Here is a 55,357-nt window from a genome sequence, read left to right on the forward strand (position 1 = left end):
GCTGCGGCCGGCCCGTACCACCTCCAGGGTGCCGTCGGCGACGACGCTGCCCTTGGCCATGATGGCGACGTGCGTGCACAGGGCCGCCACGAGCTCCATGACGTGGCTGGAGAAGATCACCGTCGAGCCGGTCGCGGTGTACTGGCGCAGCACCTCGCGGATCGTCTCGGCCGACACCGGGTCGACGCTCTCGAAGGGTTCGTCGAGGAACAGCACCGGCGGGTTGTGCAGCAGCGCGGCCGCCAGGCCGATCTTCTTGCGCATGCCGGTCGAGTAGTCGACGACGAGCTTGTCGCCGGCCTCGGTGAGCCCGAGCACGTCGAGCAGCTCCTCGGCGCGGACCTCGGTGTCGGCGGCGGGCAGTTCCCGCAACCGCCCGGTGTAGCGGAGCAGTTCCCGGCCCGAGAGCCGCTCGAACAGGCGCAGGCCGTCGGGCAGGATGCCGATGCGGTGCTTGGCCTCGTACGGGTCCTGCCAGACGTCGTACCCGGCGACGCGGACGGTGCCCGCGTCGGGCCGGAGCAGGCCGGTGATCATGGAAAGGCTGGTGGTCTTGCCGGCGCCGTTGGGGCCGACGAGGCCGTAGAAGCTGCCCCGGGGGACGGTGAGGTCGATTCCGCCGACGGCCGGTTTGCCGTCGAACTCCTTGCGGAGACCTCGTACTTCCACGGCCACCGGGACCGTTTCGCCTTCGGGGGGGTGGTGCATCGCGCTGCCTTCCGGCTGGGTGGGGGTGGGGGGACGGGAGGCCCGGGGGCCGTCCCGCTCAGCGGGCGGGGAGGTCCGGGGAGGCCAGGTTCCGGTAGGGGGCGCCGGGGTCGATGCCGGCGCCGGCGAACGCGGAGCGGGCGGGGTGGGCGTCGGTGTCGGAGCCGGCTCCTGCGGCGGCCCGTACGGCGGCCTCGGCGAGGGCCGCCGCGCGGTGCTGGCCGAAGCTCAGTCCGCCCGCGCCGGGCCGGGGGTCGGCCGGCTCCCATGCCACGGCGGCGGCGGGGCCGAGCCGGTGGGCGAAGACCGAGGTGTCGGAGCCGGTGCCGGGCAGGTCGCGGACGGCGTCGGCGACGGTGTGGCAGGCGCCCCGGGACTCGGCGCCCAGGTAGACGACGAGGGCGTCGCGACGGGGGTAGTCGGCCGGACCGGACAGCACCTTGGCGTGGTAGCCGGCCCCGGCCGCCTCCAGGCGCTCCAGTACGGCGCCCCAGACGCACGGGGCCCGGGCGGGGTCGGTGAGGTGGACGTAGACCCGGAGCAGTTCGTCGCCGAAGCGCGGCTCTCGGGAGCCCATGGCGTAGAAGAACCCGGGCGAGAGCGCGGGCCGGGCCGGGGAGGCGGGGCTGCGCACCTCGGCGCCGGGCACGAGCGGGCCGTCGGCGGTGAGGCGGTCCACGGGAACCCGCACGCGGACGCCGTCCCAGGACACGAGCGCCTCGGGTACGGGTGCCTCGGACGCGGGTGCCTCGGGTACGCGCGCCCCCCTGTCGGTGGTGGGCGGCTGCGGGGCGCGGAGCAGGACCCCGGTGCGGGTGATCTCGTGGTGCGGCAGCGCCGCCGCCAGCTCGCGCTCGAAGCCGTGGTCGCGCGGGGCCATGCGGCGGGGGCGGGTGTCGGCCTCGGCGCGGCCGGTGTGGAACACCTCGTACAGGGCCGCGCCCAGCCGCTGCTGGAGTTCGCGGGTGGACTCGCCCTCGATGGTGCGGGGGCCGACGGTGGCGGTGAGGCCGTCGGCGGAGAGGTGGATGCGGGCCAGGGCGTCGGCGAGGGCGGGGGCCAGGGCGGCGTCGGCCGGCGCGGTGGGGGCGGTGGCTGCGGCGGTGGTCACGAGGCGTCTCCGAGTCCGACGACGTGGGTGAAGCGGGCGGGGTCGAGAAGGGCCGTCCGACCGATGCCGGCGGCGGCCCGCTCGATGCCGAGCAGCCGGTTGGAACGGGCGGCCCCGGCGAGCAGTCGGTCCAGCAGGTGCCAGCCCGCGAAGGCGGTGGCCCGTTCGGCCAGGCCCGGATCGGCGTCCGGCCGGGCCTCGCGGTAGCCGCGCCAGAACTCCTGGACGACCGGACGCAGCCGGGTCAGCTTCTCCGCGCCGCGGGCGAGCACGGTCTCGCGGGTCATGGACAGGCCGGCGAAGGCGGCGGTGTCGGCGTCACCGCGGGTGGTGACGATGTCGTGGACGGCGCGGTGCAGCCATTCGCCGGCGAAGCCGCCCACGTCGCGGGCCGGGTCGGCGAGGCGGAACTCCTCCCAGTCGGCCACGTGCAGCCGGCTGTCCGGGCCGGGCCGGCCGGTGATCAGGAACTGGTCCATCCGCAGGTCGCAGTGGGCGGGCACGCGCGGCGCGGCCTGCTCGTCGGCGAGCAGTCGGTGCACGGCGGCGATCAGCGGGGCGTCGTTCTGCAGCAGTCGCCAGGTCTCCAGCTCCGCGCCGCTGAGCTCCTCGAACACGGCGGCGGGCAGGGCCTCCAGCAGCTCCGGGGAGGGCAGGACGGGCGTGCTCCGCTCCAGGTCGTCGCGCGGTCCGACGGGGCGGGCGTGCAGCCGGCCCAGGGCGAGGCCGGCGCGGTGCGCGAGCTCCGGAGTGAACTCCTGGTCGGCCATCAACTCGGCGCCGCTACGGGCGTCCTGGAGGTAGTCGAAGGCGAGCAGCCCGGCGTCCGGGTCGTTGCCGAGCAGCGCGGGGCCGCGCAGTACGTCGGCGGGGGCGTCCGCGACGATCCGTTCGTAGGCGAGCGCGCGCCCCATCCGGGCCCGTACGTCCTGCGGCGGCCCGGTCAGCCGCTTGACGAACACGCGGGCGCCGCCGGTCGTGCGGCCCGCCCAGGTGTCGTTGCGGCCGGGCAGCGCGGTGAGGTCGGCGCGGTCGAAGGGGCCCGTGCCGAGGCGCCGCAGCAGTGCGTCGACCTCGGGCACGCCGTCGAGATCGACCGGCTGGAACCGCAGTTCGGTGCGGGGCGGGGTGAGGGCGATGGTGCGGGTCACGGGGTCTCCTCGGCCGGGAGGGCCGGAGCGGCCGGGTCGGCGGGTCGGGCCGGAGCGGCCGGGTCGGCGGGTCGGGCCGGGTCGGCTGGTCCGGCCGGGTCGGTGGCCGGGGCGGCGAGCACTCCGGCGTAGGCGGGCTGGGCGAAGAGGCGGGCGCAGTCACGGGCCACCTCGGCGGCCGGCGCCCCGTACAGGGCGTCGGGGAAGTCGACGAGTTCGGCGGTCCGACGGCCGGTCGCGAGCCAGGCGCTCAGTTGGTCGGCGAACGAGGACTGCGACTGCGGCATGCGCGCGAACTGGCCCGCGCAGTACCGGCGGGCGGCGTCCACCTCGCCGGCGGTGGGCGGCTCGGTCGCGGTGCGGCGCAGCTCCGCGCGGATCACGGCGGCGGCCTCGACGGCTCCGTCGGGCGGCAGTTGGGCGTGGATCCGCACGAGCGGCCCCGTACCGGCGTGGTCGCCGAAGCGGCCCGCGTACGAGGTGAAGCCGTACGGGGCCTGCGGCGTGCGCAGCGCGGCGAGCCGTGCGCCGGGCTGGCCGCCGCCGAGCACGGACACGGCGAGCCAGCGCGCGGCGAACGACCCGGTCGGGGGCGGTTCGGGGGTGGCCCACACCAGGTGGGCGACGGTCGCGGGCAGGGCCGGGGGCAGGGTGAGCAGCGCGAGGCCCTCGGTGGCGGCCGGGAACGACGGCGCGGGTCCGGGCCGTGCGGTGAGCGGGGGACGCAGGGCGGCGGTCGCCGCCGCGACCCAGGCGTCGGGATCGAGGTCGCCGACGGCGGTGAGCTCGACGCCGCCCGCGTACGGGGGCGGGGTGACGCCGATGCCGCCCGGTACGGGCCCGCCGGCCAGGAGCCGCTGACGCAGCGCCTGTTCGACGAGCCAGGTCGGGCTGCTGACCCGGCCGCCCATGCGGGCCCGGGCGCGCGGTTCCGCGTCGGCGAACTCGGCGGCCGTGGGCGGGACGCCGAGCAGGTCGGCGAACACCACCGGGTCGGGGGCGGGCGCGGGCAGCCAGGCGTCGAGCAGGACGGCGCCGCCCTCCACGGTCGTGGACACCGATCCCCGCGCGGGGAAGCGGGCCGCCCATCGGTCGGCGAGCACCAGGGCGAGCCGTTCCCGGTCGGCGGGCGCGGCCGCCGGGGGCGCGGGCAGACGCAGCCGGAACTCCACGAGGGGCGCCCGGGTGTCCCGCACGGCGGCGACGACGGGCTCACCACCGACCCGCCCGCTCCCGCCCCCGCTCTCGGCGAACCCGAACGCCCGCAACCGGGGCGCCGCCGAGGCCGCGACGGGCACCGGTGCCGGCTCCGGACCCGCCGCGACGGCGGAACGCGGCGCGGTCGCGGAGCCGCGGGGCCCCGGCTCCGGCGCGGGACCGGAGCCGCGGGGCTCGCGGGCGGTGCCGGGCGTGGCAGCGGGGTCGCGGGGCGCCGACGCGGGCGCGGGGACAGTGCCGGGCGTAGGAGGGAAGTCGTGGGGCTCCGGCTCCGGCGTGGGGGCGCCGTGTTCCGGTGCGGTGGTTCCGGGTACCGGGGCGGGCGTACCGGCAGCGCCGGGTGTCGGTGCCTGCGTATCGGCGGTGCGGGAGCCGGGCTGTGCGGTCGCGCCGGGTGTCGGGGCGGGGCGCGGGAGCGGGAGCGGGGCCGGGTTGGCGGGGCGGGGAGTCGCCGTCAGGTCGCGGAACGGGGTCGGGGCGCCGCCCGGGAGGAGGGCCAGCACCGCGCGGTGGTCGGCGGACAGGGCGCCGGCGGCCGCCCGGACCCGGTCCGGGTCCAGGGTCCGCAGGCGGTCGGGCAGGGTGTCGAGGAGGGCGGGATCGCCGAGGAGGATCTCCAACCGGCCCAGCGCGCGGGCCCGCTGGTCCGCGCCGTGGTGGGCGCGCAGGTGGTCGTCGGCGAGCCGGCCCGCCGCCTGCCGGACCTCGGCGTCGCCGGCGTCGCCGAGGGCCCGCAGTGCGTCGTCCACCCGGCGCAGGGCCTCCCGTACGCCGTCCTCGTCGGCGGCGGGCAGGGTGATGACGAGGGTGTCGGGGTCGAGTGCGTCCAGCGGCCCGAAGAAGCCGCAGCCGGCGTCCACGGGGGGCCCGGCCAGCAGCCGGGCGACCACGAGCCGGGCGAGGTAGCCGTCGAGGTCGGTCGCGGGGTCGGGCAGCCGGTAGCCGAGGCTGACGGCGCCGCCCCCGGGCACGGTGTGCACGCCCACCCGGTCCGTGGCGAGCGGGGGTTCTGCCAGGACCGGGCGGGGTGCGGTATCGGGCGCCGGCCGGGCCGGCACCGCGGCGAAGTGCCGGGTGACGAGCGCGGCGACCCGGTCGGGGTCGTCGGCGCCGCTGACCGTGAGGACGGCGTTGCCCGGGGCGTAGTGCGCGCGGAAGAAGTCGGCGCAGTCCCCGGGCGTCAGGCGGGCGAGTTCGGGCAGGTCGCCGTAGCCGTCGTGGGAGTTGGCCCAACGGTCGTACATCAGGGCCGGCAGCAGCGGCCAGGGCAGCCCACCGAGCGGGGCGTCGTGGACGGCGGCCCTGATCTCGGCCCCTACGCCCGCGAGTTGCTCGGCGAGGGAGTTCGCGGTGAAGAGGGGGGCGCGCATCCGGTCGGCCTCGGCGGCCAGTGCCCGTTCCAGGTCCGCGGTGGGAACGACATGGACGTAGTCCGTGTAGTCCTGGTGGGTGGTGCCCTCGGCGGATCCGCCGGCGGCCACGAGGGCGGTGAAGTAGGCGCGTTCCGGAAGGCGTTCGCTGCCCTCGAACATCATGTGCTCCAGCAGGTGGGCGACGCCGGCACGGCCCTCGGGCTCCGAGCGGAAGCCGACGCCGTAGTGCACCGCGACGGCTGTGAGACCGACCGGTGTCGCCGCCGTGTCGATCAGTACGCGCAGCCCGTTGTCGAGGGTCAGCCGGCGCGGGCCTGTCCCGCCGGTCGCGCGGATCCCGATGCCGGTCATGCGGCCGCTCCTTCGGTGAGCGTGGTGGCGAGCACGCCGTACAGGCGGGCCGTGTCGGCGCCGTCCGGGACGTACGCGGCCGTGTCGTGCGCGTGGAGCGCGATGCGCAGGGCGGCGCCGCGCAGGCAGCCGTCGCGCGCGGGCGCGGAGTCGGCGCCGTAGCCGTCGAGCAGGGCGTCCAACGGCTGCTGCCAGTCGCGGGGGTCGCCGGCGGCGCCCAGCAGCCAGCGGAACTCGGCGAGTTCGCCGGCGATCCAGCCCAGGTCGACATGGGCCGGTGCGGCGCACAGGTCCTCGCCGGTCAGCAGCACCCCCGCGCCGACCCCGCCGGCGCGGGGGACGAGCGAGCCGAGGCTCGGCGCGCCGTGCGACAGGACGTGCCCGGTCGCGGGGTGCGCGGCTTCGGCGGCCCAGTCGCGCAGGGGGCCGACGGCGGCGCCGCCCAGCAGGTCCGCGGCGGTCGCGCCGCCGGCGTTCGTACGCCCGGACAGCCAGGTGTGGAGCCGGACGGCGGCGCGGGCCGGCCGGCGGGCCTCCGCGGGGACGGGCCGGGCGTGCAGCGCGGCGAGCAGCGCGCCGACCTCGCGGAGGGCGTCGTGGAGCGCGCGCGGGCCGCCGGGGACGGCGTGCGGGCTGCCGCCGGCGATGAGCCAGTGGGCCACGGAGTACGGGCCGGGGGCGGCGTACGCCCGGGCGCCGCCCGGCGCCGCCGTCCCGACGAGCAGGCGGGTGCCGGGGCCGGGGGAGGTCTGCTCGACGACTGCGCGCAGGCGGGGGGTGAGCGGGGCGAACGGTTCGGGGGCCCGCGTACCGGGCCGGCGCAGCCAGTGGTGAGCGCCGTCGGGCAGGGCGGTGACGGTGGTGGCGAGCAGGCCGGTGGCGTAGGCGTCGACGACGACGGCGCCCTGAGCCGTGTGCGGGGCCGCGGTCACGGCGTCGGCTCCGCGGTGAGCCGTCGGTGCAGCGCGCCGAGGGCGTCGAGCACGTCGGGCAGCGGGGCGGCGGCCCAGCTGTCGGTGCGCCCGGTGGTCAGGCTGAGCGCGGGCACCGGCGGTACGACGACGCAGTTGGGGCGCTCCGCGAGGGACTCGACGTGCCGGTGGAAGGCGTGGCTGCGTACGCCGCCGGGCGGCAGCGCGGGTGCGACGGCGACGGGCGCCGCCGTGCACTGCGCGGTGAGCAGTGAGGGGCTGTCGGCGAGGCCCAGCGCGAGGCGGGCGGTGTACGAGAACGTCGAGGGGTGGACGAGGACGGCCTCCGCCCAGGCGGTCAGGTCGACGTGCGGGGCGCGCAGGACGGGTTCCTCCGGCCAGGCGTCGACCATGGTGCGGCGGCCCGTGAGCAGGTTGAGGGACTCGCGGGTGACGAAGCGCTGGGCGCTGCGGGTGAGGACGGTCTGGATCTCCAGCTCGGGGTGCGTGGCACGCAACCAGGCGATCCAGGACGGCAGTTCGGCGGCGGAGACGGACCCGGTGGCGACGAGCAGCAACCGCGTGAACCCGAGCCCGGTGGGCGCGGGTGGCGCGGAGGCCCGGGTGGCCTCAGCGGCTTCGACGGCCTGGTCGGCCCCGGCGCCCCCGATGCCCGTGCCGGTCCGGCCGTCCCCCTTGTGTTCGGTCACCGGGCTCACCAGCCGCTTCCGGTGAACAGGGCTTCCAGGTCGCGCAGTACGGCGCGCGGTCCCTCCAGCAGGGCGACCCCGACGTTGTTGAGGACCACCTCGTCCACGCCCGCCGCGTGGTACGCGGCGACGCCCGCGGCCATCTCCGCGGCGTCGCCGGTCAGGGCTCCGCCCGCGGCGAGGAGGCCCGCGGCGGTGGCGGCCGGGTCCTCGGGGTCGACCCGCACCTCGGCGCGGGTCAGCATGTCCCGATAGTGGGGCGCGCCGAAGTGGCTGGAGCTGCCGGTGGCGAGCGCGGTCAGGGGGTTCCTGCCGTCGGCCGCGGCGGCCATCGGGACGACGGACACGACGCGCGGCACCGGCCGCCCGGCAGCCTCGGCGCCCTCGCGCAGCGCGGGCACGATGACGTCGCGCACGTACGCGGGCGGGGTCAGCCAGGTAATCGCCACGTCCGCGGCCTCGCCGGCGATCCGGGCCATGCCGGGGCGCAGCACCCCGAGTCCGACGCGGACGGGAGGCGCGGGCGCGGGCGGCAGGGCGCCGACGCAGGAGAAGTAGCTGCCGCGCTGGTCGACCTCGTCGCCGTCGAGCAGTCCGCGGACGATGTTCAGGTACTCGCGGCAGGCGGTCAGCGGGCTCTTGTACGGCTCGCCGAGCACCATCGCCTGCAAGGCGCGTGCGCCGGGGCCGAAGCCCGCGGTGATCGGGTGGCCGGAGGCCGCGGCGAGCGTGCGGGCCTCGATGGCGGCCTGCAGGGGATGGCGCAGCGGCATCAACGAGACGCCGATCCCGAAGGGGACGCCCAGTCCCATGCCGCTCAACTGGGCCAGGATCTGGTGCTGTTCGTTGAGGAGGGCCTGTCCGTGCCACAGGGCCCGCGCTCCCCGCCACTGGACGAACGCGGCGAACGGCGCCGCGTGCTCCGCGCGGGTCGGGACCATGGGCAGCAGAACAGAGACGCTGCGGCTCATCGCCGCACCTCCGGGAGTCGCGGAAGGGAAGGGCAGGAAAGAATGGGCGGGGCCCGGGCCCGGGTGTCCCCGGGGCATGGGGCTGCGGCGGTCCTGGGCGCCTTGCTCGCGCCCAGGACCGCTCGGGATCAGCCGTTACCGGCCACCCCTACTGCTGCTTCAGCAGCCCCACTTGACGGACGCGGCGGACGCGGCGACGCTCACCTTGGTGTAGGCGATGGTGGTGAGGGTCGGCGTGATCGCCGGGGCGTCGGCCGACGCCTCGAAGTTCAGCTCGGCGGCGTCGGCGTAGGCCTCGAAGCCACCGACGAGCTCCATGACGCTGACGTTCTCGATCTTCTGCATTGTGCTCTCCGGATCATTTGGAAACGCCCGCCCGTGGTTCCGGCGGGGTGTTCCCCAGTCAACAACCGAGCCCGGAGGTAGGGGTATTGGTCCTTGGGGTGTTGTCCAATGGGGAGTTGTCCCTTGGTGTGGTGTCCTTCGGGACAACGTGCCCGGTGCAGATGAGCGGGTGGTGCAGGTGGGCCATCAGCGCGGCTTCGAGCCGGGAACTGACGCCGAGCTTGTCCACGATGCTGGCCACGTGGGCCTTCGCGGTCCGTTCGACGACGCCCAACTGTCGGGCGATGAGCCGGTTGGGCATGCCGTGGCCGAGCAGCGCGAGCACTTGGCGCTCGCGCCCGGTGAGCGTCCCGATCCCCCGTGGATCGTGGACGGCACCGCGCAGTTGCGCGCAGTCGCAGGTTCCCGTGCCGTGTGCGTCCGTTTTCGTCAACTCTGCGTGCTGGTCAGGCACTTGGTCGGCGATGGCTGGACGCACGGATTCCATGGTGTGCAAAGCAGTCACTCTCCCCCGATGGACTGTTCGAAATGCGATCGTAAGCATCGGGTAACGGGAGGGCAAAATCCCGGTGGGTGAGACACCTCACATGCAAGGGAAAGTCGACGGTCCCTCAGGACACCGACCTGACCTGCGGTTATGCACCCCGGCCATGCCATCGGGCCGGTCCCCGGTCGCCGGTGTCGCCGCGAGCGAACGGTTGACCTTCATGCCGGTCAGCCGCCGGTGCATCGGCCCGAGCAGGGCCGTGCCGAGCACGGCGGTGACGAGCAGGACGACGGCGCACCGGGCGCCGAGCCGCCGTACGGCCTCGGGCAGCCGCGGGGTCGGGGTCGGAGTACCTGGCGGCGCCGGGGGTCGACACCGCGGCATCGAACCACGGTGACCCGCGCGGACCCGGCTCAGTCGAGCGCGTCGGCGTCCGGCTTGGACCGTTCGTGCAACTCGAACCAGATCGACTTGCCCTCACCCCGCGGATCGACGCCCCAGTCGTCGGCCAGCATCTCCATGAGCAGCACCCCGCGCCCGCTCGACGCCATCTCCCCGGGCTGCCGCTTGTGGGGCAGCTCGTCGCTCCCGTCGGCCACCTCCACGCGCAGCCGCCGGGTGCCCAGGTCGCCCGCCGCCTCGGCGACCAGCAGCGCGTCGCCGTCGGTGTGCACCAGTACGTTCGTCACCATCTCGGAGACCATCAGCACCGCCGAGTCCACCTGGTCGTCGTCCGCCCAGTCGTGCAGCAGCTCCCGGATCTGCCGGCGGGCCCCCGCGATCCGGCCGGGTTCGGCCTGGGCCACGGTCAGCATCGTGCGCCGGGCGGGCCGCGCCGGGTGCGCGGCCGTGGTGCCGCAGCCGCAGTCCGAACCCTCGCGACACAGCAGCACCACCGCTATGTCGTCCTCGCGGCGGTCGACGAGCGGCCCCGTGGTGTGGTGCGAGGACGGCCCGTGCACGGCTTGGACCAGGAGGTCCGCCATCCGTTCCAGGTGCGCCGAGCCGGGGCCGCCGCTCGCGTCGCCGCCCGCCGGTTCCGGGGGCTCGGTCTCCAGGATCGCCCGCAGCCGGGCCCAGCCCGTGTCGTGGTCGTGGCCGCCGGTCTCGATGAGCCCGTCGGTGCACAGCATCATCGTTTCGCCGGGCTCCAGGACGAACCGGGTCGTCGGGTAGTCGGTGTCCGGGATGATCCCGAGCGGCAGCCCGCCCGCCGTCGGCCGCATCAGTACGGTGCCGTCGGTCATCCGGACGGCCGGATCGGGGTGCCCGGCGCGGGCCACCTCCAGCATTCCGGTTTCCGGGTCGCACTCCACGTACAGGCAGGTCGCGAAGCGCGGGCCGCCGTCCTGCCCGGCGTCCTCCTCGCGTTCCTGCGAGGAACACAGGCCGGCCAGGAAGCGGGAGGCCCGCGACAGCACGGCGTCCGGCCGGTGGCCCTCCGAGGCGTACGCGCGGACCGCGATCCGCAGCTGGCCCATCAGCCCGGCGGCCCGTACGTCGTGCCCCTGGACGTCGCCGATCACCAGCGCGAAGCGGCCCGAGGGCAGCGGGATCATGTCGTACCAGTCGCCGCCGACCTGGAGCCCGCCGCCGGTCGGGACGTAGCGGGCCGCGATCGTCATCCCGGGGACCTCCGGACCGAGCTGCGGCATCATCGACCGCTGGAGCCCCGTCGTGAGTTCCCGTTCGGATTCGGCCACCCCGGCGCGCTGGAGGGCCTGGGCCAGCATCCGGGCCACCGTCGTCAGCACGGACCGCTCGTCGGGCGAGAAGGACACCGGGTGCTTGAAGGCGGCCATCCAGGCGCCCATGGTGCGCCCGGCGACGATGAGCGGCAGGAAGGCCCAGGAGACCCTGCCGAACCGCTGGGCGAGCGGCCAGGCGGCCGGAAAGCGCCGTTTGTAGTCCTCGGGGGTCGACAGGTAGATCGCCCGCCCGGTCCGGACGACCTCTGCGGCCGGGTAGTCCGTCTCCCGCTCCATGTCGGTGAAGGGGCCCTCGTCCCCGGGACCGTGCCCGTGGTGCCCGATGACCGACAGCCGGTCGCCCTCGACGCCGAAGACCGCCAGCCCGTCCGGGTTGAACCCCGGCATGGACAGCGAGGCCGCCACCCGCAGCACCTCCGACGTGGAGCGCGCCTCGGCCAGCGCCCGGCCGGCGTCCAGCAGGAACGCCTCGCGCGAGCGCCGCCAGTCACCCGTGATCGGGGTGTGCGCGGCCGTCGTGCCGGGCTGCGGCTCGGCGATCTCCTGGAGGGTGCCGATCAGCTCGAAGTCGACCCGGCCGTCCGGAGTGCGGCGCTCCAACGGCTTGGAGCGGCTGCGCACGGTGCGCAGGACCCGGCCGTCCTCGTCCATGATCCGCAGCCGGGCCTCGGCGAGGGTGTCCTCGGCGACGGCCAGGGTGATGATGGCGTTGATCTCGTTCCAGTCCACCGGATGGAACCGCGAGCGCACGGCCACCTCGGGCAGTACGACGGGCTCGGCGGGCAGCCCGAGCAGCCGGGCGGCCTCGCCGTCGAGCGTGACCTTCCCGGAGGTGTTGTCCCATCGCCACAGGCCGGTCGCGATGGCGGCCAGGACGTCCTCGGTGCGCACCCGGTCATCTTTACAGGTCATCCCATGGACCTGCCCGTTCGCCACCCTCTCCGGGCGCGCCCACGCCGTCACCGCCCGGGCGGTAACCTGGGGACGGTTGAATCCTCCCTGGTATCGCGTAGAACTGGATGACTGATGCATCGGTACAGGTCCCACACGTGCGGCGAGCTCCGTGCTTCCGACGTCGCCTCCGACGTCCGGCTGAGCGGTTGGCTCCACAATCGTCGAGACCTGGGCGGCATCCTCTTCATCGATCTGCGGGACCACTACGGCATCACGCAGCTCGTCGCCCGTCCCGGCACCGCCGCGAACGAGGCGCTGAGCAGCGTCACCAAGGAGACCGTCGTCCGCATCGACGGCAAGGTCGTCTCCCGCGGCGCCGACAACGTGAACCCCGAGCTCTCCACCGGTGAGGTCGAGGTCGAGGTCACCGCCGTCGAGGTGCTCGGCGCGTCCGCCCCGCTGCCCTTCACCATCAACACCGATGACGGGGTGAACGAGGAGCGCCGCCTGGAGTACCGCTTCCTCGACCTGCGCCGCGAGCGCATGCACCGCAACATCATGCTGCGCTCGGCCGTCATCGCGTCGATCCGCTCGAAGATGGTGGCGCTCGGCTTCAACGAGATGGCGACCCCGATCCTCACGGCGACCTCCCCCGAGGGCGCCCGTGACTTCGTCGTCCCGTCCCGCCTGAACCCGGGCAAGTTCTACGCCCTGCCGCAGGCTCCGCAGCAGTTCAAGCAGCTGCTGATGATCTCCGGCTTCGACCGGTACTTCCAGATCGCGCCCTGCTTCCGCGACGAGGACGCCCGCGCCGACCGCTCGCCGGGCGAGTTCTACCAGCTCGACGTGGAGATGTCCTTCGTCGAGCAGGAGGACGTCTTCCAGCCGATCGAGCGCCTGATGACCGAGATCTTCACGGAGTTCGGCAACGGCCGCGAGGTCACCTCGCCCTTCCCGCGGATCCCGTTCCGCGAGTCGATGCTCAAGTACGGCAACGACAAGCCCGACCTGCGCTCCAAGCTGGAGCTCGTCGACATCACCGACGTGTTCGAGGGCTCGGAGTTCAAGGCGTTCGCCGGCAAGCACGTGCGCGCGCTGGCCGTCCCGGACGTCGCCGCCCAGCCCCGCAAGTTCTTCGACGGCCTCGGCGAGTACGCGATCTCGCTGGGCGCCAAGGGCCTGGCCTGGGTCCGCGTCGGCGAGGAGGGCGCCCTGACCGGCCCCATCGCCAAGTTCCTCACCGAGGAGAACGTCAAGGTCCTCACCGAGCGCCTCGGCCTCGCGGCCGGCCACGCGGTGTTCTTCGGCGCCGGCGAGTTCGACGAGGTCTCCAAGATCATGTCGGGCGTCCGCGTCGAGGCGGCCAAGCGCGCGGGCCAGTTCGAGGAGAACGTCTTCCGCTTCTGCTGGATCGTCGACTTCCCGATGTACGAGAAGGACGAGGAGACCGGCAAGATCGACTTCTCCCACAACCCGTTCTCCATGCCGCAGGGCGGCATGAAGGACCTGGAGGAGAAGGACCCGCTCGACATCCTGGCCTGGCAGTACGACATCGTCTGCAACGGCATCGAGCTGTCCTCCGGCGCCATCCGCAACCACGAGCCCGAGGTCATGCTGAAGGCCTTCGAGATCGCCGGTTACGAGGCCGAGACCGTCGAGCGCGAGTTCGCGGGCATGCTGCGCGCGTTCCGCCTCGGCGCCCCGCCGCACGGTGGCATCGCCCCGGGCGTCGACCGCATCGTGATGCTGCTGGCCGACGAGCCGAACATCCGCGAGACCATCGCGTTCCCGCTCAACGGCAACGCCCAGGACCTGATGATGGGCGCACCGACGGTGCTGGAGGAGGCCCGCCTGCGCGAGCTGAACATCGCGCTGCGCAAGCCGGTCGAGACCAAGACCTCGGAGCGTCCCGTCTCCGACGCGGTCATCCCGGACGCGGGCTCCCCGCGCGGCTGAACCCCGTGACGCGCGAAGGCGGCGCCCCCTCCGTCGGGAGGGGGCGCCGCCTTCGTTCGTTCGGGTGCCGCCGCCGCTGCTAGAAGCCGTCGAGCAGGCCCTTGAGGAGCGTGGCCGGGGGCAGTGCGGCGGGCGCGGGGCCGGCGTGGAAGAAGCCGGCGTTCCCGGCGTCCAGCCGACGCAGGAAGTCGAACGCCTTCGAGTCGAGGTCACCGAACGCGACGAACTGCCAGCGGACGTCCGGAGCGGCCGTCGCGGCGTCCACGAGGGCCTGCCGGGCGGGCTGACGGTTGTCGGGGGCGCCGTCCGTCTGGAAGAGGACCAGGGCCGGGCCCTCGCCGCCGTCCTTCTGGTACCGCTCCAGGACGGCCTCGACGGCCGCGTGGTAGCTGGTGCGGCCCATCCGACCGAGCTCGGAGTGCCGGGCCTCGACCCAGCTCGCGCCGTGCGCGTCCAGGGTCAGGTCGGCGGTGCCGTCCACCTCCGTGGAGAAGAACACCGTGTGGACGGTGGCCCGCTCGTCGAGGTGCGCGGCCAGCGCGAGGGCGTGGTCGGCGAGGTGCTGGGCACTGCCGTCCTTGTAGAACCCGCGCATCGAGCCGGAACGGTCCAGTACGAGGTACACCTTGGCCCGCGCCCCGACCCTCCCCTTGCCGCGCAGCACCTGGCCGGCGGCCTTGTACGCCCCGCTCACCCCGGGTGCCCGCCGCCGCACCGTCGCGGCCGCGACGGCGGCTGCTGCTGCTACGGGCACGGCCTCGGGGGCCACGGGCTCCGCCACGGGGGCGGGGATCCCGGGAGCGACCTCGGCCACTGCGGGCTCGGTCACCACGGGTTCCGGCGCGGGTTCCGCCGTGGGTTCCGCTTCGGGCTCGGATTCGGCGTCCGCGTCGGCGGTGACCACAGCGGCCGCGGGCAGCGGCTCCGGCTCGGGCTCCGCTTCCACCGGAGAGGTGGCGGGCACGGGCGCCTCGGCCTCGGGGGCTACTACCGCGATCGGGGCCGGTACGACCGAAGCGGCCTCGGGAGCGACTTCTGCTTCCGATTCCGGTTCCGCTTCCGGTTCCGAGGCGACCGCCGCGACGGCCGGTACCGCGACGGCCGGTGCCACGGCGGCCGCTTCGGCCTCGGGCACGACCTCGACCACCGCAGCGGCCCGCACGTCGGCTTCGGCTTCGACGCCGGCCGGGGCCTGCGCGACAGGTGCCTCGACCGCGGAGGCGGAGTCCTCGGCCACGGCCGGTACGGCCGCCTCGGCCTCGGGCTCCACGCCGGTCGGGGGCTGAACCCCGGCCACGGCGACGGGCTCGGCAGCCGGCTCGGCATCGGCCTTCACGACCGTCGGCGCCTCCGCCACGGTGACGGGCTCAGCGACGGGCTCGGCAGCCGGCTCGGCAGCCGGCTCCGCGACCGCGGCCGGGGGCTCCTTCGCCTCCTGACCCGCCGGGCTCGCCCCGCCCGTCGGGGTCGCCGTCGGGCCCTCGCCGCCGCCCTGCGGCGACTGCGGGGTCACCGGGCGGCGCGCCTCCGGGACCGTCGGGTCCGTGGCGGGCACGGGGGCGGTCATGACCGTCCCCGGCTCGCGGTCCCGCGGCGCCGGCTGCGGCGGCACCGTCGGGTTGTCGAAGGACGCCGCCACCAACTCGGCGGCCACGTCCAGCGGGGTGCGTTCCGTCTGGCTTGGAAGGGCCGCCGAAGGGGCGTCCGACGTCTCCGGAACCGGTTCCGCAGACCGTCCGAACACCTTGCGCAACAAGCTCCGAATACCCATGGGCCAGGCCTTTCGCATGAGTGTGTGAGTCATTTGTCCGTGCTGCGCGGATGATCCCTGCCCAGAGTGGACACGTAAGGTTATCGGCCGTCCGGCTGGATCTTCGGCAGGGTCGCCTTTCGTGGCGCCCGACTGTCCGGGCAAACGTGCCCGCGGCCGAACTGCCCCCCCGCCGTGCCGGGTTCATCCGGCGTTCATCCCAGCGCCGCCGCATCGGCGCAACCCGGGCCTAGCGTCACGGCTGGATTCGTTCCGACACGTTGTCGGCACCGTGCACCTTCCGGAGGACACCTCGTGCGCAAGCTCCTGCCGCTCATCGGCAACCCGCATGGGAGCGGCCGTTCCGCTCTCACCTGCCGCTACCGCTGCGGCGACGCATGTTTCCACGAGGTGCCCAACAAGAGCGACAACGAGTACGTCGGCGACGTCATCGCCCGTGCCTACTCCCGTCGCTCGATGCTGCGCTCCGCCGCGGTCGTGACGGTGGCGACCGCCGCCGGCACCGCGGTCACCCTCGGCGGCAACGGCGGCCAGAGCGCCAACGCCACCCCCGTCACCGAGGCCCAGCGCGGCGGCGAGGCCGCTCGCGGCCTGCGCTTCGCGTCGGTCGCGCCGAACACCGACGACAAGGTCACGGTTCCCGGCGGCTACGAGCAGAACGTCGTCATCCGTTGGGGCGAGCCGATCGTCAAGGGCGCTCCGGGCTTCAACGCCGACAAGCAAACCGCCGCCGCCCAGGCCGGTCAGTTCGGCTACAACAACGACTTCCTGAGCCTGCTCCCGCTCGGTGGTGACTACGAGCGCCAGCAGCTCCTCGTGGCCAACCACGAGTACACCGACGAGATCCTCATGTTCAAGGGCTACGACCCGGCGAACCCGACGCGCGAGCAGGTCGAGATCGCCTGGGCCGCGCACGGCCTGTCCGTGGTCGTCGTCCAGGAGGACCACCGCAGCGGCAAGCTGACCGCGGTCACCCGCCACCAGCTCAACCGTCGCCTGCACACCAAGAGCGAGTTCCGCATGACCGGCCCGGCGGCCGGCGGCGCGCTCCTGAAGACCTCCGTGGACCCGACCGGTACGAAGGTCCTGGGCACGCTCAACAACTGCGCGGGTGGCACCACCCCGTGGGGCACCACCCTGCACGGCGAGGAGAACTTCAACCAGTACTTCGCCAACGCCGGCCAGGTCACCGACCCCACCGCGGCCGCCCGCCTGAAGCGCTACGGCGTGACCTCGGGCGCCACCGAGCGCAAGTGGGAGCGGTTCGACAAGCGCTTCGACGTGGCGCAGGAGCCCAACGAGTCCCACCGCTTCGGTTGGGTCGTCGAGCTGGATCCGTACGACCCGAACTCCGTGCCGCGCAAGCGCACCGCGCTCGGCCGCTTCAAGCACGAGGCCGCCCAGCCCCGCCTGACCGAGGACGGCCGTCCGGTCGTCTACATGGGCGACGACGAGCGCTTCGACTACTTCTACAAGTTCGTCTCGTCGAAGCAGATGAAGAAGGGCAACTCGCGCGCGGCCAAGGAGCACAACCTGACGCTGCTCGACGAGGGCACCCTGTACGTCGCCAAGCTGACCGGTGACTCCTCGGTCGAGCAGTTCGACGGTTCGGGCAAGCTGCCCGCCGACGGCGAGTTCGACGGTTCCGGCATCTGGATCAAGCTCGCCACCGGCAACGTCTCGCACGTCGAGGGCATGACGGCCGAAGAGGTCTACGTCTTCACGCGGCTGGCCGCAGACAAGGTCGGCGCGACCAAGATGGACCGCCCCGAGGACGTCGAGCCGTCCCCGCGCACCGGCCGCGTCTACGTCGCGCTGACCAACAACACGGACCGTGGCAAGCCCGGCAAGGAGGGCGCCACCGAGTCCAACCCGCGCAACCTGAACAAGCACGGCCAGATCCTGGAGCTCGCCGAGAACTTCGACGACCCGGCCGGCGACGGCTTCGCGTGGCGGCTGTTCCTGGTCGCGGGCGACCCGAACGACCCGTCGACCTACTTCGCCGGTTTCCCGAAGGACAAGGTCAGCCCGATCTCCTGCCCGGACAACGTGGCGTTCGACCCGCACGGCAACCTGTGGATCTCCACGGACGGCAACCAGCTCGGCTCCCACGACGGTCTGTTCGGCGTCGCGACCACCGGTGACCGCCGGGGTGAGCTGAAGCAGTTCCTCACCGTGCCGCGCGGCGCGGAGACCTGTGGCCCGATCATCCAGGACAAGCGGGTCCTCGTCGCGGTCCAGCACCCGGGTGAGATCGACGGCGCGTCCGTCGAGAAGCCGCAGTCGGTGTGGCCCGACGGACCGGGCAGGATCGTCCGTCCTTCCGTGGTCTCGGTGTGGCGCAAGGACGGCCGCAACATCGGCGTCTGACGACCCGAGTTGCGCCATTGATCGGGGCCGTGTTTCACGTGAAACACGGCCCCGACCCGGTCGACCGCCCCCTCAACTGTCGGGCGTCAAAAGCCCCACCGGCAGCCGGAGCGTGCTCACGGCGCCCCCGTCGGGGGCGTTGGAGAAGGTCAGCGACACGTCCAGGACGGCCGCCTGACCGGCGGCGATCGTCAGCCCCAGCCCGTGGCCGCGCCCGCGCCCGGGGTCCCCGGTGCGGAAGCGCCGCGGACCCTGCTCGATCAGTTCGGCCGGGTAGCCGGCCCCGTGGTCGCGGATCACCACGACCGGCCCCTCGACCGTGACCTCGATCGGCGGCCGCCCGTGTTTGTGGGCGTTGACCAGCAGGTTGCTGACGATCCGGTCCAGCCGTCGCCGGTCGGTGAGCACCACCGCGTCCCGTACCACCTCCACCGACGCGGCCAGTCCGGTCCCGGCGACGGCCCGCCGGACGGCCCGGCCGAGGTCGATGCGCGCCAGTTCCGCCCGCTCCACCCCGGAGTCGAGCCGGGAGATCTCCAACAGGTCCTCGGTCAGCAGGTGCAGGGCCTTGAGGCGGTCGTTGATCATCTCCTTGGGGCGTCCCTCCGGCAGCAGGGCGGCGGCGGCCAGCGAACCGGTCAGCGGGGTGCGCAGCTCGTGCGCGACGTCGGCCGTGAACCTCTTCTCGGCCTCCAGCCGTGCTTGCAGGGACGAGGCCATCAGATCCAGCGCCTGCGCCACGTCCCGGACCTCGTCGCGATCGCCGGCCCGGCGGGGGTCGGAGCGGCGCGTGGGGAAACCCACCCGGGCGTCCAGGTCCCCGCCGCTGATCCGGCGGGCGACGGCCGCCGTCCGGGCGAGCCGGCGGCTGATCCGGTCGGCGAGGAACAGGCCGGCCAGGGCCACCACGCCGGCGGCGAGCGCCGAGGAGGCGAGGATCGCGGTGTCGATGTCGCGGAGCCGCTCGCGCGTCCCCTCGTACGGGATCCACACCGCGAGGGCCTTCCGGTCGGCGGGCCCGGCCCCCCACATGACGGGTTCGCCCCGGTACTCGCCGACCATGCTGCCGGTCTGTCCGCGCGCGACGAGCCGGCGCAGCGGCGCGGGCAGGGCGGGCGGGTCCAGGGCGACCGCGATGTCACCGTGCGCGGTGCCGTACTCGTAGTGGCCGAGGGCGTGGTCGAGGTCCCGGTAGACGTCCTTGCGGACCTCGCCGGAGATCTGCTCGGCGACCACGTTGTGCACCAGCACGCCCAGTACGGCGGCGACCGCGCAGCACACGAGCGTGGTGGTCAGCGCGATCTTCCAGCGCAGGCTGCTCAGCGCGCGCATCGCGCCCCGTCCTCGCCGAGGGGGGCCTTCGCGAGCGCGGAGCACTCGTCGAGGGTCAGCTGCGACAGGTTCATGATCCCGGCGTCCGGGTCCCACACGTAGTCGGAGACGGAGATGTACTCGGGGTTCGAGGTGGGCTCACGCACCGCGAGGTGCTCGGCGGCCACCTCCACCCCCTCCAGGACCGCGCGGCGCGACAGGATCCGGGCGACGCTGCCGTCGTCGCGGACGGTATAGACGCGCAGTTCGCTCAGCCGGCCGTCGATGTCGAGGGCGGTGATCAGCTCGTCCTTGCCGTTGCCCGTCACGTCGTGCAGGACGGGGGGCCGCACGGGACAGTCCGGACCGCCGTCCACAGCCTGTGTGCAGAGCGTCAGCCGCTGGGCCGCCCGCGGGTCGACGAGCCGGCCCGTGCCGCCGTCCTGGGCGGTGGCGGCGGTGACGTCGGCCCGTACGACGTCCACCGCGTTCACGCCGCGCATGCTGCCGGTGGTCACCTCGGGCAGCCCCGGCACGACGGCGGCCGCGCCCGGCTCCTGCCCCGGGCCAAGGGGATCGGGCCGGATCTCCCGCCACAGGCTCTGCGGGGCGTGCACGGTCCCGAAGTCGCCGGCGCTCTGCAACCCCTCCACGTCGGCACACCCGGCACACCACACGACGACCCCCACCCACCACCCCCGCCGCACCGAGTCCCTCATACCTCGATGCTCCCCCCACCCCAGCCCCCGGGCCCGAACAATGACCCATTGGAGCGACCCCCCAACACGACTCACGCACAGACCGACCCGAGGCCCGCCCCCCCCCGCATCTCCGCCCCACCCCCGGCGAACCTGAACCGGACGGTGCCACCGGTCGGGGCCGGGGACGGGGTGGGGTGTCGTCCGGGACCAAAACGTGATTTGTTGGCGCGCGGTGCCGCCCGACGAATCCACCCCGGACAGGGCGCCATAAATCATGCCCGTCCCGGACGACACCCCACCCCGGCACGGGCCCCGACCCCACCCGCAGCCCCCACCCGCAGCCCCGGCCCCACCCCCACCCCCACCCGGCCAGGGCTACCGCACAGGCTGCGCAATCGCCCGAGCCGCCGCCACCTCCTGGTGCACCGGCGCCAGCACGCTCGACGCGTCCGCCGCCGGCGGCACCACCACCCGGACCGGCGTCACACTGCTGCGGACCCCCTCGGCGAGCCCTCGCAGCTCCCGCGCGATCCGTTCGACCTCCTCCGCGGCAGGCGGCACCGCCCCGTGGTTCACCCGCACCCGCGCAGCCGTCGTCGCGTCGACGATCCGCTCCACCGCCACCACCAACGGCCACCACGCCGCCGCCCGCGCCCCCGTCGGCGGCGGCTCCGTCAACGCCCGCTGGAACTCGCTCCGCACCCCGGACAGGTCCCGATAGATCCGCCGCCGCGCCTGCAACCGCGCCTGCCGAGCCACCCGCACCCCCGCCTCGTCCGCGACCGGCGCGAAGCACCGCTCCACGTACCGCGCCGCATCGTCCACGCAGTCGGCCAACCGGTCCCCGAGCCGGGTCCGCCAGCTCTCCGGCCACAGCAGGTACCCGGCCAGCAGCGTGATCGCGCACCCGATCAGACTGTCCAGCAGCCGCGGCCGGATCAGGTCGAACCCCTGGTGGTTGAGCAGGTCGGACAGCAACAGGATGACCGGCGTGATCGCCGCCGTCTGGAACGCGTACCCCTTCGCCGAGAACGCCGGGATCAGCGCGGCGAGCGCGAACATCACCGGCACGTCCCACCACCCGCGAGGCACCTCCGCGAGCACCGCCGCCGCGAGCACCAACCCCGCCGCCGTACCCAGCGCCCGCAGCAACGCCCGGGAGAACACCGACCCGAAGTCCGGCTTGAGGACGAAGGTGACGGTCAGCGCCACCCAGTACGAGCGCTCGACCTCGATCAGCGAGACCAGCGACTGGGCGAGCCCGATGCACAGCGCGAGCCGCAGCCCGTACCGCCAGGACGCCGAGGAGAACATCATGTCGCGCACCGCCCGCCGCGCCCGCACCCGCAGCGCGGCGGGCCGGCCGAGCCGGTCGTCGACGTTGTGGGTCTCCGGCTCGGCGAGGTGCACGATGGCCGCCGCGTGCCGCAGCGCGGCGTCGACGGCCCGTTCGGACTGGCTGTGCGGGGCGGGCAGCACGAGGACGTGGGCCCCGGTGCGCCCCTCCTCCACCGCGTCGGCCAGCTCGCGGACGGCCGCCGGCACCTCGGGCGGCAACGGCCGACGCCGCAGGTGCGCGGCCGGGGCCGCTTCCACGAGCGGGATGAGCACGTTCAGCTGGGCGAGCATCCGTACCAGCGACGGGCTGCGCCCGTGGACGCGGGCACGCCGACCCAGGACCAGGTCGTAGGCGTGGTTCAGGGCCAGGGTGAGTCCGCGGCGGGCGTCCTCGTACGCGGACCCGGGCCCGCCCGCCGCTTCGAGGCCGTCGGCGAGGGCCCGGTACGCGGCGGCGACGGCCGCCCGCTCCGGTCGGCGGCCGCGCAGGGGCCAGCCGAGCAGGGTGAGCGCGAGGACGAACAGCCCGCCCGCCGCGAGCAGCAGCGGCGCGATCCACCAGGGCCGGGGCATCGGCAGCCCCGCGCCGACGACGGCGTTGAGCAGGAGCAGCAGCCCGGACACCGAGGCGACGGTGCCGATCGAGGAGATCATGCCGGAGACGAGGGCGATCAGGGTGAGGACGCCGACGGCGAGCCAGCCGTGCCCGAACACGAGGGTGCCCAGGGCCACTCCGACGGCGCCGAAGAGCTGCGGGACGGCGATGTTGAGGACCCGCATCCGGTAGGCGTCGGCGGTGTCGCCGATCACCCCGGAGAGGGCGCCCATGGAGACGAGCGCACCGTACTCGGGCTCGTCCAGGGCGAAGCCGACGGCCAGCGGGACGGAGAGGGCGACGCCCGCGCGCAGGACCGCGGCCCACGGGACGGGCGCGGCCGTCGGCCGCAGGCCCGCGAGCAGCCAGGCGGGGGGTGCCAGGGGGTTCGTCCGGTCCCGGCCGGGGGGTATGTGGTCGGTGCGTCGTTCGGTGGTCATTCCGCTTCCGTGTCGCCGCTCGCGAATCGGTTCTTCTGGGGAGTTTCGCGGAGGATGGGTACCTTCCGAGCTTATGGGGTGCGGCGGAGTCGGCCGGCCAGCCAGGCGCCGAGCGCCGCGGCGAGGCCGACGGCGAGCACGACCCAGGCGGTGGTCCGCAGGTAGGCGGTGAGCGCGTCGTAGACCGCGGCGGCGGCGGGCCGGTCGACGTCGGTCGGCAGGTCGTCGAGGGCGAGCCGGCGGCACAGGGTCACCGTGATCCACAGCAGTCCGGCCCCGACGGCGAGCCCGAGCCCGGTGGCGAGGACGGCGCGCCGGCGCCGCACGGCGACGGCGATGGCCGCCGCGGCCAGCGCCAGGGTCAGCAGGGGCAGCCAGACTCCCGCGATCTGGAGCATGTGGAAGCCCTTCCGGAGCGCGCCGAGGTTGTCGTACTCCATGACCTTCACGGACAGGTGGGTTTCCGGGATGCGGTCGGCGAAGGGCACGCCGTCCCCGACCAGTTCGCTCTTGACCTGGGCGATCACGGGGGCGAGGTCGATGGTGAGGGCGTCGCCGTGGCCGGTGGTGAGGGCGTCGAGGAAGGCCGCGTGGGCGGCGCGGTTCGCGGCGTCCCAGGCCGTCCGGTAGGCGGGGGTGCCGGCGAAGGAGCGCAGGGCCTCCCCGATCAGTTCGTCGACCGTGTCCTGGAAGGGGCCGGCGTCGATCTGACCAGCGAGGGCGCGGCCCGCCTGGGTGACGACGACTCCCTGGACGGCGGGGTCATCGGCGAGCGGGGACATCGCCGCGGTGTACCGGTCGGCGTTCCCCAACTCGTGATCGGCCCAGTACGCGACGGCGCTCGCGGGCACGAGCAGGGTCACGAGGACGATGAGGGCCGCCGACAGGAAGGTGCGCACGTCACCAGGGAAAGGCGGGGCGCGCGGCGGCGCCACCGCTGCTGCTGCGACCGGGTGGGACCGGCCGGCGGTCCCGGCCCGTCCACGGCCGGGGCCGGGCCCCGCCCGCGTCCTCACCCACCGCCGGGACGGGTGATCCACTTGCCGGGCGGGGGTGGCGGGTGTGCTCTGGAGGATGGAAGAGAGGAGCCCGTCATGGCACATGCGGCACCTACCGTCTCCCGGCGGCGCCGACCGGCGAGGTCGGCCGACGCACACCACGCGAGCAGGAGCGCGCTGCTCCGCCCGTTGCTGGCCGGCCTCGTCTACGGGGTGTGGGCGGCGTTCATCAAGCGCCAGATGGGCCCGGTCGACGCGGGCAACGTCTTCTACGGGATCCTGTGCGGAGTCCTCTTCGCCGCGATCATGTTCGCCCTGGCCCGGGTGGGTCCCCGGCTGAGGCGCGAGGTGCACGCCGCCGCGTACGGCGTCTTCGGCGGTGTCGCCGCCGGCTACCTGCACAGCCTGACCAACGAATCGGTGCTCCGCGCGACCGGTGTCGGGTTGGCGGTCGGCGTGGGCGTGGGGCTCGTGGCGTTCTACCGCTACTACACGCGAGAACCCTGACCGGACCCGCGCGGACCTCGGCCCCCGAATCGTCCTTTCGACGGACGCCTGCTCGGCCGCGCGCACGAAGCGGTGCGCGCCACCGCGGCCGGACACTGGGGGCGGCGCCGGTTCCCTGCCCGTGGTCGAACCTCACGTGACCACTGCTGCATGCCGAGGGCATGGGAACCGGCGCCACCCCGTGTCCTGTCCGGGCGTGTCCCCGGGCGCTACGCGGCCGTGTCGGGCGTTCCCGCCCCCACGGCCGCCGGGTGTTCGCTCTCGGCCTCGGGCTCGGTGGTCACGGCCTGCGGCGCGGGGCGTTCCGGCGTGCGGGCCGGCGGGGTGAAGCGGGCCGCCTCGGCGCGGAGCATGGCGTTCAGAGCGGCGTACGGGTCGATGGGCATGGCGGAACCTCACGGTGTTCGAAGGGGGTGTGGGGGTCGCTCTGCTGCTCGGTCCGCTCAGCAGCGCAGGACCACACTCCGTACGACGATCAGTGAGGTGACCGGCCCGGCAGGTTCGTACGAGGTCACGCGGGAGGGCGAGCCCGGGTGTTTCACGTGAAACACCCTCGGGGGCAGCTGCCGTACGGACGGCAGCGCGCGGGTCGGGGCCCGCAGGGCGGCCCGGGCCTCGGGGTCCGAGGCCGGATCCGACTGCCCCTCGGTGGGTTCGACCGGGGCGGACGATGCGGGCCGGATCTCGGCGACCGTCGCGGCCGCCGGACCGGCACCGAACAGGCACAACAGCACGACGCATGCCACTGTCAGGGCCCTGGCCGCCACTGTCCGTGCGAATCGCGCACCGCTCATGCCCCGCTTTGTGCCCCGACACACCGGTGAACTCCCCACCGGAGCCCCAGAAGCCCCCGACCGGAGGACGAAGACCCCTCCGTCGGCAGACAGACGACCGCGCGCACCCGCCCCAGGGCCCGAACCGGCCCACCCCCGAACCCGCCCCACCCCCGGAGCCGGCCGGCACCCCGACCGGCCGGCCCCCGCGCCGCCCGGGAGCCGGGGCCGGGGCCGAGGTCCGCTCCGGCAGCCCCCTAGAACGCCTGGGCCGGCCAGTCCAGCAACCGGGCCCCGATCGCCGCCGTCTGGAGGGTGTAGCGGTCCACCGGATCCCCGGGGTCGGAGCCCGTCAGCCGATGGATCCGCTCCAGCCGGTACGTCAGCGCCCGCACGCTCAGGCTCAGCCGCCGGGCCGCCTCGGCCGCCACGCATCCGGAGTCGAAGTACACGGTGAGCGTGTCGAGCAGGGGCCCGGCCCCGCCCCGGCCCGCCTGGAGCGGGCCCAGCACGCTGAGCACCAGGTCGGCCATCGCGGCCCGGTCCCGGGCCAGCACGGGGAAGACCAGCAGGTCGGCCGAGCGCAGCACCGGCCCTTCGAGGCCGAGCCGGTCCGCGAGGTCGAGGGCGCCGAGGGCTTCCTCGTACGAGGTCACGACCCCGCCCGCGCCCGGATGGGGCCGGCCGATGCCGACGAGGCCGTGGGTGGCGGCCGTCGCGTAGGCCTGCTTGGCGAAGTGGGCCAGGACGTCGTCCTGGTCGCCGGGGGCCACGCAGATCAGCATCCCGTCCTTGGTGGCGAGGAGGAAGGTCCGGTTGCCGAACCGCCCGGTCAGGGCAAGGTCCACCTGCCGGATCGCCGGGCCCGTGTCCTCGTACGTCTCGGGGCCCCGGGCGACCGCGACGGCGTGCTCGTGGGACAGGTGCAGGCCGAAGCGGGCGGCGCGTTCGCTGAGCCGGCCGAGGTCGCTGCGTCCGAGCAGCAGGTCGTCGATGAACTCGCGCCGCGCGGCCTCCTCCTGGCGGATCGCCAGGCGCTGCGCCCGCTCGTGCCCCTCGGCGAAGGCGTCGACGGTCTGTTCCACCGCCGCCAGCAGGTGGTTCGGGGTGAGCCGGCCGCCGAGCACCGTCCGGGTGGCGGCGAGATGGGCGCCGACCAGGCCGCGCAGCCCGTACCCGGCTTCGGCCGCCTTCTCGCCGAGCGCCCGACGGGCGTCCAGTTCGTCCCGTCCGGGGCGCCGACCGGTCGCCGCGACGCCTTCCAGGATCCGTACGTACCCGCTCAGGTACTCCTCGGGTATGTCCTGCCCTGACGTCACACCAGCCCCCGCGTTCGTTCGAAACCCCATTCTCACCCGCCGGCCGGTGGCCTCGGGGTCGCCCCGGGGAGAGCGCACGGCTCACACCACGACGAAAACCACCGCCGCCGCCCCCATCAGGGCGGCGGCGAGGTGCATGGCGGAGTGGCCGTGGTCGCCGTACCAGAGCTGGCGGGCGAGGCCGCCGAGCGCGGCCAGGACGGTGATGACGCCGATCTGGGCGAGCAGGGTGACGGCCGTGAAGGGGGCGAGGAGCAGGAGTAACGAGTTCAGCCAGAACGGCGTGGCGCCGGACCAACCCCGCCATTCCCAGATCGCGGCATGCATGTCCCGGCTCCCACCCTCAACACGTTCGGCACGCGCGCTCAGGCATCCGTCGCACCAACCGCACCACGGGTGTCACGCGTGACTTCCTCAACTCATCGGCTGTACAGCCTCCTTGGCAGTGGCGGCGGGGGCAAGAGCGCGGTCGACCAGAAAAGCGAAGACCAGACCGAAGGTGGCCCACAGGGTGGTCTGGATGGCGAGCGAGGCCAGCCTGAACTCCCAGATCAGCGCGGCCGGGAAACCATCCGGCACCTCGTTGACGCCGGGCAGCAGGGCGTACGACAGGGCGACGGCCGCGACGAAGGCGAGCGAACCGACGACCGAGGCGTTCCAGTTGCCGAGCCGGGACGCCAGGCGCCGGCCCAGGAGCAGCGCGCCCGCCGCGAGGAGCGCGCTCAGGGCGATCATCAGCAGATGGAGGGCGGTGCGTCGGGCGGCGGTGTCGGGATCCCCGACGGCCGGCGGGTTGGCGGGGTACTTCAGGAACGGCACCAGCGTCACGGTGACGAAGAGGGCGCCGGTGACCAGGGCGGACGTGGCCCGGGGCCCGAAGCGGCCGACGCGGCCGAGCGCGAAGCAGAAGACGAGCGCGGCGATGCCGCCGAGGGCGACGGCGAACAGCAGCACGCCGGTGCCCAGGCCGGCCGTGGCCTGGAGGGCCCGGCTGACCGGGGGTTCGTCGCCGTGGTCGTGGCCGACGGCGGCGCCGGCCTCTTCGATGGCGATCGCCGCGTCCACCTTGGACTCACCGAGGAGGTAGGCGACGAGGAAGGCGGCGACACCGGCCAACAGGCCGGCGAGCATGCCCCGGACGAGCAGGACACGGGGGGAGACGGTGTTCACATGGGTTCCCTTGCGCGGATGCGGACGTCACGAATACGCACGTCGCGAACGCGAACGCGAACGCGGGCATCGCGAACGCGGACGAGCGGTCGGCGGGATCAGTGGCAGGGGAAACCGAGGAGGTGACGCCCGTCGTGCAGCCACTCGTGGATCGTCTCGCCCTCGAAGAGGGCCGTGGCGCCCTGCTCGACGCCGACGAAGTACAGCAGCACCAGGGTCAGTACGCCCGCGAAGACGGCCCAGGGGGCCAGCGTGGAGAGGGAGATGGGGGTGATGGCGGCGGGAGCCGTCGTGGGCACGGCGGAGTGGGCCATGGCAGAACCTCCTGGGGAACACGCGTCCCGGTCAGTGGTGCTCGCGACGAAGGCGGCGGGTCTGACTTCCCTGCCCGGCGTACGGGAGCGGGTTCACAGTGGCGCGACCGTGCCGGATTCTCACCGTGCTTCCGTCGTACCTTCGTCATGTCGTCCGAGAACGTACCGCGCGGGTGGATCGAGCGCCACGGCGCACGCACACCGTCCCGCGCCCTGGTCCCGAGCCCTACGCTCCCCCCATGTCGTCCGTACGCCTGCACCTGACCACCCCGCCGCTCGAACCCGACGCCGGCCGGGCCCGGTTCGGGTACGGGGACCCCTGCCCCGGCCACGAGGGCCTGGCGGGACCCGCGACGGGGGCGTGGGCGGGCCGCACCCTCGACGAGGTCGCCGCCGAGGACCCCGAGGCCGTCCGGCGCTGGCTGACCGACCCGGAGTACGCGCCGCCGGGCGGCGGGGAGTCGGTGACCGCGCTGATCGCCCGCACGGGGGCCCACCTGGCCGCGCTGGTCCCCGGCACGCACCGCGCGGTCGCCGCGCAGGCCGTCGTACGGGCGGCCGTGGTCGCGGCGCTTGAACTGCCGCCGGCCGCCTTCTGGCGGCTCGACGTCCGACCGGCGACGGTCACCACCCTCAGCGGCCGCGCGGGCCGCTGGAACCTGCTGCTGGGCGCGCCGGAAGCGGAGCCGCCCGCCGCGGAGCCCGCGTAGGACGGCTCGACCGCCCGGGACGGCTGGACCGCCCGGGACGGCTCGACCGCCCGGCACAGTACGACGGCCCGGACCCCGCGACGCGGTCCGGGCCGTACCGACGGCGCTGCCAGGTGGTCACCCGGCCGGCCGGAGGAGTCAGGCGACGATCCAGTCGGACGTCGCGATCACCGGCTGCACGCCGTCACGGTGGATGGTGCCCTCGATGAGGCCGTACATCCGGTCCGCCGCGAAGTACACCTCGTTGTCGTTCTTGAGGCCGAAGGGCTCCAGGTCGACGAGGAAGTGGTGCTTGTTGGGGAGGTTCAGCCGGACCTCGTTGACCTTCGGGCAGTTGTCGAGCACCCGCTCGGCCATCTGGTTCAGCGTCTGCTGGAGCGAGTACGAGTAGGTCTCGGCGAAGGCTTCCAGCATGTGCTTGCGGACCTTCTTGTACGACCGGTCCCAGTCGTACTCCGGGTCGTCGGCGGCGAGCGCGGAATGCGCCCAGCGCGAGGTGACCTTGGTCGCCAGGATGCGGTCGTACGCCTCCTGCAGGGTCGTGTACTTGTCCTTGATGTAGCCGTGGAACTCGGAGTTCGTCGAGTTCATCACCGTCAGGTCCTTGAGGCCCGAGATGACCTGGAGGCCGCTGGTCTCGCTGTAGGTGATCTGCGCGGTGCGCACTTCCTGGCCCTTGAGGACGAAGGAGTGCTGCTCCTTGCGCGTCGGGACCGGGATCCGCTCCCAGGCGTACTCCTCGATGCGGATCTGTGCCCCGCGGATCGGCTGCTGCGAGGAGACGAAGTGCTTGGCGAGCAGGATGCCGAAGGCCTCGGGGGAGGCGATGCCGTGCTCCTTGCCGAAGGCGTACACCGTGTTCTTGGTGGTGTCGGTCGGCAGGCAGTTGGCGTTGTCGCCGGTCAGGTGGACGTCGCGGAACTCACCGCGGAGCGCGACCGAGACGTTGAGGTCGCGGATCTCGTGCCAGGAACCGTCGCTGCCCTTGCGGGTGACCTTGACGATGCGGTTCTCGGCCTTGCCGTACTGGTTCTGGGCCAGGACGTGCTTGCTCATGCTGTCTTCCTTCGGGTCTCGGGAACACGGAGTCCGGTTTTCTGGATCCCGTACGCCCGGCGTCCAGCGCCCGCCCGCGAAGGACGTCCCGCTCCCCGCCGTTCGGCCCGGAGGGGCCGCCCCGGGACTGACGTGCATCCCGGTCCGTAGGTGCTTGGGCCCGCAATGTGTCGCTCGTTGCGGTTCCTGCACGGATTGCAGCATGTGTACGACGGTTCAACCACCGTACGAATCATCCGAACACCAGCACCCACGGGTTGGGCGACCCTACAATTTCGCAGGTCAGGCCGTATGCGCGTCGGCCACGGTCAGCGCCTCGTCGAGGATCGCGAGGCCCTTCGCGACGTCCTGCGCGGAGATGTTGCAGGGCGGGGCGATGTGGATCCGGTTGCCGGCGATCAGCGGCCACAGGCCGCCCATCTTGCAGGCCGCCCCGAACTCCGCCATCGGCGCGTTGTCGCCGCCGGAGGCGTTGTACGGGACGAGCGGCTCGCGCGTCTCCCGGTCGCGGACGAGTTCCAGGGCCCAGAAGGTGCCCGCGCCCCGGACCTCGCCGACCGAGGGGTGCCGCTCGGCGAGCGCCCGCAGGCCCGGGCCCAGCAGCTCCGAGCCGGTCCGGGCGGACTGCTCGACGATGCCCTCCTCCACCATCGTGTTGACCGTGGCGACGGCCGCGGCGCAGGCCAGGACGTGTCCCGAGTACGTCAGACCGCCCGGGTAGGGCCGACGGGCGAAGGTCTCGGCGATGGCGGCGGAGATGGCGACCCCGCCGAGGGGCACGTAGCCGCTGGTGATGCCCTTGGCGAAGCAGAGGAGGTCGGGGATGACGTCCCAGTGGTCGGCGGCGAACCACGTCCCGGTGCGGCCGAAGCCGACCATGATCTCGTCGAGGATGAACACGATCCCGTAGCGGTCGCAGAGCGCGCGGACGCCGGCGAGGTAGCCGGGCGGCGGGACGAGCACGCCGGGGGCGCCGCCGACGGTCTCCAGGATGATCGCGGCGATGGACTGCGGGCCCTCGAAGACGATGGTGTCCTCCAGGTGGCGCAGGGCGCGCTCGCTCTCCTCGGTCTCGTTCGCCGAGTGGAACGGCGAGCGGTACAGGAAGGGCCCCCAGAAGTGCACGACGCCGGCGGTCGCGCCGTCGTTGCCGAAGCGGCGGGCGTCGCCGGTCAGGTTGATCGCCGTGGAGGTGGCGCCGTGGTACGAGCGGTACGCGGACAGCACCTTGGGCCGGCCGGTGTGCAGCCGGGCCATCCGTACGGCGTTCTCGACGGCCTCGGCGCCCGCGTTCGTGAAGAAGATCTTGTCGAGGTCGCCCGGGGTGCGTTCGGCGATCAACCGGGCCGCTTCCGAGCGGACGTCCACGGCGAAGCCGGGGGCGACGGTGCACAGCTTGCCGGCCTGCTCGGCGATGGCGGCGGCCACCTTGGGGTGCTGGTAGCCGATGTTGGTGTAGACGAGCGCGCTGGAGAAGTCGAGGTAGCGGTTGCCCTGGTAGTCCCAGAAGTAGGAGCCCTCGGCTCCGGCCACGGCGAGCGGGTCGATGAGCTCCTGCGCCGACCAGGAATGGAAGACGTGCTTCCGGTCGGCGTCTTTCACGGTGGCGAGAGCGTCGGCTGCTGCGTTCATATATCGAGGGTAGTTGTCCAGGATGTGGACCCCGGGGCGATTGCGGCCCGGCGCGGCCGGAGAACGGTGACGGCGCGGGCGGGCCCGGATCGACGCGGTCGCCCGCGCGGCCGCGCGAAGCCGTCACGGGGCCTGCGGCGTGTCCCGTTCGTACCGACTTGGGGCCCGTTTTCGGGCTCCATTTCTGCCGGGGGCCGGTACGCCGTATGTTCCGGTCGTGTCCAGGTGGGGGAAAGAATGGGATTGTCCGAGGCAGGGCCGGGTAGGTGCGGCGCCGAGGGGCAGGTCGGAGACGGGAGAGCCTGTGGCTGAGCAGACGCGGAGGCTCGTCCTGGGCGGCGCGACGACCGGGGTGGTCACCCGATGCCGGGACTTCACCCGGCGCGCACTCGATGACTGGCAGTGGCCGCCGTACGCGGAGGAAACCGAGGACGCGCTCCTCCTGGTGTCCGAGGCCGTGACGAACGCCTGCCTGCACGCGGGCGGACCCCGGGAACTGGTCCTGCGCCACGGCCCGGGCCGACTGCGGGTCGAGGTCAGCGACGACAGCCCCGAACCGCCGAGCCCCCGGCCGGCCGAGAGCCGCTCGCGGCCCGGCGGGCACGGGCTCGTGCTGCTGGGACGCCTCGCGAAGGGCTGGGGTTGGGAACCCTCGGCGGACGGCCGGGCCGGCAAGACGGTCTGGCTGGAGGTCACGGCACCGCAGGCGGCACCCGAGGCGTAACCGCAAGGACGCCCGCCCCCGAGCGGGGGCGGGCGTCCTTGTCGGCGCGGTGGGCGCGGCCTCAGGCGTCCGTGAGGAGGCCGGAGCGCAGACGGTTCAAGGTGCGGTTCAGCAACCGGGACACGTGCATCTGGGACAGTCCCAGCCGGGCGCCGATCTCGGACTGCGTGAGCTCCTGCCCGAACCTCAGCGTCAGCAGCGCCCGCTCCCGGTCCGGCAGGCCGGCCAGGATCGGTTTGAGGGACTCCAGGCACTCGATGGTGTCGTACGCGGCCTCCTCCTCGCCGAGCGAGGCCCGCTCGGCGACCGGGTCGCGCTCGGTGTCCTCGGGCGCCGGCGCGTCCAGCGAGCGGGCGGAGTAGGCGCGGGCCGCCTTCTGGCCCTCCGAGAACTCCTCCGGCGTGACGTGCAGCTGCTCGGCCATCTCGGCGTCCGTGGGTTCACGGCCGAGGTCCTGTTCGAGGGCGTCATGCGCCTTGGCGGAGTCGATGCGCAGCTCTTGGAGCCGGCGGGGCACCTTCACCGCCCAGCTGGTGTCCCGGAAGAACCGCTTGATCTCGCCGGTGATCGTCGGCATCGCGAAGGTGGTGAACTCGACCCCTCGGTCGGGGTCGAACCGGTTGATCGCCTTGATCAGCCCGATCGTGCCGACCTGGATGATGTCCTCCATCGGCTCGCTGCGGCCGCGGAAGCGCCGGGCGGCGTACTTCACGAGGCTCAGGTTCAACTCGACGAGGGTGTTGCGGACGTACGAGTACTCGGACGACCCCTCCTGAAGCGTGGCCAACCTGCGGAACAGGGCCACCGAGAGGGATCGGGCCTCGTGCGTGGCGACGTCGGTGAGGTCGGTGTGGTCCATCACTCTGCGCTCCTCCGAGGGGGTTGTCCCGGATCGGGGCCCGTGGGTGTACTGGGCTGCCATCCAGGTGGATATACCCGGATCAAACGCGACATACCCGCATGTTTCTTCGAAGGTGGGGCCGGTTTCACGTGAAACACGGCCCTGACCAGCGAAGGAGCGCACGAAGGAGCGCACGAAGAAGCGACTCACCCGGGATCGGCCACCGCCTCGGCGTACAGCCGGAAGAGGCGTGGGCCGTCCGGCGCCGTCGCCGACCGCAGCCGGGACCAGGCCGCTGCCGCCGCCGCGCGGCCGGTCGCTCCTGGCCAGGGGGCGGGCAGCAGCTCGGGCGGCAGCAGCGGATCCGGGCCCATGGCCTCGGAGAAGGCCGCTGCCAGGGTCACCGCGTGGGCGAGGCCGTCCCCCGGGCCTTCGGCGAAGGCGCGCAGGGTCTCGTACCGCCGCGCGATCGCGTCCAGCGGCCACAGTCGCGCCGCGAGCTCCACCGGAGCGGCGATCCCGCCCACCACGAGGTCCCGACTGGTCAGGCAGGTCAGCCCGGCGGTGACGCCCAGCTCCGCCGCGCGGGCCCGTACGTAGGGGCCGACCTCGTTCGGGGTGGCGTACAGCCCGCCCTGGACAGGAGCCGCCCCGAGGGAGGTCAGGGTGTCCCGCAGCGCGTCCCTGGCGCCCCGTACCGCCTCCGGGACGGCGAACGCGAACAGGTGCCAGGTCCCGTCCCACGGCTCCAGCCCCGCGTCCTGCCGGTAGGCGTGCCGGACGAACTCCACCTCCGGGACCAGGGGCAGGCCGGCCGCCCCCGCCGTGCCCGTGAGTCGCAGGACGCCCCGTCGGCCCCGGCCCTCCTGGGTGAAGCGCCCCTCGGCGGTGAGCCGCTTCACGCACAACCGGACCTGCTGATCGCTCATGCCGAGCGCGCCGGCGACCTCGTAGAGCTCCCCGGCGTCCACGGAGCCGTCCTCGCGGACCAGGGCGTGCACCACCAGTCGGGTGGGGATCGCCGGCGCCTGCGCGGGGGCCTCGGGAGCGTCCTTCGGCTCCGCCGGGCGTGTCGTGCTCATCGGGTCGCCACCGCCTTGTGCATCGTCGTCACCGCTCCGAACCCCAGGACGTCCCGCAGCCACGGAGTGCGCCGCACCTGGACGGGCCGGAAGCCGCGCCGCTCGTACAGGGCGCGGGCGCGCGGGTTCTCGGCGATCACGTCCAGCCGGATCCGTCGGCAACCCTGCTCGACCGCCACCTCTTCGACCCCGTCGAGGAGCAACCCGCCGATGCCGCGCCCCCGCGCCGCGGGGTCCACCGCGATGCCGTCCATGACCAGCTCGCCGCGGGCCGGGGTGCGCTCCAGCAGGGCCAGCAGGAACACCCGGTACAGGCCCCTGACCTGCCCGTACCGCGCCCTGACGGCCGCCGCGTCGCCGCCGACGAGGCCGCGCCCGGCGAGCTGGTAGCCGGCCACGCCCAGGACCCCGCCGGCCTCGTCCACCGCCGTGAGGGCGCGGTCCCGGTGCAGGTGGGAGGCGATGAACCGGCGCCCCTCCGGGGCGGGGCCCAGGGCCGCGCCCAGCTTCCGGCCGAAGGCCTCCCAGTACAGCTCGGCCACCCGCTCCTCGGCGCCCTCGGGCACCCCGCGCCGCACTTCGATGCGTCCGCTCCCGTTCGTCATGAGGACAAGCCTAGTACGTTCATTGACGTTACGATCGTTTTTGAAATGATAGAAATATCGGTGGAACAACCGAGCGGACCGGACCCGGTCGACAAGGACCGGGTGGATCAGCGGAGAAGGAGCGGGCATGCGCAAGGCCTTCGTCGTCACCTTGGCGGCCGTCGTCCTGGTGGCCGCCGCCCTCGCGGGCGTCGTGCTCTGGCAGAACAGCTACGACCTGCGCGAACAGCGGGTTGCCGTGCCCGCCGACGGGCGCCTCCTGGAGGGCGTCCTGGCCACCCCCGCCGAGGGGCCGGGCCCCTTCCCGCTCGTCGTGTTCGTGCACGGGGACGGCGACGTGGACGCCACCCACGACGGGTTCTACCGGCCCTACTGGGAGGCCTTCGCCCGCGCCGGATACGCCTCGCTGTCGCTCGACAAGCCGGCCGACTGGCTCTCCCGGACGATGGACGATCGCGCCCGCGAGACGACCGACGCCCTCGCCTGGGCCCGGACCCGCCCCGGGATCGACGGGAACCGGATCGGCCTCTGGGGGGCCAGCCAGGCCGGCTGGGTCCTGCCCAAGGTGGTGGCGCGGGCACCCGCACCGGGCGTCGCCTTCGTGATCGCGGTCGGCACCGCCGTCAACTGGCACCGGCAGGGCGAGTACCACCTGCGGTCCGAACTCCGCGCCGAGGGCGCCGTCCCCGCCCGGGTCGCGGACGCCCTGCGCGCCCGGGAGGCCACCCTCGCGCTGCTGCGGCGCGGGGCCACGTACGAGGAGTACCGGACGTCCCCGGACGCCGATCCGGATCTGGGCCCCGAGCGCTGGACGTTCATCGGACGCAACCACACCGCCGACGCGAGCGCGGACCTGCGCGCGATGCCCCCGGTGCCGGTCCTGCTCCTCTCCGGGTCCGACGACCTCAACGTGGACGGCGCCGAGACCGAAGCCGTGTACCGGGAACTGCTCGCCCCCGGCACCCTCACCGTCCGCCGGTACCCAGGCGCCACGCACGCACTGGTCCGCACCTCCGTCGAGCGCTCGCCCTGGCGGCTGCCCCTGACGGCGCTGTTCGCCCCGAGGTCCCTCTTCCCGTCCGGCCTCCTCGCCGACCAACGCACCTTCCTGGAACAGCAGAAGCGGCGCGCCCCGGGGGATGCCCGGGACGACGTGCCGATGCGGCCGAGGAGCGGGAGGCTCCTCGGCCGCGGGTGAGGTCCGGTCAGCGGCGGGGCTGGAACAGGGCCGGGACCAGGGAGGCGGCCATCAGGGCGACCACCCAGACGTAGGTGTCCTGGAAGGCGGCGGCCAGCGCGGGAGCCGTTGCCGGGCCGGCCTCGACCAGTCCGCCGGCTCCGGCCGCGGCCGTGGTGAGCAGGACCGACAGCAGCGCCGTACCGGCGGAGCCGGCGATCTGCGAGTTGATGTTGATGAGGGTCGAGGCCGCGGGCACCTGCTCGGCGGCGAAGCCCCGGGTCGCTCCGGTGACGGTCGGCATCATCGTCATCCCGGCGCCGGCGCCGGCCAGGGTCAGCGCGCCGACCAGCTGCCAGATCGGGGTGTCCGCGCCGAGCCGCAGGGTGAACAGCCCGTACCCGAGGACCGCGAGGACGATTCCGAAGGGGACGATCCGGCCGGCCGGGATCCGGTCCGTCAGCCGGCTCGTGATCTGGAGGGCGACGCCGGTGGCGATCACCTGCGGCACGCCGAGCAGCCCGGACATCGTCGCGCTCTCGCCGCGGACCAGCTGGTAGTACATCGGCACCAGCATCATGGCCCCGAAGTAGGCGCCGGCGAACAGGGCCAAGGTACCGATGCCGCTGGCGAAGGCGCGCACCTTCAGCAGCCGCAGGTCCAGCAGCGGGGACCGCGTCCGCAGTGCCCGGACGACGAAGCCCAGCACGAAGGCGGCGCCCAGCACGCTCGGCACCAGCGTTCCCGCCGAGGTGAAGTCACCGTGCTCACCGCCGGTGGCGAGTCCGTAGATCAGCGCGGCGAGACCGGGGGAGAGGAGGAGCAGGCCGATCACGTCGAGGCGGACGGCCTTGCGGACCGCGTCCCGGGGGAAGACCCGAGCGGCGAGCACCAGGGCGAGGACGCCGACCGGCACGTTGATGAAGAAGATCCAGCGCCACGAGGCCGCGTCGACCAGCCAGCCGCCCAACACCGGCCCGATCAGCGGAGCCACCAGGACGGGAAGGCCCAACAGGCCCATCATCCGCCCCTTGTGCTCCGGGGCGGAGGCGTTCAGCACCATGACCATGCCCAGCGGCACCACCATGCCGCCGCCGAGCCCCTGGAGGATCCGGAAGGCGATCAGGGTCTCGATGCTCCAGGCGATGCCGGCCAGTGCCGAGCCGATGCCGAACAGGGCGATGGAGAGCATGTAGAGCCGCTTGGTGCCGAACCGGCCCGAGGCCCACGCGGTGATCGGGATGACGGCGGCGAGCGCCAGCGTGTAACCGGTCGCCGTCCACTGGATCGTGGAGAGCGGGGCCTCGAAGTGCCGGGAGAGCCCGCCCAGGGCGACACCCAGGATCGTGGTGTCGAGGACGATCATGAACGAGCCGATGATCACGACCATCGCTATCGCCATGGGTGACGGGTGCGGCCGGGAGGGGGCGGGTGCCCCGATGGCGGCCAGGGACGTGCTCATGGTGTGCCTCCTCGTCGGTCCGGCGGGTCCGGCCGCGGCGGCCGGATCGGGAGGGGCGGTGCGCCGCCCGTGATCTCTTGCCCTGAACCTAGGGTCGACGGGGTGACCGGAGCCTCTGTCGAACGACTGGGGTGGGGTACCTGGTACCTGCCGGCGCATGCGGGACCGGCCGGTGTTGCACGTGAAACACCGGCCGGGGAAACGGCGTTCGGGCCGGCCCGGTTTCGCGTGAAACACCGGCCCGATGCCTCGGTCGCCTCGGTCGCCTCGGTCGCGCAGGCCGCCCCAGCCGTATCGCTACGTCGCGAGGTCCAGCCGGGCCAGCTCCACGCGGGAGGTCACGCCCAGCTTCGGGTAGGCGTTGTAGAGGTGGTAGCCGACCGTCCTGGGGCTGAGGAAGAGCTGCGAGCCGATGTCACGGTTCGTCAGGCCCGCCGCCGCCAGCCGGGCCACCTGCAACTCCTGTGGCGTCAGGCGGTCCGTGGGGGACTCCGCCTCCGGGCCGGACCGGCTCTCCCCCGAAGCCCGCAGCTCCGCGGCGGCCCGGTCGGCCCACGGGCGCGCCCCCAGCCGTTCGAAGGCCTCCTGCGCGGCCCGCAACGGTCCCCGGGAGTCCACCGGGCGCCGGCCGCGGCGCAACCACTCCCCGTACAGCAGCCCCGTACGCGCCTCCTCGAACCGGTCGGTGTCCCGGGCGGAATGCAGCTCCAGGGCCCGCCGGAAATGCCCCTCCGGGCCCCGACCCGGCGCCGCTCCACCGTCCGCGCCGCCCGCCAGCAGCCCCTCGCACCGGGCCAGCACCGCGTGGACGGCGGGCCCGTCCAGGTGCCCGGCCAGCTCCGCCAGCCGGGCGAACGCCTCCCGTCCCTGGTCGGGACGGCCCGCCCGGACGGCCGCCTCCACCTCGTCGGCGTCCCGGCCGCAGCAGGTGCACGCCGACCCGGCGGGGGACGCCGCGGCCCGGTCGGCCGCCGCTTCGAAGCGGCCGAGCCCCAGGTCCAGCAGGATCGCGGCCGAGGTCCTCAAGTGCCGTACGTCGGGCAGGTCCACGGCGTCCGCGAGGGACCCGAGTTCCTGGAACCAGGCCTCGTCCCCGCGGGCGGCGGCCAGTTGGGCCAGCGCCGCCGCGAGCTGGGCCCGGGTCCGGGTCTGGCCGGTGTCCGAGGCGATCCGCAGCCCCTCCGTCCCCCCGGCCAGCGCGTCCCGGTGCAGCCCGAGCCGCAGTTGGGCCTGCGCCACCTCCAGCAGGGCCCGCGGCAGCAACCCGACCGCCCCTTGCGCCCGGCACTCCCGCTCCACGGCCCCGGCCCGCTCGTACGCGACCCGGTGATCGCCCAACAGGCCGTTCCAGCACGCCGCCCGCAGGCCCTCGCGCAGATCCCCCAACGGGCCCGACGAGGCGTCCCGCAGAGCCCGTAGCGCGGCCGTGCGGACCCCCGCGTCGGACGAGGACACCCGGGCCAGGGCCTGGATCGCGGCGCCGCCCGGCAGGTCCAGCTCCGCCGCGGCGGCCGCCGCACCGGCCGCCGCCTCCGGATCACCGGCCACCCAGGCGCTGCCCACGGCCAGGAAGAGCATCCGCCCGGCGACCTGTGGCTCGGCCGCCGCGATCGGCAGGGCCGCGTCCAGCAGCAGGACGTGCGCCCGGGACAGGTCTCCCTGCTCGTTGGCGACCTCCGCGGCGATCTCCGCCACCCGGGCGCGGGCCGTCGCGTCGCCGCCCTGTTCGCGGCGGGCCGCCTCCGCGAGCTCGCCCGCCCGGTCCAACTGCCCGGCGTCGAGGGCGGCCCGCGCTGCCGAGCCCAGCCGGCGGGCCCGTTCGATCGGCTCCGGACTCAGGGCGGCCGCCCGCTCGTACACCGTGGCCAGCGCCGCGTGACCACCCCGCGCGCGGACCTGCTCGCCGCTGCGCTCCAGCTCCGCGGCGACGCCCTCGTCCGGGGCGGCCTGCGCCTGGGCCCGGTGCCACGCGGCGCGGTGCCCGCCGCCCGCGTCCGCGAGGGCCCGGTGCGCGGCGAGCCGGCGGGCAGCCGGGCCGGACCGGTAGGCCGCCGAGCGGATCAGCGGGTGCCGGAAGACGAGCCGGCCCCCGTCCAGCCGGACCAGGCCCTGCGCCTCGGCGGGCGCCAGGTCGGTGACCCCCGCGCCCAGCAGCCCGGCGGCCTCGAACACCGTCCCGGCGTCGCCCTCGTCGGCCGCGGCGGCGACCAGCAGCAAGGTGCCGGACGCCTCGGGGAGCGCCCCGATCCGGGCGGCGAAGCCCTGCTCGATCCGGCCGTGCGGGCCGTCGTACGCCGGCCCGTGCCCCTCCCGGCGCGCCGTGGTGAGTTCCAGCAGGGCCAGCGGGTTGCCCTCCGCCTCCCGCTGGATGTGCTGCCGTTCGTGGTGGTGCAGGTCGGCCGCGTACAGGGTCAGCAGGTCGCCGGCGGCCGCCGCGTCGAGCCGGCGCAGCCGCAGTTCGTCGAAGCCGTCGGGCCGGAACGCCGGCGTGTGCGGGTCCCGTACGCCGAAGAGGACCGCGATCCGCTCCGCGTGCAGCCGCCGGGCCGCGAACACCAACGCCTCGGCGGAGGCCAGGTCCAGCCACTGGGCGTCGTCCAGTACGCAGAACAGCGGCTGCTCCTCGGCGAGTTCCGCCAGCAGGGTCAGCACCGCCAGCCCGACCAGGAACCGGTCCCCGCCGCTCGGCGCGGCCTCACCCATGCCGAGCGCGGTCCGCAGGGCCCCCGCCTGCGCCCCGGGGAGGGCGTCGATCCGGTCGAGCGCCGGCCGCAGCAACAGGTGCAGCCCGGAGTACGGCAGCGCGCTCTCGAACTCGGTGCCGGTGCCGCGCAGGACCCGTGGACCGTCCCCCGCCGCGGCCACGGCCGCGTCCAGCAGTGCGGTCTTGCCGATGCCGGCCTCGCCCCGGACCACCAGGACCCCGCTGCGCCCGGCCGCCGCCCCCGCCAGCAACCGCTCCACGACGGCCAGTTCCTCGCCCCTCCCCACCAGCACGGAAAGTTCCCCCTTCGATCCCGGTCATCCGACAGATGACCACGACACCTGTGCGCTCCTACGTTGGCGTCGTCAGCCGTTCCCGTTACCGGAACCGTACTCGGAGGCCCCAGGTGAAGATCGACATCACTCTCGACATCCCTTGCGTCTGGTCGTACTTCGCCTTCAACCGGCTGCGCCGGGCGGCCGCCCGGGTCCGGGCCGCCGGAGGCACGGTCGACCTCGTCTTCCACCCCTACCAGCTGGCTCCCGGGGCGAGCGGCGAGGCCGAACCCAAATCGGCGGTGCTGCGCCGGGCGTTCGGCTCGGGAGCGGATGCCGCCGTCGCCCGCATCACCGCGCTCGCCGCCGCCGAGGGCCTGGAGTTCGACCACGAACGCGCCGTCTGGTCCAACACGTTCGAGGCCCACCGGCTGATCGCGGACGCCGAGGCGCAGGGCCGCGCCGAGGACGTGGTCGAGCGGCTCTTCCGGGCCCACCACACCGACGGCCTGAACATCGCCGACCCGGAGGTCCTGCGGAGCATCGCCGCCGAGTTCTCCCTCGCCCGCCGCGACGACGGCGCCGCGGAGCTGCGCGCCGCCCTGGAACGGGTCCGGCGCGAGGCCCTGCCCGGCATCCCCTTCCTGCGCTTCCCGGACGGCACCACCGCCACGGGCATGCCGTCGGCCGCGCTGCTGGACCGCGCGCTGGGCCCGGCGGACCGCGCGACCGCGGCCTGACACCGGCAACGGGCCCGCACCCCGGCAGCCCGCCGGCCACCGCGTGCCCGGGGACGGCCCGAACCCCGGCGGACCGCGCGACCGTGGCCTGACACCGGAAACGGGCCCGCACCCCGGCAGCCCGCCGGCCACCCCGTGCCCGGGGGCGGGAGCGCGGCCGGTACCGCCTAGGCTGCGGCCCATGGAGTCCTACACGATCGGTCAGGCGGCCCGGCTGCTCGGCGTCAGCAGTGACACCGCCCGCCGCTGGGCCGACGCCGGACGCTTCCCCACGCGCCGCGAGGGCAACCGGCGCATCGTGGACGGGCCGGACCTGGCGGCGTTCTGCGTCGAGGTCGCGCAGGAGGGCGCCGAGGGCGAGGACGCCGCGTACACCTCGGCCCGCAACGCGTTCCCCGGCATCGTGACCGGCATCAAGCTGGGCACGGTCGGCGCCCAGGTGGACATCCAGGCCGGACCCCACCGGGTGGTGTCGCTGCTGACCCGGGAAGCGGTGGAGGAACTGGGCCTCGCGGTCGGCATGCGCGCCACCGCCCGCGTGAAGTCGACCAGCGTCTTCGTCGACCGCACCTGACACCGGCTCCCCTCGGAGGAACGGGCCCGCGGCCCCCGATCAGGCGTACGCCCCCGCGCGGGCCGCCGCGTGGGCGGCACGGGCGGCGCGGGTCGCCGCGGCCTCGTCCAAGGGGGCGTCGGTGGTCAGGAACCGGTAGTACAGGGGCGCGGAGACGGCCCGGATGACCTCGGCGGGGTCGGTGCCCGCGGGGAGTTCGCCCCGCTCCACCGCCTCCCGCACGCAGGGCGCCCATTCCGCGACGCGGACCTCGTAGAACCGGTGCAGGGCCTCGGCCGTCCTCGGATCGCTCGTGGCCGCCGCGATGACCGCCTTGAACAGGGCCCCCTGGCGCGGATCGGTCAGCGTCCGCCGTACGAGGTCCGCGTTGGCCGTGAGGTCGTCGAGCAGGGAACCCGTCTCGGTGCGCGGCAGCGACTGTTCCGCCATGTCCGTCAGTAGGTCGGCGACCAGCGCGGCGACGGTTCCCCAGCGGCGGTAGACGGTGGTCTTCCCGACGTCCGCGCGGCGGGCGATCTCGGCCAGGTCCAGTGCGTGGAACCCCTGCTCGGCCAGGGTGTCCCCGGCCACCCGCAGGACGGCCGTACGGACCCGTGCCGTGCGGCCCCCGGGGCGGACGGTTCCGGGTTCGGCGGCGACGTCATCCTTCGAAGCCATAACGGGTCTCCGGTTCCATTAGTGGCGATGCGGTGTTACGTTGGGACCACCTTAAAGGGTCTGCGGTTCCGTTACCGCTTTCTGGAGGGAACGTCATGGAATACAGGCAGCTCGGCGCGTCCGGTCTCAAGGTCCCCGCCCTCAGCTTCGGAGCCGGCACGTTCGGCGGCCGGGGCCCCCTCTTCGGGGCCTGGGGCACCACCGACGCCCAGGAGGCGCGCCGGCTGGTGGACATCTGCCTGGAGGCGGGCATCAACCTCTTCGACACGGCCGACGTCTACTCGGACGGCGCCTCCGAGGAGGTCCTGGGCCGGGCGGTCCGGGGGCGCCGCGACCAGGTGCTCCTGTCGACCAAGGCCGGCCTGCCGATGGGCGACGGGCCCATGGACGCCGGCACCTCCCGCTCCCGCCTGATCAAGGCGACCGAGGACGCCCTGCGCCGCCTCGGCACCGACCACCTTGACCTCTTCCAACTGCACGCCTTCGACGCCGCCACCCCCGTCGAGGAGGTGCTCTCCGCCCTCGACCAACTCGTCCGCGCCGGCAAGATCCGGTACGTGGGCGTCTCCAACTTCGCCGGCTGGCAACTGATGAAGTCCCTGTCCGCCGCCGACCGGCACGACTTCCCGCGCTACGTGGCGCACCAGGTCCACTACTCGCTCGTCGGCCGCGACTACGAGTGGGAGCTCATGCCGCTGGGTCGGGACCAGGGCGTCGGCGCCCTCGTGTGGAGCCCGCTGGGCTGGGGCCGGCTCACCGGCAAGGTGCGCCGGGGCCGTCCGCTGCCCGCCGGGAGCCGGCTGCACGACACCGCCGACTACGGCCCGCCGGTCGACGACGATCACCTCTACGACGTGGTCGACGTCCTCGACGAAGTGGCCCGGGAGACCGGCCGGACCGTCCCGCAGGTGGCCATCAACTGGCTGCTGCGCCGCCCCACCGTCTCGTCCGTCATCATCGGCGCGCGCAACGAGGAGCAGCTGCGACAGAACATCGGCGCGGTCGGCTGGTCCCTGTCGGCCGAACAGACGGCCCGCCTCGACGCCGTGAGCCACCGCCCGGCGCCGTACCCGTACTTCCCGTACGAGCGCCAGGAGGGCTTCGCCCGGCTCAACCCCCCGCTGATCCAGCCCCCGACGGCGCTCCCCCGCCCCGCGGCGGTGTGACGCGCCCACGGGAGCCCCCGCCCGGTGGGGCCCGGAGCGGGGGGACGTCGCCGGCTCAGCCCGCGAGGACCGCGCTCAGGTCGATCCGCGCGAGCCGTTCGGGGTCGGTGAGGACGTCCAGCGCGGTGATCCGGCCGTCCCGGACGGTGAACGCCCGGAGCCGGGCGTTCACGGGGGCCGGGGAGCGTCCCGGGGGGAGGCGCGGCGCGGACGGCCGCGGGGTCAGCCGGTGTCGCCGTCCGGTCGGCCCCCGGCACGCCGGTACTCGGCGTTGATGCGCTGGGCCTCTTCCAGCTGGTCCTCCAGGATGACGATGCGGCAGGCCGCTTCGACCGGAGTGCCCTGGTCGACGAGTTCCCGGGCCCGGGCGGCGATCCGCAGCTGGTAGCGCGAATAGCGGCGGTGGCCGCCCTCCGAGCGCAGCGGGGTGATCAACCGGGCCTCACCGATGGCACGCAGGAACCCGGGCGTGGTGCCGAGCATCTCGGCCGCCCTCCCCATCGTGTAAGCGGGGTAGTCGTCGTCTTGCAGTCGGTCGCCGAGCGGGTTGTCCGCCGTCATCCGCACCTCCTCGGGGAACGTGACGGGGCCCCGGCGCCGTACGGCACCGGGGCCCCGAAGGAAATTCAACACCATCCGCAGGTTCCGTCGTCGCCCCACCCTCGGGGCAACGCCGGCGTCCCCACCTGCGGGCGGGTTCGGTGGGTCAGGCGGACACCGGAGTTCCGAGTGCCGCCTCGGCCCGCTGGAGGGGGGTGAGGGCGGGCGCCGGCGCGGGTGCGGCCTCGACGGGGAGGGTGCGGCAGGTGAAGCCGAGCGCGGTCATGGCCCGGACGACCTCGGCGGCGCTGAAGTCGCGGCGGTCCTGCCGGGTGACGACCTCGCCGACCTGCTTCACGGGGTACGTACGGCGTCCGATGATCACGGAGTCACCGGTGACCGGCTCGGGCTTGACGCCCTTCATCTTTTCCAGCACGCCGCTCTTGGTCAGGTCGAAGGGGAAGCGGGCGATGACGCAGCGCATGGGACCTCACAGGGAATCGCAGGGGAGAAGGGGGACGGCCCGATGGCCCGACCCCGGCCGGGGCCGGGCCCCGACCCGGGGCCTCGGCCCTCAGGCCTCAACCGTAGGGCCCGGAGCCCGAAGCCTCATACCGCGGGCCTCGTACCGCGGGCCTCGTAGCGCGGGCCGTACGCCACGCGCCGGACCGCGGCCGAGCCGCGGTCGGGCGTCGCGGCCTTACGCGGCGGCGTCGAGCGACGACTGCGTACGGGCCGGACGGCGACGGGCCTGCGAGGGGCGACCGCGACCACCGCGGGAGGTGGCGCTGCGCGACGAGCGCTCGGCCGGGGGCGCGGTGATGACGACCGGCACGCCCGACGGGGTGCGGGCGCCGGTGATCCGGTTCAGGGCCTCTTCGCCGGAGCGGACCTGGGTGACGGTGGGGTTGATCCCGGCGTCCGACATGAGGCGGGTCATGGCGCGGCGCTGCTGGGGCGTGACCAGGGTGACGACGCTGCCGGACTCGCCGGCGCGGGCGGTGCGGCCGCCGCGGTGCAGGTAGTCCTTGTGGTCGGTGGGCGGGTCGACGTTGACGACGAGGTCGAGGTTGTCGACGTGGATGCCGCGGGCGGCGACGTTCGTGGCGACCAGGACGGTGACGTGTCCGGTCTTGAACTGGGCGAGGGTGCGGGTGCGCTGGGGCTGCGACTTCCCGCCGTGCAGGGCGGCGGCCCGTACCCCGCTGTTGAGGAGGTCCTGGGTCAGCCGGTCCACCGCGTGCTTGGTGTCCAGGAACATGATCACGCGGCCCTCGCGGGCGGCGATCTCGGTGGTCGTGGCCTGCTTGTCGGTGCCGTGGACGTGCAGCACGTGGTGCTCCATCGTGGTGACGGCGCCCGCGGACGGGTCGACGGAGTGCACGACCGGGTCGTGCAGGTAGCGGCGCACCAGCAGGTCGACGTTGCGGTCCAGGGTGGCGGAGAACAGCATCCGCTGGCCGCCGGGGCTGACCTGGTCGAGCAGGGCCGTGACCTGGGGCATGAAGCCCATGTCGGCCATCTGGTCGGCCTCGTCGAGCACGGTGATGTCCACCTGGTCGAGCCGGCAGTCGCCGCGGTCGATCAGGTCCTTGAGGCGCCCGGGCGTGGCGACGACGACCTCGGCGCCGCCGCGCAGCGCCGAGGCCTGCCGGCCGATGGACATGCCGCCGACGACGGTCGCCAGCCGCAGCCGCACGGCGCGGGCGTACGGGGTGAGCGCGTCGGTGACCTGCTGCGCCAGCTCGCGGGTCGGTACGAGGATCAGTGCGAGCGGCTGACGGGGCTCGGCGCGTCGCCCGGCGGTACGGGACAGCAGCGCGAGGCCGAAGGCGAGGGTCTTGCCGGAGCCGGTACGGCCGCGGCCGAGGGCGTCACGGCCGGCGAGGGTGTTCGGCAGGGTCGCGGCCTGGATCGGGAACGGGACGGTCACGCCCCCGGCCACCAGGGCCGCCAGGATCGGGCCCGGCATGCCGAGGTCGGCGAACGCCTCGACGGCGGGCAGCGCCGGGGTGATCGTCTCGGGCAGCGCGAACTCCCCCTGGGGGGCCGAGGGACGGCGGCCGTAGCCGCCGCTCGGACGGCCGTAGCCACCCGAGCGTCCCTGGCCGCCGCCGCCGCCACCGCCGGAGCGGGTGGGGGCACCCGAACGGGTGGGGGAGGACCAGGAGCCGGCGCCGGAGCGGCCGCGGGAGGATCGTTCATTCGTACGTGTGCGGTTCATTGGGGAACCTTCCTTGATGCGGCGCGTATCAAGGAATTCCCGCAGCGAAAAGCACCGCGCGGAGAATAGCGAGAACGGGCCGGATGAAAATGCGGAACGGGGTGGGCCGAGCGTGCGACCGGGCGGGCCGCGGAGGCTCTTACGGAATTCAATTCCGGAGCCGTGGGCCCTGCCCCCCTGCGGAAAAACGGACGAGCCGGGGCCCGCACCCCAAGGTGCGGGACCCGGCTCGTCCAACGCGTGCGTCAGGCAGAGACGATGTTCTCGGCCGTCGGGCCCTTCTGGCCCTGCGCGATGTCGAAGTTGACCTTCTGGCCTTCCTGGAGCTCGCGGAAGCCCTGGGAGGCGATGTTCGAGTAGTGGGCGAACACGTCAGGGCCGCCACCATCCTGCTCGATGAAACCGAAACCCTTTTCGGCGTTGAACCACTTCACGGTGCCAGATGCCATGTTAAATCTCCTTCGGGGGCAAAGCCCGGAGCCCGCACTGTGCGGACTCCGCGTCGCCGCGATGATTGCCCCGTCCGGAAAACGCACCGGAAATACAGAAGTGCTTCCACCCGAAAGAATCCGGTGGAGGCACTTGGAGTTTTGGGAACCACAACTGCAACTGGTATCGACAGTAGCACGGTGGGGGCGGTTCCGTGGGGTGAATCATTTGGGCCCGTCGCATGCGTGAGAAATGTTTACCGGGCCTTGTGGCTAATTCTCACTTCGCGGAGGCAGATATCGGAAGCCCCTCGGGGGAGGGTTCGTGCGGCACGTCGCGTGCCCCTTGGGCCGGGGGTGCGCGGGCGCGCGAACGGCTCCTGCCGAAAGTCCGGCGGGGGTGTGAGGGAGGCGACTCCGAACGGAGGGTGTCCGGGTGCGTCCCGTGTCGATCGATGCGGATACCGGTATATGTACTGATAAATCTCGTGCGTCCGCCCTGTCTGTTGTCTGGTCGAGGAAGGCCCCCTCCATGAAGCGTTTCCCGGTGATCGGCGTGCTCTGCGTCAGCGTGGTGTTCGGTCTGAGCGCGTGCTCGGACGACAGCGACAACTCGCCCTCCGACGAGGCCAGCAAGGCCACCCAGGCCGCAGCCGCCCTCTGTACCGATCTGGCCGCGCTGAAGGCCGACAACGCCAAGCTGAAGGCCCTGAGTCCGGCCAACGCGACGAAGGACCAGGTCAAGGACGCCTACGACGCCGTCCAGAAGGACTGGGAGGGCGTGAAGGAGAACACCTCCGCCCTCAAGGAGGCCGAGCGTTCCGCGGTGCAGTCCGCCGCCGAGGACCTCAAGAAGGCCTACGAGGCCCTCCCGGGCGACACCACCGGCCAGGACGCGCTGACCCAGCTCCAGCCGAAGATCCAGACCCTCGACCAGGCCACGACGTCCGCCTCCTCCGGCCTCAAGTGCTGACGAGGCCACGCTCCCCCCACGCGTCAAGGCCCCGCCCGGTCCTCCGGGCGGGGCCTTCGCGTCGTCCGGAGCGTCAGCCGCCGGCCGGCGCGGACGCGGGCGCCGCCCCGCCGACGGGCAGCAGCTCCGTGACGGCGAAGGCGACCACGACGGCCAGGATCACCACGGGCATCATCGCGGCGCTGCCCAGCAGCAGGACGACGAGGACCACGCTGCTCACCGGCAGCCGCAGCACGGCGGCCGTGGCGGCCGCCATCCCGGCGGCCATCGCGGGCGCGATGCCCAGGCCCGGCAGGGGCGCCAGAAGCACGCCCGCCGCGGCCCCGAGGAAGAGCGCGGGGAAGACGGGGCCGCCGCGCAGGCTACCGAGGCACAGCGCGTACGCGGCGCCCTTGAACAGCAGCAGGGCCAGCAGCGCGCCGATGCCCCAGGCGTACGGATCCGCCGCCAGCGAGGCGAGGGCGGCCTGCCCGGACAGCGCGGCCTCGGCCGGGGACCGGCCGGTGACCAGGGCGTAGAGGGCGGCACAGGCCGCGGCGCCGAGGGCGCACAGCACGGTCCGTACGAGGGGTCGCCCCGCGACCCACCCGGCGACGACCCGGGCCCCGGCCGACGCCGGGTACACGGCGACGGCGAAGGCCGCCCCGATGACCACCGCGTAGAACACGTCCGGCGCGTCCAGCCGGGGGAGCGGCGCGTACAGCTTGAGGGACAGGTCCCCGGTGCCGAGCCCCGTCCAGCGCCCGAGCCCCGTGAACACCAGGGACCCGACGCCGCTGGAGAGCAGGGCGGGCAGCATCACGGCGAACAGCTGGGGCCCGCCCACGCCGGCCACCTCGATCAGCAGGACCGCGGCGATGAGCGGGTTGCCGAAGATCGCCGCGATGGCGGCGGCGGACCCGGCCGCGCCCAGCAGCGCGAGCCCGCGCGGGGTCGCCGGCGCCCGCGACAGGTCCCGGAACAGCAGGGCGAGCCCGCCGCCCAGGGCGATCAGAGGTGCCTCGGGGCCCAGGACGGCCCCGAACGGCAGGCAGGCCGCCGCCGCGAGCAGGATCCCGGGCAGCGCGGCCGGCGAGGTGACCCCGGTGTGCAGCCCGGCCCCCGGCACGTCGCCGCCCGCGCCGGGCAGGTGCGTGGCGACCAGGCCGACGACGGTTCCGGCGACGAGCAGCAGCGGGAACGGCCACCACCAGGGCGGGTCCGTCAGGCCCAGGGCCGAGGGGAGGTCGGCCCACAGGACGTGCTCCAGCTCGTGCAGGCCCACCAGGAACCAGAACGCGGTCAGGGACACCGGGATGCCGATGAGGGCGCACAGGACGAGCGTCTTCAGGTAGCCGGGGCTGCGGAGGATCTGCTTCAGGACGTCGGCCTCCTGCGGCTGTCCGCCGGTCGTCGCGGGTTCGGCAGGGGTTCGCGGCTCCGCCATGGATCACGTCCTTTCGCGCTTCCTCGATGGTCCACCCGGGTGGCGCCGCCCGCCGCCGGAACGTCCGCCGTCAGGGTCCGTCGTCCGTGCCCGTGCCCGTGCCGCCCGCCGCGCGTCGGGCGACCCCGATCCTGACCGCGCTGAACAGCACCTTGGCGATCAGGCCGACCAGGATCAGGTCGGCGATCATCTGCACGGTGGTCAGCGCCCGGCCGGTCTGGGTGACGGGCGCGATGTCCCCGAACCCCACGGTCGCGAAGACGGTGACCGTGAAGTACAGGGCGTCGGTCCGGTTGAGCGGCTCCGAGAACGAGCCGGGCTCATTCTGCGAGAGCAGGAAGTACGTCACGGAGAACAGCAGCAGGAACAGCGGGACGGCGGTCGCCAGCGCCTCCACGGCCCGCAGCCGCGGGTGCTTCGCGTGGGTGATGGCGAAGACCTGCCAGACGACGAGCGCCCCGAACAGGCCGAGGCCCAGGATCAGCAGCAGCGCGGTCGTGACCCCTACCTCGTGGTCCAGCGGTGCCACGTAGAACAGCCAGGTGAGCAGACCGGCCGAGGCCACCGAGCGGGACAGCGGCGCCACGAGCATGCGGCGCAGCTGCCGGGGGGTGGCGCCGGCCCGGCCCGGTGCCGCGGATGCCTCGGGCGCCTCGGGTTCCATGGCTTCAGGAGAAGGCGCCGACGCGTTCCGCGCGACCCGGGCGCCCCCGCTACGGGGGCGGGGGCTCGGCCCACACCAGCGGGTGGGCCGAGCTGCCCGTACGGTCGACCCGGCGCAGGCGCTCCCGTACGATCGCGCGCCGCTCCGGGGGGCAGCGGACCTCCAGTCGGGCCAACAGGTCGCGGAGCCTGCGCAGGGCCATCGGGGAACCGGCGGCCGCGCGGGACAGCTCGTCGACGGCGGTGGCGACGTACTGCTCCCAGTCGGGGACCGGGAGCGTCACCCGCGGCCGGCCGGCGCCGTCGGAGAAGTCGCCGATGTCGAGGTCCCGGTCGGCCAGACGGGTCAACAGGTCCTCCGTACGGTCCATGCTCTCGACGGCCGTCGCCGGGTCGTTGACGGCCGGGGACAGCGCCCGCAGCGCGATGTCCGCGAGCAGCCGGAACGGCAGGTCGGGGTCCTGGTCGAAGGTGCGCTCGGAACCGGTCGTCACGGCGGCGAGCAGCGCGGGCGCGGGTGGTCCGGGGCCGCCCGAGACCTCGGCGAGCACCGAGCCCCGCCACACCGGCGTGCCGGGGGCGACGCGGAACGCGATCACGCAGTCGTGTCGCTCCGCGAGGGCGACCAGCGCGCGCACGTCGATCCGCTGGACCACGGTCGCCGCCCCGGACCACCGGACGGGAACGCCGTCCTCCCGTGGGTGGGGCTTCGGCCGGTCCGGGGCGTACGGGCGGTCGTACAGGTCGTCGAAGAGGAGGTGGGCGCGGCCGCAGATGGCGGTCAGCGAGTGGCCGAGCTGGATCGAGTCGAACGCCTTCATCTGCAGCGCCCGCATGAGGCCGATCGCGACCAGCGAGGCCAGCATGGCGACGCAGGGGGCGAGGGCCGAGACGCTGTCGCCGACGCCGATGGTCAGCCCCGAGGTGACGCAGAAGACGAACACGCCGACGGTGAAGGCGAAGGCCCGCCAGACGATCGGTTCGTCCCGGAACAGGGCCAGGCGCGGGGTGAAGGCGCCGGCCGAGAACTGCACGACCAGGAACAACATCGAGTAGATGATGCTGACCAGGCCGATCACGCCGAACCCGATGGTGAACAGCAGGTTCGCGGCGCGGCCGGCGTCGACCTGGGGCCCCGCCGACATCATCGGCACCACCAGCCCCAGCAGCAGCCCGCTGACGGCGCACAGCAGCTGCGACAGGTCCCGGCGGACCGCGCGCGCAGGGCGCCGGAACAGCGAGCCCGGCCGACCCCGCCGGTCAGGGGCCCGCACGCGCCGCACCCCCGTCCCCGTCACCGGGCGCGACTCCGGCACCGGTCCGGCCGGCGGCGGCCAGCAGGGCGAGCACCGCGAGGACGGCGAGCAGGACCAGTACCAGCAGCAGCACGGTGAGCACCGTCGGATGGTTCCACAGCGCGAACACCACCGCGATGACGGTCACCACCACCGCGGTCACCCACCGCCGGTTCGTCTCCACCCAGGCGCCCGCGCGCCCGCCGGCCACCCCGTGGGCGGCGCCCCACCGGGCGGTGGCGTCGGCGGTGCGCTCCGCCCGGCCGCGCACCCCGCGCGCCAACCCGCCCGGCCCGGTGAGGTACGCGCCGAGCGCCACGACGACCCCGAGCACCAGGGCGGTCCGCAGGGCGACCCGCAGGAACCGGACGAGCGTGTCGAAGACCGCCGCCGCGGCCGCCGGGGACTGGACCTGCGCGGGCAGGTGGTCCAGGTAGGAGCGGCGTACGACGACCAGGGCGATGCCGACCAGCAGGCAGCAGGCGGCCGCGCAGAGGGCGGTGGTCACCAGCGCGCGGCGGCGGCGCCGGGCGAGCAGGACGCCGGCCGCGGCGAGGGCCACGGTCAGCACGGGCAGCCAGTTGCCGACGACGTCGAGGAGGTGGACGGCGCCCCGGATCTTCTTCAGCTCGTCGGACTGGAAGAGGACCATCTGCTGGTCGACGTCCGGGATCCTCGCGGCCGGGGAGAGGCCGGCGTCGACGAGTTCCCTCTTGACGGTTTCCACGGCGGTGCCGAGGTCGAGGGTGACGGTGCCGCCGTCGACCTCCACCGCCCCCCGGCCGTGGCCGGTGAGCGCGCGCACCACGGCCCCGTGGGCGAGGCGGTTGGCGCGGGTCCACACCGCCTCGAAGCGGTCGCTCCCGACGAAGCGGGTGGCGACCTTCGAGACGGCCTCGTCGGCGGCGGAGTCCAGGGAGGGCCCGAGCGCCTTGACGGCCGTGCCGACCCTCGGCGGCAGCCCCTGCTCCTCCAGCCACTTCGCGAGGTCGGCGGTGATGCGGGCCCCGTCGACCCGTACGTCCGCCGCCTCGGCGATCCGGTGCACGGCGGCCGCCTCGATCGCCGGGTTCGAGGCGAGGGGTGCGACGGTGGACACGTAGCGGCCGGTGTCCAGCACGATGTCGTGCACCCAGACGGTGATCAGGGACAGCGGGACGAAGAGGCAGGCGAGGGTGATCAGGACCGCCGAGAACGCGCGCCGCACGATCCGCCCCACCCGCGACGTCCCCCGCGGCGCGGCCAGGTCCGGCGGGCCGGGCGGATCGGGCGGATCGGACGGCGCGGACGGCGCGGGCGGCGCGGACGGGCCGGGCGGGTCGGGCGGGTCGGGCGGGTCGGACGGCAGGGTCATGGCACTCCCGGGAACGGCTGGGGCGGAACGCCGCCTCCTGCCATTGGGCACGTGCCGCCCCGCGCCGCGCACGCCCGGTTGGGCCCGTCGGGTGCACGTACGCCCACGGCCTAGCCGTCGGTGACGGTGGGCAGCGCGAGGCCGTAGACCTGGTTGAGGACGGTGGGCAGCAGGGCGTTGGCCGTCGTCCTGCCGTCGGGCGACAGCGTCAGGTTCGTCCAGATGACGAGCGTGACGTCGTGTTCCGGGTCGTGGCCGATGAAGGAGTTGAAGCCGGGCAGCTCACCGCCGTGGTAGTACATCGCGGCCTGCGGGGCGAAGCGCTGGTAGGAGATGCCGTACCCGTACTTCTGCCCGTCGGGCGCCGCCGGGTCCTCGGCCCGTGGGCTGTCGAGCCACTGCTTCTGCGTGGCGGGGTCGAGGACCTTGCCCGTGACCAGCGACCGGATCCAGGTGGCCAGGTCGTCGGCGGTGGATACGGCGCTGCCGGCGGCGGCCGCGTACGAGGGGTTCTGACGGGTGTAGTCCACCGGCTTCAGCTCCCCGGACAGCGCCGCCGCCCGCAGGTCGGCCGGGTACGGCTCGTCGACGAGCGCGTACGCCGAACCGCCGTACATGTAGCCGTGCGCGTAGGGGCTCGGCAGGGTCGTGTCGTCGGCGGCGGGCAGCGAACTCCCGACCATCCTGAGCGGGGCGTACAGCCGGTCGTGGAACTGCCGGGCCAACGGGAGGCCGCCCGCCTTCTCGGCGACCAGGCCCAGCAGGACGTAGTTGGTGTTGCTGTACTCGAACGAGGCGTCGGGCGCGAAGTTCGGGGGGCGCCGGAACGAGAGGTCCAGCATCTCGCGCGGCGTCACGGCCCTGCCCGGGTCGGAGTCCATCCGCGCGGCGAGTTCGGGCGCGTCGGTGTGGTTCCAGAGCCCGCTGCGCATCCTCAGCAGGTCGGCGAGGGTGATGTGCTCGCCGTTCGGCACGCCGGGGACGTACGCGGACACCGGATCGGTCAGCTCCAGCCTGCCGTCCTGCGCCAGCAGCATGATCAGCGCGGCGGTCATGGTCTTGGTGTTGGAGGCGATCCGGAAGTGGTCGGCGGTCGTGGGGCGGTCGGAGGTGCCCAGCTTGGTCGTGCCGACGGCCGCACGGAAGGTGCCCTGCGGGGTACGGAGCAACACGACCGCGCCCGGAACCCCCAGTTCCTTCGCCGCCGCCGCCACGGCGGACCGCAGTGCGGCCGGATCGACGGGCTCCAGGGCCGCCGGGAGGGCGGGGCCCGCGGTGGAAACCGTCGGACCGGCCGGGTCCGCGGCCCCCGTCGCCCCGGCCGGCAGCGCGCAGCCCACGATCAGCAGGGCCGCGCACGGCGCCACCACGGCCGTACGGGGTGGGAATCGCCGCAGCCGGTGGAGCCGGTCGGATCGGCGGTACGGGGCTTCGTCCTCGGCCCGGGAGTTGCTCATGCCGGCATCACAGCCTTCGCCCTCGTGCACGGCGATCCGGCGGTCCGGCGCCCCGACCGGGGCGCGGGGCCCGAATTCGCCCGAATGGGGGCAATCAACTATTCCACAACCGGTTCGTCCGGGTCGGCCGGCCGGGAGCGCCGCCGGCCCCGGGAGCCGGCCGCCGCGAGGTCGGTCCGCAGCCGGTCCAGCAGCGCCGCAGCGGCCGGGCCGGTCGGCCCGGCCGTCCGCCAGGCGAGGGCGACCCGGGCGCGCGGCTGCGGTTCGGCGAAGGGCAGCATCCGCAGGCCGAGGGAGGCGGCGAGGGATTCCGGGAGCCTCGGTACGGCTGCCACCCCGAGCCCCCGGGCGGCGAGCTGGGCCAGGAACCGTGGATCGGCCGCCTCGAACACCACGCGCGGCCGGAACCCGGCCCGTGCGCAGGCGCGTTCCAGTACCCCGCGACTGCCGGTGCCGCGCGGCAGGCTGATCACCGGCCGCTCTCGCAACGCCTCCAGCGGCAGGCCCGGCCCGTCGGCGTCGCCCGCGAGCGCGACCAGGGGGTCGTCGGGGGCGACGGCGGCGACGAGCGGCTCGTCGATCAGGACCTGGAGGCCGACCCCCGTCGGCGGTTCCTCGTCCGCGAGCCCGATCAGCGCGAGGTCGAGCACGCCGTCCCGCAGCGCGTCGAGCATCCGCTCCGAGGAGTCCTCCGTCACCGCGACCTCGATGTGCCGGTGCCGGGCGTGGAACGCGGCCAACGCGGCGGCCAGGTCGAACTCGTGGACGGCGGCCCCGGAGAGCACGCCGATGGCGACCCGCCCGCGCAACAGCCCCCCGTACTCGTCCGCCACCTGCCGGGCGCCCTCGACGGCGGCGAGCGCGGCCCGCGCGTACGGCAACAGGGCCCGCCCCACATCCGTCGGCGTCACCGACCGGCCCGAGCGGTCCAACAGCGGCTGCCCGAGCTCCCGTTCAAGCTGGCGGATCTGGGCGCTGATCCCCGGCTGGGCCAGGTGCAGCCGGGCGGCGGCCCGGGTGAAACCGGCCTCCTCGACCACCGCGACGAAGTACTGCAACTGCCGGAGCTCCATAACCAGGAATTCTAGGATCGAGCACAACTGTCTCTTGGACTTCTGCACGCCTTCGCGATCACCCTGGACGCATGACGGACACCACGGAACTCGCAGCGCTCATGGCGGACGAACGGCGTGCACTGGCAGCCGTGTTGGACGACCTCCCGGCCGAGAGCTGGGACGCCCCGACCCTGTGTGCGGGGTGGCGGGTGCGCGAGGTCGCGGCCCACATGACGATGGGATTCCGCTACTCCCTCGCGAAGACGGCCCGGGAACTCGTCAGGGCGGGCGGTCGCCTCCACCGGATGACCGACGCCTGCGCCCGCCGGGACGCCGCCGCGTACCCACCCGGTCAACTCGCCGCGTTCCTACGGGAGAACGCGCACCATCCGTGGACCCCGCCGGTCGGCGGCCTCCCGATGGCGCTGGCCCACGACGTCGTGCACGGCCTGGACATCACGGTCGCGCTGGGCCTCGACCGACGCGTGCCCGAGGACCGCCTGCGCGTCCTGCTCGCCGGCGTCGACGCCCGCACCCTCAGGTTCTTCCGTACGGACCTCACCGGCGTCGAACTCCGCGCCACCGACCTCGACTGGTCCTTCGGCGCCGGCGCCCCCCTCCACGGCACCGCCCAGGACCTCCTCCTCGTCGCCCACGGCCGCGCACTCCCGCCGGGCCGGCTCGCGGAGTCCCCCTTGGGCGCCCGCTTCACCCGTCCCTGAACCACATGCGACCCCTCACCCGTGCGGGCGGGTTCAGCCGTCCTCCTCCTCGGTCTCCATGCGTCGGATTCCCTCGTGGGTGAGGGTGACCATCGCGGGGGTGTTGCCGGGTTCCCAGTCGACGGTGATCAGCCCTTCGCCCGCCAGGTAGGTGCAGGCGGCCGCCAGGTCCTGTTCGGGGACGTGGAGGTCGCGGCGCAGCTGTGCTCCGGTGATGCCGAGGAGGCGGTTGCCCTCGACGGCTTCGTACAGGACCCGGAGCACCTGACCGCGGTAGGTCTTGCGCTCGCGCAGTGTGGCCATGACCGGGTCC

51 protein-coding genes (1 of these 51 only partly in view) are annotated in these 55,357 nt (G+C 74.1%); 11 read left to right on the forward strand and 40 right to left on the reverse strand.

The window, feature by feature from the left end; all coding sequences use genetic code 11:
* The 10 genes from ACZ4XJ_RS15345 to ACZ4XJ_RS15390 all read right to left on the reverse strand — a co-directional run.
* Positions 1-708, reverse strand: the 5' portion of a protein-coding gene (locus ACZ4XJ_RS15345; RefSeq protein ID WP_468496438.1) for an ABC transporter ATP-binding protein. The gene continues 90 nt to the left of window position 1, outside the view; the window shows 708 of its 798 coding nt (coding positions 1-708); the start codon lies at positions 706-708; the stop codon falls past the left edge of the window.
* 58 nt (positions 709-766) lie between these two features.
* Positions 767-1,819 carry a T3SS effector HopA1 family protein gene (locus ACZ4XJ_RS15350; protein ID WP_468496439.1) on the reverse strand — a complete coding sequence of 351 codons (1,053 nt, stop codon included), beginning with the start codon at positions 1,817-1,819 and terminating at the stop codon, positions 767-769.
* On the reverse strand, positions 1,816-2,970 hold the full coding sequence (lxmK, locus tag ACZ4XJ_RS15355) for a class V lanthionine synthetase subunit LxmK (RefSeq protein ID WP_468496440.1): 1,155 nt from the start codon (positions 2,968-2,970) through the stop codon (positions 1,816-1,818). The genes ACZ4XJ_RS15350 and lxmK overlap by 4 nt, the downstream gene beginning before the upstream one ends.
* Positions 2,967-5,912 carry an insulinase family protein gene (locus ACZ4XJ_RS15360; RefSeq protein WP_468496441.1) on the reverse strand — a complete coding sequence of 982 codons (2,946 nt, stop codon included), beginning with the start codon at positions 5,910-5,912 and terminating at the stop codon, positions 2,967-2,969. The genes lxmK and ACZ4XJ_RS15360 overlap by 4 nt, the downstream gene beginning before the upstream one ends.
* Positions 5,909-6,844, reverse strand: coding sequence for a hypothetical protein (locus tag ACZ4XJ_RS15365; protein WP_468496442.1), 936 nt, complete (start codon positions 6,842-6,844; stop codon positions 5,909-5,911). Before ACZ4XJ_RS15365 ends, ACZ4XJ_RS15360 begins: the two co-directional genes overlap by 4 nt.
* On the reverse strand, positions 6,841-7,533 hold the full coding sequence (locus tag ACZ4XJ_RS15370; RefSeq protein ID WP_468496443.1) for a flavoprotein: 693 nt from the start codon (positions 7,531-7,533) through the stop codon (positions 6,841-6,843). Before ACZ4XJ_RS15370 ends, ACZ4XJ_RS15365 begins: the two co-directional genes overlap by 4 nt.
* 5 nt (positions 7,534-7,538) lie before the next feature.
* The gene (locus ACZ4XJ_RS15375) at positions 7,539-8,504 is read right to left on the reverse strand and encodes an LLM class flavin-dependent oxidoreductase (protein ID WP_468496444.1); all 966 of its coding nucleotides are present in this window, start codon (positions 8,502-8,504) and stop codon (positions 7,539-7,541) included.
* A 159-nt stretch (positions 8,505-8,663) separates the two neighbouring features.
* Entirely contained in the window at positions 8,664-8,849 is a 186-nt protein-coding gene (locus tag ACZ4XJ_RS15380) for an LxmA leader domain family RiPP (protein WP_362875239.1), read from the reverse strand.
* A gap of 58 nt (positions 8,850-8,907) precedes the next feature.
* Positions 8,908-9,327: a helix-turn-helix domain-containing protein gene (locus ACZ4XJ_RS15385; protein ID WP_468496445.1), complete on the reverse strand. Its 420-nt coding sequence runs from the start codon at positions 9,325-9,327 to the stop codon at positions 8,908-8,910.
* Positions 9,328-9,749: 422 nt separating this feature from the next.
* The gene (locus tag ACZ4XJ_RS15390) at positions 9,750-11,936 is read right to left on the reverse strand and encodes a SpoIIE family protein phosphatase (RefSeq protein ID WP_468496564.1); all 2,187 of its coding nucleotides are present in this window, start codon (positions 11,934-11,936) and stop codon (positions 9,750-9,752) included.
* A 135-nt stretch (positions 11,937-12,071) separates the two neighbouring features.
* On the opposite strand from ACZ4XJ_RS15390, the gene aspS reads away from it, so the two are divergent.
* Positions 12,072-13,895 (forward strand): aspartate--tRNA ligase, encoded by a 1,824-nt coding sequence (gene aspS, locus ACZ4XJ_RS15395; protein WP_362875241.1) that lies wholly within the window; start codon positions 12,072-12,074, stop codon positions 13,893-13,895.
* Between the two features lie 79 nt (positions 13,896-13,974).
* Here the strand turns inward: aspS and ACZ4XJ_RS15400 are convergent, their stop codons facing one another.
* On the reverse strand, positions 13,975-15,666 hold the full coding sequence (locus ACZ4XJ_RS15400; RefSeq protein ID WP_468496446.1) for a VWA domain-containing protein: 1,692 nt from the start codon (positions 15,664-15,666) through the stop codon (positions 13,975-13,977).
* Positions 15,667-15,960: 294 nt separating this feature from the next.
* Between ACZ4XJ_RS15400 and ACZ4XJ_RS15405 the strand changes: the two genes are divergently transcribed.
* On the forward strand, positions 15,961-18,036 hold the full coding sequence (locus ACZ4XJ_RS15405) for a PhoX family protein (RefSeq protein ID WP_468496447.1): 2,076 nt from the start codon (positions 15,961-15,963) through the stop codon (positions 18,034-18,036).
* Between the two features lie 72 nt (positions 18,037-18,108).
* On the opposite strand, the gene ACZ4XJ_RS15410 is transcribed toward ACZ4XJ_RS15405, so the two are convergent.
* The 4 genes from ACZ4XJ_RS15410 to ACZ4XJ_RS15425 all read right to left on the reverse strand — a co-directional run bounded on the left by ACZ4XJ_RS15410 (position 18,109) and on the right by ACZ4XJ_RS15425 (position 23,320).
* A complete protein-coding gene (locus tag ACZ4XJ_RS15410; RefSeq protein WP_468496448.1) occupies positions 18,109-19,368 on the reverse strand; it encodes a sensor histidine kinase in 1,260 nt (419 codons plus the stop codon).
* A complete protein-coding gene (locus tag ACZ4XJ_RS15415; protein WP_362875245.1) occupies positions 19,356-20,066 on the reverse strand; it encodes a hypothetical protein in 711 nt (236 codons plus the stop codon). The genes ACZ4XJ_RS15410 and ACZ4XJ_RS15415 overlap by 13 nt, the downstream gene beginning before the upstream one ends.
* Positions 20,067-20,423: 357 nt before the next feature.
* The gene (locus ACZ4XJ_RS15420; RefSeq protein WP_468496449.1) at positions 20,424-22,421 is read right to left on the reverse strand and encodes an FUSC family protein; all 1,998 of its coding nucleotides are present in this window, start codon (positions 22,419-22,421) and stop codon (positions 20,424-20,426) included.
* A 71-nt stretch (positions 22,422-22,492) separates the two neighbouring features.
* Entirely contained in the window at positions 22,493-23,320 is an 828-nt protein-coding gene (locus ACZ4XJ_RS15425; protein ID WP_468496450.1) for a hypothetical protein, read from the reverse strand.
* A 195-nt stretch (positions 23,321-23,515) separates the two neighbouring features.
* Between ACZ4XJ_RS15425 and ACZ4XJ_RS15430 the strand changes: the two genes are divergently transcribed.
* Complete coding sequence (locus ACZ4XJ_RS15430; protein ID WP_362875248.1) at positions 23,516-23,926, forward strand: hypothetical protein; 411 nt, start codon at positions 23,516-23,518, stop codon at positions 23,924-23,926.
* Positions 23,927-24,135: 209 nt separating this feature from the next.
* Here the strand turns inward: ACZ4XJ_RS15430 and ACZ4XJ_RS15435 are convergent, their stop codons facing one another.
* The 6 genes from ACZ4XJ_RS15435 to ACZ4XJ_RS15460 all read right to left on the reverse strand — a co-directional run bounded on the left by ACZ4XJ_RS15435 (position 24,136) and on the right by ACZ4XJ_RS15460 (position 27,502).
* Positions 24,136-24,312, reverse strand: coding sequence for a hypothetical protein (locus tag ACZ4XJ_RS15435; protein ID WP_362875249.1), 177 nt, complete (start codon positions 24,310-24,312; stop codon positions 24,136-24,138).
* A gap of 57 nt (positions 24,313-24,369) precedes the next feature.
* Entirely contained in the window at positions 24,370-24,720 is a 351-nt protein-coding gene (locus ACZ4XJ_RS15440; protein WP_468496451.1) for a hypothetical protein, read from the reverse strand.
* A 236-nt stretch (positions 24,721-24,956) separates the two neighbouring features.
* Positions 24,957-26,048 (reverse strand): PucR family transcriptional regulator, encoded by a 1,092-nt coding sequence (locus tag ACZ4XJ_RS15445; protein WP_362875251.1) that lies wholly within the window; start codon positions 26,046-26,048, stop codon positions 24,957-24,959.
* Positions 26,049-26,099: 51 nt separating this feature from the next.
* Positions 26,100-26,345, reverse strand: coding sequence for a hypothetical protein (locus ACZ4XJ_RS15450; protein ID WP_468496452.1), 246 nt, complete (start codon positions 26,343-26,345; stop codon positions 26,100-26,102).
* An 87-nt stretch (positions 26,346-26,432) separates the two neighbouring features.
* Complete coding sequence (locus ACZ4XJ_RS15455) at positions 26,433-27,188, reverse strand: CbtA family protein (protein WP_468496453.1); 756 nt, start codon at positions 27,186-27,188, stop codon at positions 26,433-26,435.
* Between the two features lie 98 nt (positions 27,189-27,286).
* A complete protein-coding gene (locus tag ACZ4XJ_RS15460; RefSeq protein ID WP_468496454.1) occupies positions 27,287-27,502 on the reverse strand; it encodes a CbtB domain-containing protein in 216 nt (71 codons plus the stop codon).
* A 239-nt stretch (positions 27,503-27,741) separates the two neighbouring features.
* On the opposite strand from ACZ4XJ_RS15460, the gene ACZ4XJ_RS15465 reads away from it, so the two are divergent.
* Positions 27,742-28,212, forward strand: coding sequence for a histidine phosphatase family protein (locus ACZ4XJ_RS15465; RefSeq protein ID WP_468496455.1), 471 nt, complete (start codon positions 27,742-27,744; stop codon positions 28,210-28,212).
* 138 nt (positions 28,213-28,350) lie between these two features.
* Here ACZ4XJ_RS15465 and pucL read toward each other — a convergent pair whose 3' ends face one another.
* Entirely contained in the window at positions 28,351-29,268 is a 918-nt protein-coding gene (gene pucL / locus ACZ4XJ_RS15470) for a factor-independent urate hydroxylase (RefSeq protein WP_362875255.1), read from the reverse strand.
* 282 nt (positions 29,269-29,550) lie between these two features.
* Positions 29,551-30,900, reverse strand: a complete 1,350-nt coding sequence (locus tag ACZ4XJ_RS15475; protein WP_468496456.1) for an aminotransferase class III-fold pyridoxal phosphate-dependent enzyme — start codon at positions 30,898-30,900, stop codon at positions 29,551-29,553.
* A 304-nt stretch (positions 30,901-31,204) separates the two neighbouring features.
* Here ACZ4XJ_RS15475 and ACZ4XJ_RS15480 point away from each other — a divergent pair, with 304 nt between their 5' ends.
* Positions 31,205-31,624 (forward strand): ATP-binding protein, encoded by a 420-nt coding sequence (locus tag ACZ4XJ_RS15480; RefSeq protein WP_468496457.1) that lies wholly within the window; start codon positions 31,205-31,207, stop codon positions 31,622-31,624.
* 61 nt (positions 31,625-31,685) lie between these two features.
* Here the strand turns inward: ACZ4XJ_RS15480 and ACZ4XJ_RS15485 are convergent, their stop codons facing one another.
* The 3 genes from ACZ4XJ_RS15485 to ACZ4XJ_RS15495 all read right to left on the reverse strand — a co-directional run bounded on the left by ACZ4XJ_RS15485 (position 31,686) and on the right by ACZ4XJ_RS15495 (position 34,152).
* Entirely contained in the window at positions 31,686-32,483 is a 798-nt protein-coding gene (locus tag ACZ4XJ_RS15485) for a SigB/SigF/SigG family RNA polymerase sigma factor (RefSeq protein WP_362875258.1), read from the reverse strand.
* A 188-nt stretch (positions 32,484-32,671) separates the two neighbouring features.
* Complete coding sequence (locus tag ACZ4XJ_RS15490) at positions 32,672-33,547, reverse strand: PaaX family transcriptional regulator C-terminal domain-containing protein (protein WP_468496458.1); 876 nt, start codon at positions 33,545-33,547, stop codon at positions 32,672-32,674.
* Positions 33,544-34,152 carry a GNAT family N-acetyltransferase gene (locus tag ACZ4XJ_RS15495; RefSeq protein ID WP_468496459.1) on the reverse strand — a complete coding sequence of 203 codons (609 nt, stop codon included), beginning with the start codon at positions 34,150-34,152 and terminating at the stop codon, positions 33,544-33,546. The genes ACZ4XJ_RS15490 and ACZ4XJ_RS15495 overlap by 4 nt, the downstream gene beginning before the upstream one ends.
* Positions 34,153-34,279: 127 nt before the next feature.
* On the opposite strand from ACZ4XJ_RS15495, the gene ACZ4XJ_RS15500 reads away from it, so the two are divergent.
* Complete coding sequence (locus ACZ4XJ_RS15500; protein WP_468496460.1) at positions 34,280-35,350, forward strand: alpha/beta hydrolase family protein; 1,071 nt, start codon at positions 34,280-34,282, stop codon at positions 35,348-35,350.
* Positions 35,351-35,357: 7 nt separating this feature from the next.
* On the opposite strand, the gene ACZ4XJ_RS15505 is transcribed toward ACZ4XJ_RS15500, so the two are convergent.
* Both ACZ4XJ_RS15505 and ACZ4XJ_RS15510 read right to left on the reverse strand, forming a co-directional pair.
* Positions 35,358-36,791: a DHA2 family efflux MFS transporter permease subunit gene (locus ACZ4XJ_RS15505; protein ID WP_468496461.1), complete on the reverse strand. Its 1,434-nt coding sequence runs from the start codon at positions 36,789-36,791 to the stop codon at positions 35,358-35,360.
* A gap of 297 nt (positions 36,792-37,088) precedes the next feature.
* Positions 37,089-39,788, reverse strand: a complete 2,700-nt coding sequence (locus ACZ4XJ_RS15510; RefSeq protein WP_468496462.1) for a helix-turn-helix transcriptional regulator — start codon at positions 39,786-39,788, stop codon at positions 37,089-37,091.
* Positions 39,789-39,901: 113 nt separating this feature from the next.
* Between ACZ4XJ_RS15510 and ACZ4XJ_RS15515 the strand changes: the two genes are divergently transcribed.
* A complete protein-coding gene (locus ACZ4XJ_RS15515) occupies positions 39,902-40,510 on the forward strand; it encodes a DsbA family protein (protein ID WP_362875264.1) in 609 nt (202 codons plus the stop codon).
* Positions 40,511-40,691: 181 nt separating this feature from the next.
* Positions 40,692-41,084, forward strand: a complete 393-nt coding sequence (locus ACZ4XJ_RS15520) for a TOBE domain-containing protein (RefSeq protein ID WP_362875265.1) — start codon at positions 40,692-40,694, stop codon at positions 41,082-41,084.
* A gap of 39 nt (positions 41,085-41,123) precedes the next feature.
* On the opposite strand, the gene ACZ4XJ_RS15525 is transcribed toward ACZ4XJ_RS15520, so the two are convergent.
* Positions 41,124-41,741 carry a TetR/AcrR family transcriptional regulator gene (locus tag ACZ4XJ_RS15525; RefSeq protein WP_362875266.1) on the reverse strand — a complete coding sequence of 206 codons (618 nt, stop codon included), beginning with the start codon at positions 41,739-41,741 and terminating at the stop codon, positions 41,124-41,126.
* A 95-nt stretch (positions 41,742-41,836) separates the two neighbouring features.
* Here ACZ4XJ_RS15525 and ACZ4XJ_RS15530 point away from each other — a divergent pair, with 95 nt between their 5' ends.
* Positions 41,837-42,907: an aldo/keto reductase gene (locus tag ACZ4XJ_RS15530; protein ID WP_468496463.1), complete on the forward strand. Its 1,071-nt coding sequence runs from the start codon at positions 41,837-41,839 to the stop codon at positions 42,905-42,907.
* Between the two features lie 222 nt (positions 42,908-43,129).
* Here ACZ4XJ_RS15530 and ACZ4XJ_RS15535 read toward each other — a convergent pair whose 3' ends face one another.
* The 4 genes from ACZ4XJ_RS15535 to ACZ4XJ_RS15550 all read right to left on the reverse strand — a co-directional run bounded on the left by ACZ4XJ_RS15535 (position 43,130) and on the right by ACZ4XJ_RS15550 (position 46,120).
* Positions 43,130-43,468, reverse strand: a complete 339-nt coding sequence (locus ACZ4XJ_RS15535; protein ID WP_362875268.1) for a helix-turn-helix domain-containing protein — start codon at positions 43,466-43,468, stop codon at positions 43,130-43,132.
* Positions 43,469-43,613: 145 nt separating this feature from the next.
* Positions 43,614-43,931, reverse strand: a complete 318-nt coding sequence (locus ACZ4XJ_RS15540; protein ID WP_362875269.1) for an SCO5918 family protein — start codon at positions 43,929-43,931, stop codon at positions 43,614-43,616.
* Positions 43,932-44,147: 216 nt separating this feature from the next.
* Positions 44,148-45,671, reverse strand: coding sequence for a DEAD/DEAH box helicase (locus ACZ4XJ_RS15545; protein WP_362875270.1), 1,524 nt, complete (start codon positions 45,669-45,671; stop codon positions 44,148-44,150).
* A 245-nt stretch (positions 45,672-45,916) separates the two neighbouring features.
* Positions 45,917-46,120: a cold-shock protein gene (locus tag ACZ4XJ_RS15550; RefSeq protein ID WP_030206327.1), complete on the reverse strand. Its 204-nt coding sequence runs from the start codon at positions 46,118-46,120 to the stop codon at positions 45,917-45,919.
* Positions 46,121-46,631: 511 nt separating this feature from the next.
* Here ACZ4XJ_RS15550 and ACZ4XJ_RS15555 point away from each other — a divergent pair.
* On the forward strand, positions 46,632-47,072 hold the full coding sequence (locus tag ACZ4XJ_RS15555; protein WP_362875271.1) for a hypothetical protein: 441 nt from the start codon (positions 46,632-46,634) through the stop codon (positions 47,070-47,072).
* A 73-nt stretch (positions 47,073-47,145) separates the two neighbouring features.
* Here the strand turns inward: ACZ4XJ_RS15555 and ACZ4XJ_RS15560 are convergent, their stop codons facing one another.
* The 6 genes from ACZ4XJ_RS15560 to ACZ4XJ_RS15585 all read right to left on the reverse strand — a co-directional run bounded on the left by ACZ4XJ_RS15560 (position 47,146) and on the right by ACZ4XJ_RS15585 (position 54,340).
* On the reverse strand, positions 47,146-48,498 hold the full coding sequence (locus tag ACZ4XJ_RS15560) for a chloride channel protein (protein WP_468496464.1): 1,353 nt from the start codon (positions 48,496-48,498) through the stop codon (positions 47,146-47,148).
* A 70-nt stretch (positions 48,499-48,568) separates the two neighbouring features.
* Positions 48,569-49,162 (reverse strand): potassium channel family protein, encoded by a 594-nt coding sequence (locus ACZ4XJ_RS15565; RefSeq protein ID WP_468496465.1) that lies wholly within the window; start codon positions 49,160-49,162, stop codon positions 48,569-48,571.
* 49 nt (positions 49,163-49,211) lie between these two features.
* Positions 49,212-50,435: a DUF2254 family protein gene (locus tag ACZ4XJ_RS15570; RefSeq protein WP_468496466.1), complete on the reverse strand. Its 1,224-nt coding sequence runs from the start codon at positions 50,433-50,435 to the stop codon at positions 49,212-49,214.
* Complete coding sequence (locus tag ACZ4XJ_RS15575; protein WP_468496467.1) at positions 50,422-51,810, reverse strand: hypothetical protein; 1,389 nt, start codon at positions 51,808-51,810, stop codon at positions 50,422-50,424. Before ACZ4XJ_RS15575 ends, ACZ4XJ_RS15570 begins: the two co-directional genes overlap by 14 nt.
* Before the next feature lie 110 nt (positions 51,811-51,920).
* On the reverse strand, positions 51,921-53,267 hold the full coding sequence (locus tag ACZ4XJ_RS15580) for a serine hydrolase domain-containing protein (RefSeq protein WP_468496468.1): 1,347 nt from the start codon (positions 53,265-53,267) through the stop codon (positions 51,921-51,923).
* 98 nt (positions 53,268-53,365) lie between these two features.
* Complete coding sequence (locus tag ACZ4XJ_RS15585) at positions 53,366-54,340, reverse strand: LysR family transcriptional regulator (RefSeq protein ID WP_468496469.1); 975 nt, start codon at positions 54,338-54,340, stop codon at positions 53,366-53,368.
* Positions 54,341-54,411: 71 nt separating this feature from the next.
* On the opposite strand from ACZ4XJ_RS15585, the gene ACZ4XJ_RS15590 reads away from it, so the two are divergent.
* Positions 54,412-55,044: a maleylpyruvate isomerase family mycothiol-dependent enzyme gene (locus tag ACZ4XJ_RS15590; protein WP_362875278.1), complete on the forward strand. Its 633-nt coding sequence runs from the start codon at positions 54,412-54,414 to the stop codon at positions 55,042-55,044.
* A 33-nt stretch (positions 55,045-55,077) separates the two neighbouring features.
* On the opposite strand, the gene ACZ4XJ_RS15595 is transcribed toward ACZ4XJ_RS15590, so the two are convergent.
* Positions 55,078-55,347, reverse strand: coding sequence for a hypothetical protein (locus tag ACZ4XJ_RS15595; RefSeq protein WP_362875279.1), 270 nt, complete (start codon positions 55,345-55,347; stop codon positions 55,078-55,080).
* Positions 55,348-55,357: the final 10 nt, after the last annotated feature.

Source organism: Streptomyces sp. NPDC029836 (genome assembly GCF_055574495.1).

Bases quoted from the DNA above. Each gene is read 5' to 3' on its own strand.
- ACZ4XJ_RS15360 (WP_468496441.1), bottom strand. From the start codon at position 5,912: ATGACCGGCATCGGGATCCGCGCGACCGGCGGGACAGGCCCGCGCCGG.
- ACZ4XJ_RS15375 (WP_468496444.1), bottom strand. From the start codon at position 8,504: ATGAGCCGCAGCGTCTCTGTTCTGCTGCCCATGGTCCCGACCCGCGCG.
- ACZ4XJ_RS15380 (WP_362875239.1), bottom strand. From the start codon at position 8,849: ATGCAGAAGATCGAGAACGTCAGCGTCATGGAGCTCGTCGGTGGCTTC.
- aspS (WP_362875241.1), top strand. From the start codon at position 12,072: ATGCATCGGTACAGGTCCCACACGTGCGGCGAGCTCCGTGCTTCCGAC.
- ACZ4XJ_RS15400 (WP_468496446.1), bottom strand. From the start codon at position 15,666: ATGGGTATTCGGAGCTTGTTGCGCAAGGTGTTCGGACGGTCTGCGGAA.
- ACZ4XJ_RS15410 (WP_468496448.1), bottom strand. From the start codon at position 19,368: ATGCGCGCGCTGAGCAGCCTGCGCTGGAAGATCGCGCTGACCACCACG.
- ACZ4XJ_RS15415 (WP_362875245.1), bottom strand. From the start codon at position 20,066: ATGAGGGACTCGGTGCGGCGGGGGTGGTGGGTGGGGGTCGTCGTGTGG.
- ACZ4XJ_RS15420 (WP_468496449.1), bottom strand. From the start codon at position 22,421: ATGACCACCGAACGACGCACCGACCACATACCCCCCGGCCGGGACCGG.
- ACZ4XJ_RS15430 (WP_362875248.1), top strand. From the start codon at position 23,516: ATGGCACATGCGGCACCTACCGTCTCCCGGCGGCGCCGACCGGCGAGG.
- ACZ4XJ_RS15435 (WP_362875249.1), bottom strand. From the start codon at position 24,312: ATGCCCATCGACCCGTACGCCGCTCTGAACGCCATGCTCCGCGCCGAG.
- ACZ4XJ_RS15440 (WP_468496451.1), bottom strand. From the start codon at position 24,720: ATGAGCGGTGCGCGATTCGCACGGACAGTGGCGGCCAGGGCCCTGACA.
- ACZ4XJ_RS15445 (WP_362875251.1), bottom strand. From the start codon at position 26,048: ATGGGGTTTCGAACGAACGCGGGGGCTGGTGTGACGTCAGGGCAGGAC.
- ACZ4XJ_RS15450 (WP_468496452.1), bottom strand. From the start codon at position 26,345: ATGCATGCCGCGATCTGGGAATGGCGGGGTTGGTCCGGCGCCACGCCG.
- ACZ4XJ_RS15460 (WP_468496454.1), bottom strand. From the start codon at position 27,502: ATGGCCCACTCCGCCGTGCCCACGACGGCTCCCGCCGCCATCACCCCC.
- ACZ4XJ_RS15465 (WP_468496455.1), top strand. From the start codon at position 27,742: ATGTCGTCCGTACGCCTGCACCTGACCACCCCGCCGCTCGAACCCGAC.
- pucL (WP_362875255.1), bottom strand. From the start codon at position 29,268: ATGAGCAAGCACGTCCTGGCCCAGAACCAGTACGGCAAGGCCGAGAAC.
- ACZ4XJ_RS15475 (WP_468496456.1), bottom strand. From the start codon at position 30,900: ATGAACGCAGCAGCCGACGCTCTCGCCACCGTGAAAGACGCCGACCGG.
- ACZ4XJ_RS15485 (WP_362875258.1), bottom strand. From the start codon at position 32,483: ATGGACCACACCGACCTCACCGACGTCGCCACGCACGAGGCCCGATCC.
- ACZ4XJ_RS15490 (WP_468496458.1), bottom strand. From the start codon at position 33,547: ATGAGCACGACACGCCCGGCGGAGCCGAAGGACGCTCCCGAGGCCCCC.
- ACZ4XJ_RS15495 (WP_468496459.1), bottom strand. From the start codon at position 34,152: ATGACGAACGGGAGCGGACGCATCGAAGTGCGGCGCGGGGTGCCCGAG.
- ACZ4XJ_RS15500 (WP_468496460.1), top strand. From the start codon at position 34,280: ATGCGCAAGGCCTTCGTCGTCACCTTGGCGGCCGTCGTCCTGGTGGCC.
- ACZ4XJ_RS15505 (WP_468496461.1), bottom strand. From the start codon at position 36,791: ATGAGCACGTCCCTGGCCGCCATCGGGGCACCCGCCCCCTCCCGGCCG.
- ACZ4XJ_RS15520 (WP_362875265.1), top strand. From the start codon at position 40,692: ATGGAGTCCTACACGATCGGTCAGGCGGCCCGGCTGCTCGGCGTCAGC.
- ACZ4XJ_RS15525 (WP_362875266.1), bottom strand. From the start codon at position 41,741: ATGGCTTCGAAGGATGACGTCGCCGCCGAACCCGGAACCGTCCGCCCC.
- ACZ4XJ_RS15530 (WP_468496463.1), top strand. From the start codon at position 41,837: ATGGAATACAGGCAGCTCGGCGCGTCCGGTCTCAAGGTCCCCGCCCTC.
- ACZ4XJ_RS15535 (WP_362875268.1), bottom strand. From the start codon at position 43,468: ATGACGGCGGACAACCCGCTCGGCGACCGACTGCAAGACGACGACTAC.
- ACZ4XJ_RS15540 (WP_362875269.1), bottom strand. From the start codon at position 43,931: ATGCGCTGCGTCATCGCCCGCTTCCCCTTCGACCTGACCAAGAGCGGC.
- ACZ4XJ_RS15545 (WP_362875270.1), bottom strand. From the start codon at position 45,671: ATGAACCGCACACGTACGAATGAACGATCCTCCCGCGGCCGCTCCGGC.
- ACZ4XJ_RS15550 (WP_030206327.1), bottom strand. From the start codon at position 46,120: ATGGCATCTGGCACCGTGAAGTGGTTCAACGCCGAAAAGGGTTTCGGT.
- ACZ4XJ_RS15555 (WP_362875271.1), top strand. From the start codon at position 46,632: ATGAAGCGTTTCCCGGTGATCGGCGTGCTCTGCGTCAGCGTGGTGTTC.
- ACZ4XJ_RS15560 (WP_468496464.1), bottom strand. From the start codon at position 48,498: ATGGCGGAGCCGCGAACCCCTGCCGAACCCGCGACGACCGGCGGACAG.
- ACZ4XJ_RS15565 (WP_468496465.1), bottom strand. From the start codon at position 49,162: ATGGAACCCGAGGCGCCCGAGGCATCCGCGGCACCGGGCCGGGCCGGC.
- ACZ4XJ_RS15575 (WP_468496467.1), bottom strand. From the start codon at position 51,810: ATGACCCTGCCGTCCGACCCGCCCGACCCGCCCGACCCGCCCGGCCCG.
- ACZ4XJ_RS15580 (WP_468496468.1), bottom strand. From the start codon at position 53,267: ATGAGCAACTCCCGGGCCGAGGACGAAGCCCCGTACCGCCGATCCGAC.
- ACZ4XJ_RS15585 (WP_468496469.1), bottom strand. From the start codon at position 54,340: ATGGAGCTCCGGCAGTTGCAGTACTTCGTCGCGGTGGTCGAGGAGGCC.
- ACZ4XJ_RS15590 (WP_362875278.1), top strand. From the start codon at position 54,412: ATGACGGACACCACGGAACTCGCAGCGCTCATGGCGGACGAACGGCGT.
- ACZ4XJ_RS15595 (WP_362875279.1), bottom strand. From the start codon at position 55,347: ATGGCCACACTGCGCGAGCGCAAGACCTACCGCGGTCAGGTGCTCCGG.